The 42,024-nt window shown below is 62.5% G+C and carries 39 protein-coding genes; 14 read left to right on the top strand and 25 right to left on the bottom strand.

Features of this window, described 5'->3' with window-relative positions:
* Positions 1-38 precede the first annotated feature (38 nt).
* From OS914_RS16195 to OS914_RS16185, 3 genes are all read right to left on the bottom strand, one after another.
* Entirely contained in the window at positions 39-506 is a 468-nt protein-coding gene (locus tag OS914_RS16195; protein WP_267547092.1) for a hypothetical protein, read from the bottom strand.
* Positions 506-901, bottom strand: coding sequence for a hypothetical protein (locus OS914_RS16190; protein WP_267547091.1), 396 nt, complete (start codon positions 899-901; stop codon positions 506-508). Before OS914_RS16190 ends, OS914_RS16195 begins: the two co-directional genes overlap by 1 nt.
* Positions 902-1,261: 360 nt before the next feature.
* On the bottom strand, positions 1,262-1,786 hold the full coding sequence (locus OS914_RS16185; protein ID WP_267547090.1) for a DUF2127 domain-containing protein: 525 nt from the start codon (positions 1,784-1,786) through the stop codon (positions 1,262-1,264).
* 38 nt (positions 1,787-1,824) lie between these two features.
* Between OS914_RS16185 and OS914_RS16180 the strand changes: the two genes are divergently transcribed.
* The 3 genes from OS914_RS16180 to OS914_RS16170 all read left to right on the top strand — a co-directional run bounded on the left by OS914_RS16180 (position 1,825) and on the right by OS914_RS16170 (position 5,602).
* Complete coding sequence (locus OS914_RS16180; RefSeq protein WP_267547089.1) at positions 1,825-2,391, top strand: Chromate resistance protein ChrB; 567 nt, start codon at positions 1,825-1,827, stop codon at positions 2,389-2,391.
* A 2-nt stretch (positions 2,392-2,393) separates the two neighbouring features.
* Positions 2,394-3,605: an MFS transporter gene (locus OS914_RS16175; protein ID WP_267547088.1), complete on the top strand. Its 1,212-nt coding sequence runs from the start codon at positions 2,394-2,396 to the stop codon at positions 3,603-3,605.
* A 146-nt stretch (positions 3,606-3,751) separates the two neighbouring features.
* The gene (locus OS914_RS16170) at positions 3,752-5,602 is read left to right on the top strand and encodes an FUSC family protein (RefSeq protein WP_267547087.1); all 1,851 of its coding nucleotides are present in this window, start codon (positions 3,752-3,754) and stop codon (positions 5,600-5,602) included.
* Positions 5,603-5,807: 205 nt separating this feature from the next.
* On the opposite strand, the gene OS914_RS16165 is transcribed toward OS914_RS16170, so the two are convergent.
* The 8 genes from OS914_RS16165 to OS914_RS16130 all read right to left on the bottom strand — a co-directional run bounded on the left by OS914_RS16165 (position 5,808) and on the right by OS914_RS16130 (position 15,866).
* Positions 5,808-7,289 (bottom strand): NAD-dependent succinate-semialdehyde dehydrogenase, encoded by a 1,482-nt coding sequence (locus OS914_RS16165; RefSeq protein ID WP_267547086.1) that lies wholly within the window; start codon positions 7,287-7,289, stop codon positions 5,808-5,810.
* Between the two features lie 83 nt (positions 7,290-7,372).
* Positions 7,373-9,103 carry a thiamine pyrophosphate-dependent enzyme gene (locus OS914_RS16160; protein ID WP_267547085.1) on the bottom strand — a complete coding sequence of 577 codons (1,731 nt, stop codon included), beginning with the start codon at positions 9,101-9,103 and terminating at the stop codon, positions 7,373-7,375.
* A 51-nt stretch (positions 9,104-9,154) separates the two neighbouring features.
* Positions 9,155-10,522: an MFS transporter gene (locus OS914_RS16155; RefSeq protein WP_267547084.1), complete on the bottom strand. Its 1,368-nt coding sequence runs from the start codon at positions 10,520-10,522 to the stop codon at positions 9,155-9,157.
* Between the two features lie 66 nt (positions 10,523-10,588).
* Complete coding sequence (locus tag OS914_RS16150; protein ID WP_267547083.1) at positions 10,589-10,969, bottom strand: RidA family protein; 381 nt, start codon at positions 10,967-10,969, stop codon at positions 10,589-10,591.
* Entirely contained in the window at positions 10,966-11,703 is a 738-nt protein-coding gene (locus OS914_RS16145) for a hypothetical protein (protein ID WP_267547082.1), read from the bottom strand. The genes OS914_RS16150 and OS914_RS16145 overlap by 4 nt, the downstream gene beginning before the upstream one ends.
* Complete coding sequence (locus OS914_RS16140) at positions 11,696-12,688, bottom strand: dipeptidase (RefSeq protein WP_267547081.1); 993 nt, start codon at positions 12,686-12,688, stop codon at positions 11,696-11,698. Before OS914_RS16140 ends, OS914_RS16145 begins: the two co-directional genes overlap by 8 nt.
* A complete protein-coding gene (locus OS914_RS16135; RefSeq protein ID WP_267547080.1) occupies positions 12,688-14,403 on the bottom strand; it encodes a hypothetical protein in 1,716 nt (571 codons plus the stop codon). The genes OS914_RS16140 and OS914_RS16135 overlap by 1 nt, the downstream gene beginning before the upstream one ends.
* A gap of 2 nt (positions 14,404-14,405) precedes the next feature.
* Positions 14,406-15,866, bottom strand: a complete 1,461-nt coding sequence (locus OS914_RS16130) for an aldehyde dehydrogenase family protein (RefSeq protein WP_267547079.1) — start codon at positions 15,864-15,866, stop codon at positions 14,406-14,408.
* Between the two features lie 118 nt (positions 15,867-15,984).
* On the opposite strand from OS914_RS16130, the gene OS914_RS16125 reads away from it, so the two are divergent.
* Positions 15,985-16,953, top strand: coding sequence for a LysR family transcriptional regulator (locus OS914_RS16125; protein WP_267547078.1), 969 nt, complete (start codon positions 15,985-15,987; stop codon positions 16,951-16,953).
* Positions 16,954-17,024: 71 nt separating this feature from the next.
* On the opposite strand, the gene OS914_RS16120 is transcribed toward OS914_RS16125, so the two are convergent.
* Positions 17,025-17,924: a LysR family transcriptional regulator gene (locus OS914_RS16120; RefSeq protein ID WP_267547077.1), complete on the bottom strand. Its 900-nt coding sequence runs from the start codon at positions 17,922-17,924 to the stop codon at positions 17,025-17,027.
* Positions 17,925-18,060: 136 nt separating this feature from the next.
* Between OS914_RS16120 and OS914_RS16115 the strand changes: the two genes are divergently transcribed.
* On the top strand, positions 18,061-18,519 hold the full coding sequence (locus OS914_RS16115; RefSeq protein ID WP_267547076.1) for a VOC family protein: 459 nt from the start codon (positions 18,061-18,063) through the stop codon (positions 18,517-18,519).
* 40 nt (positions 18,520-18,559) lie between these two features.
* Complete coding sequence (locus OS914_RS16110) at positions 18,560-19,915, top strand: MFS transporter (RefSeq protein ID WP_267547075.1); 1,356 nt, start codon at positions 18,560-18,562, stop codon at positions 19,913-19,915.
* A 61-nt stretch (positions 19,916-19,976) separates the two neighbouring features.
* Here OS914_RS16110 and OS914_RS16105 read toward each other — a convergent pair whose 3' ends face one another.
* From OS914_RS16105 to hisD, 3 genes are read right to left on the bottom strand one after another with little or no spacing between them, the layout of a single operon-like run.
* On the bottom strand, positions 19,977-20,942 hold the full coding sequence (locus tag OS914_RS16105; protein ID WP_267547074.1) for a 3-hydroxyacyl-CoA dehydrogenase family protein: 966 nt from the start codon (positions 20,940-20,942) through the stop codon (positions 19,977-19,979).
* Positions 20,943-20,993: 51 nt separating this feature from the next.
* Positions 20,994-21,725, bottom strand: coding sequence for an SDR family NAD(P)-dependent oxidoreductase (locus tag OS914_RS16100; RefSeq protein ID WP_267547073.1), 732 nt, complete (start codon positions 21,723-21,725; stop codon positions 20,994-20,996).
* 24 nt (positions 21,726-21,749) lie between these two features.
* Positions 21,750-23,096: a histidinol dehydrogenase gene (hisD, locus tag OS914_RS16095; RefSeq protein WP_267547072.1), complete on the bottom strand. Its 1,347-nt coding sequence runs from the start codon at positions 23,094-23,096 to the stop codon at positions 21,750-21,752.
* 209 nt (positions 23,097-23,305) lie between these two features.
* Between hisD and OS914_RS16090 the strand changes: the two genes are divergently transcribed.
* Positions 23,306-24,295: a LacI family DNA-binding transcriptional regulator gene (locus OS914_RS16090; RefSeq protein ID WP_267547071.1), complete on the top strand. Its 990-nt coding sequence runs from the start codon at positions 23,306-23,308 to the stop codon at positions 24,293-24,295.
* A 79-nt stretch (positions 24,296-24,374) separates the two neighbouring features.
* Here the strand turns inward: OS914_RS16090 and OS914_RS16085 are convergent, their stop codons facing one another.
* Positions 24,375-25,286: a LysR family transcriptional regulator gene (locus OS914_RS16085; RefSeq protein WP_267547070.1), complete on the bottom strand. Its 912-nt coding sequence runs from the start codon at positions 25,284-25,286 to the stop codon at positions 24,375-24,377.
* A 135-nt stretch (positions 25,287-25,421) separates the two neighbouring features.
* On the opposite strand from OS914_RS16085, the gene OS914_RS16080 reads away from it, so the two are divergent.
* The 3 genes from OS914_RS16080 to OS914_RS16070 all read left to right on the top strand — a co-directional run bounded on the left by OS914_RS16080 (position 25,422) and on the right by OS914_RS16070 (position 29,422).
* Positions 25,422-26,582: an iron-containing alcohol dehydrogenase gene (locus OS914_RS16080; protein WP_267547069.1), complete on the top strand. Its 1,161-nt coding sequence runs from the start codon at positions 25,422-25,424 to the stop codon at positions 26,580-26,582.
* Positions 26,583-26,703: 121 nt separating this feature from the next.
* Positions 26,704-28,215, top strand: coding sequence for a CoA-acylating methylmalonate-semialdehyde dehydrogenase (locus tag OS914_RS16075; RefSeq protein ID WP_267547068.1), 1,512 nt, complete (start codon positions 26,704-26,706; stop codon positions 28,213-28,215).
* A 100-nt stretch (positions 28,216-28,315) separates the two neighbouring features.
* A complete protein-coding gene (locus OS914_RS16070) occupies positions 28,316-29,422 on the top strand; it encodes an alcohol dehydrogenase catalytic domain-containing protein (RefSeq protein WP_267547067.1) in 1,107 nt (368 codons plus the stop codon).
* Positions 29,423-29,599: 177 nt separating this feature from the next.
* Here OS914_RS16070 and rbsD read toward each other — a convergent pair whose 3' ends face one another.
* The 6 genes from rbsD to OS914_RS16040 are packed head-to-tail and all read right to left on the bottom strand — an operon-like array spanning position 29,600 to position 35,439.
* Entirely contained in the window at positions 29,600-29,983 is a 384-nt protein-coding gene (gene rbsD / locus OS914_RS16065) for a D-ribose pyranase (RefSeq protein ID WP_267547066.1), read from the bottom strand.
* Entirely contained in the window at positions 29,980-30,921 is a 942-nt protein-coding gene (locus OS914_RS16060) for a ribokinase (protein WP_267547065.1), read from the bottom strand. The genes rbsD and OS914_RS16060 overlap by 4 nt, the downstream gene beginning before the upstream one ends.
* A complete protein-coding gene (locus tag OS914_RS16055; protein WP_267547064.1) occupies positions 30,918-31,862 on the bottom strand; it encodes a substrate-binding domain-containing protein in 945 nt (314 codons plus the stop codon). Before OS914_RS16055 ends, OS914_RS16060 begins: the two co-directional genes overlap by 4 nt.
* Before the next feature lie 44 nt (positions 31,863-31,906).
* Positions 31,907-32,878 carry an ABC transporter permease gene (locus tag OS914_RS16050; RefSeq protein WP_267547063.1) on the bottom strand — a complete coding sequence of 324 codons (972 nt, stop codon included), beginning with the start codon at positions 32,876-32,878 and terminating at the stop codon, positions 31,907-31,909.
* A 19-nt stretch (positions 32,879-32,897) separates the two neighbouring features.
* Positions 32,898-34,403 carry a sugar ABC transporter ATP-binding protein gene (locus tag OS914_RS16045; protein WP_267547062.1) on the bottom strand — a complete coding sequence of 502 codons (1,506 nt, stop codon included), beginning with the start codon at positions 34,401-34,403 and terminating at the stop codon, positions 32,898-32,900.
* 1 nt (position 34,404) lies between these two features.
* A complete protein-coding gene (locus tag OS914_RS16040; RefSeq protein ID WP_267547061.1) occupies positions 34,405-35,439 on the bottom strand; it encodes a LacI family DNA-binding transcriptional regulator in 1,035 nt (344 codons plus the stop codon).
* A 187-nt stretch (positions 35,440-35,626) separates the two neighbouring features.
* On the opposite strand from OS914_RS16040, the gene OS914_RS16035 reads away from it, so the two are divergent.
* Both OS914_RS16035 and OS914_RS16030 read left to right on the top strand, forming a co-directional pair.
* Positions 35,627-36,172 carry a dihydrofolate reductase family protein gene (locus OS914_RS16035; RefSeq protein ID WP_267547060.1) on the top strand — a complete coding sequence of 182 codons (546 nt, stop codon included), beginning with the start codon at positions 35,627-35,629 and terminating at the stop codon, positions 36,170-36,172.
* 159 nt (positions 36,173-36,331) lie between these two features.
* Positions 36,332-36,979 carry a dihydrofolate reductase family protein gene (locus tag OS914_RS16030; RefSeq protein WP_267547059.1) on the top strand — a complete coding sequence of 216 codons (648 nt, stop codon included), beginning with the start codon at positions 36,332-36,334 and terminating at the stop codon, positions 36,977-36,979.
* A 431-nt stretch (positions 36,980-37,410) separates the two neighbouring features.
* Here the strand turns inward: OS914_RS16030 and OS914_RS16025 are convergent, their stop codons facing one another.
* Positions 37,411-37,986: a TetR/AcrR family transcriptional regulator gene (locus OS914_RS16025; RefSeq protein ID WP_267547058.1), complete on the bottom strand. Its 576-nt coding sequence runs from the start codon at positions 37,984-37,986 to the stop codon at positions 37,411-37,413.
* A 119-nt stretch (positions 37,987-38,105) separates the two neighbouring features.
* Here OS914_RS16025 and OS914_RS16020 point away from each other — a divergent pair, with 119 nt between their 5' ends.
* Together OS914_RS16020 and OS914_RS16015 are read left to right on the top strand one after the other, a co-directional pair.
* Positions 38,106-38,621 (top strand): cupin domain-containing protein, encoded by a 516-nt coding sequence (locus OS914_RS16020; protein WP_267547057.1) that lies wholly within the window; start codon positions 38,106-38,108, stop codon positions 38,619-38,621.
* The gene (locus tag OS914_RS16015; RefSeq protein ID WP_267547056.1) at positions 38,621-38,893 is read left to right on the top strand and encodes a hypothetical protein; all 273 of its coding nucleotides are present in this window, start codon (positions 38,621-38,623) and stop codon (positions 38,891-38,893) included. Before OS914_RS16020 ends, OS914_RS16015 begins: the two co-directional genes overlap by 1 nt.
* Positions 38,894-39,963: 1,070 nt before the next feature.
* Here OS914_RS16015 and OS914_RS16010 read toward each other — a convergent pair.
* Positions 39,964-40,755, bottom strand: coding sequence for an ATP-binding protein (locus tag OS914_RS16010; RefSeq protein WP_324290672.1), 792 nt, complete (start codon positions 40,753-40,755; stop codon positions 39,964-39,966).
* On the bottom strand, positions 40,752-41,645 hold the full coding sequence (locus tag OS914_RS16005) for a Mu transposase domain-containing protein (protein WP_267547055.1): 894 nt from the start codon (positions 41,643-41,645) through the stop codon (positions 40,752-40,754). Before OS914_RS16005 ends, OS914_RS16010 begins: the two co-directional genes overlap by 4 nt.
* Positions 41,646-42,024 lie beyond the last annotated feature (379 nt).

Raw genomic sequence — 42,024 nt, 5'->3', positions numbered from 1 at the left:
TCAATAGTTGAGAAGACAAGCCGATCACCACAGCGTGATTATGCCGACCTTTTTGTCCCTTCCACCACCTGGAACCAGGGATCGCAGACCAACATCGGCATAATCACAACGTCGGCATAACAGGTGTAAACCTGACCGGGCCTGGTCGCGGACAGTTCCGGGACCTTGCGGGGTGGGTGCCGTGCCTGCCGGCGGCGTTCCTTGACTTGGCTATTCTCCTCCAGTACCCGGTAGAACGTGGAGATCGAGCATAAATACTTTCCTTCGTCCAGGAGTTGAGCATAAATCTGGATCGGCGGCAGGTCCACGAAACGCGCCGAGTTCACGACCTCCAGGATATGGGCCCGTTCGTCGGGCCCGATCTTGTTTACCGGCACCGGCGCGGGGGCTGGAACGATGACCGGTGGGCAGGGTTTACGGGTTGCTGTGGCCCGGGATACCCCGGCGGTCAGGGCCGCTTCCCGTGTCGGGATGTCCGCCTGCGTGAGCGCGGTGTAGGCGTCCATCAGGGTTTCCTGTACCAGTGCTGTTGCTCCGCGCTTTCGGAGATGTCCTCCAAAAGCTGCCGTGCTTTTTCCATGATGGATAACGCTGCTTCGGTCCGTGTCAGCTTGCGTTCGCTCACCTCCAGCTGCCGACGTAGACGCCCGATTTCTGCTTGCTCGGGCGTGGGTTTACCGATTTTCTCGCCCGGCTTTTTACCCTCGAGCACGCCGGCGTCGCGGAGTTTGCGCCACTCGGTGATCTGCGAGGAGTACAAGCCCTCACGGCGGAGATAAGCGCCGCCGCCGGTGCCGTCGTCGCAGGCTCGTTGGTACGCCTCCAGATGGGCTAATTTTTGTCCCGGGGTGAACGACCTTCGAGGGGTCGGACCACCGGCACGGGGGCCTGAATTACTCATGGACCCATTCTCCCGCGGCAACGAAATTGTGGAGATAGACATTGATGATGTTCCTGGTTCTCGCCCTACGAATCAGACGGAGTTGCTATGAGCTGCTGGCCTTACCCAACGCTGACACGTAGGGACGGGCCGGAGGTTACCGCGGACATATTGATAAGCTGCGTTCCCCAGTTCGAGGCCGCCAGCTGACGCATGTGCAGGTCGCGATCGCGAACAACTTATGTCGCCGTGAACCCTTCACGATGTTGTGGAAGGGCGCCCGGGCGGTCAGTGATAAGGCTTCCGCTATTCCTCACCTCGTCACTCATCCCGTTGTCCAGTGATCCGCGTGCCTTTCAGTACTTCCCTCCGGGAGCACCGCTACCGGAGTTGGGCCTGCGCATGTCTGGCCTTGTGGGCGCGGTATTCGTGCATGGTGAGCCAGACTATAAAGATGTCGAATGCCGTCAGCAGCAGCATCCCGATCGTGAAGCCGACGACCAGCTGGTAGCCCTGGTAAGCGATGAAAACCAGCAGGAAGGCAACCATCCATGGGTAGGCCCAGAATTTGTCCCTGAGTACGGCCCAGACCAGCACCACTTTCACGAGCCCGTGGAGCAGCAGATACACTGCCCCAAAAAGCGATGCGGACGCGGTCAAGGTGCCCGAGTAGTGCACCAGCGCGTTGGCTATGAGGTCGTTGGGATCCTGGGAGAGCTCATGCTGGGTCAGGAATCGGGCCACGGCTCCAAGCTGGGCCGGGGAAACCAGCAACAGCAGGACACCACCGATCAGCTCAAGCACGCCGTCCAGGCCCTTCAGCGTAAGGCTGATCTTAAAGGTCCGGTCAAGCAGGGTCCGTTCCCCGGCTGCTCGGTCTACTTCACTGCTGGCTGGTTGCTTCATAACACTCCTACAAGGTAACGGCTGTTACAATCCTAATTGTGGCACATAATATTGCATGGGTCCTGATCATCGTCCAGATTCCGTCAGAGCCGTCGCGCCACCGGGTGGCCGTGTGGCGCCAGCTGCGCAAGGCCGGCGCCGTTCCTGTTTCCTCCGGTGTCTGGACGCTCCCGGCCGGCCCGGTCTTCCGAGCGGAGCTGGACCGTGCCGGGGAACTATGCCGCCAGGGTGGCGGTGTCTTTGCGGTCATGGACGCGGCCCCGCGTGATGCTGCCTCAATGGCCCTGCTTCGAGACACCTTCAAAGCCGCACGGGTTGATGAATGGGCCGAGTTCACGGCCGACTGCGGCAAGTTCGAGGACGAGATTGCCAGGGAGATCGCGAAGCAAAAGTTTACCTTTGCAGAACTGGAAGAAGAGGAACAAAGCATGGACCGGTTGCGGCGCTGGTTCCGGGACTTGAAGAAACGAGATGTCCTTGACCTTCCCGAGGCCCGGGACGCCGACCGGCACCTGCGCGTATGCGGCACAACCTTGGATGGCTACGCAGACCTGGTGTACCAAGCGGTCCACGGCCCATCGCCGGACGCGGAAGGGACCCTGTGACCATGACGAACCCGCCCGCAAGCTCGGCCGGGACCGCACCTTTTGAACTCCCCCGCAATCGGGTTCCGGGATTGGCCCCGTTGTTTGCGGCAGGGTTCACCACGGCCTTCGGCGCGCACAGCATCGCCGCCGGAATCGGCGCCGAGTCCAGAGATTTGGGAATCAACCTGCTTACCTTCGGGGTATTGCTGGCCGCCTACGACATCGCCGAGGTCATTCTCAAACCTGTTTTTGGCTCGCTTAGCGACCGGATCGGAGCCAAGCCGGTCATCATTGGCGGTCTGTTAGCCTTCGCGGCCGTCTCGCTGCTCGGGATCTGCGCCGCCACCCCGGCCATGCTGAGCCTGGTCCGTCTGGGCCAGGGCGCCGCGGCCTCCGCATTTTCGCCCGCAGCCTCCGCGGCCGTCGCCCGGCTCGCCGGACCCGCGGCGGCCGGCCGGCACTTTGGCAAATACGGGTCTTGGAAAGGGCTGGGCTATGTGCTGGGGCCCCTGCTCGGGGCTGGACTTATCACGGCAGGCGGGCTCCCCGCCCTCTTCATGGCATTGACCGCGATTTCGTGCATGGCGGCCCTGTGGACGTTCCTTTCCATGCCGGAGCTTCCAGTGCTGCCCCGAGCCCGGTACACCGTCATCGACCTCGCCCGGCAGACCGCTCAGCGCGGATTCCTCCTACCAACCATGGCCTTGGCCGGAGCCACCGGTGCCTTGGGAGTCGCCGTCGGCTTCCTGCCCCTGCTCGGAGCCTCCCTCCACCTGTCTTTGTTCGGCAGCATGGCCGTCGTAGCCCTTTTGGCACTGTCATCCACGATCATTCAGCCGTGGGTGGGCCGGCTCCGGGACGCCGGACATGTTTCTACCAGAACCGGCCTGGGCGTCGGCTTGGCCCTGATCGCAGTCGCCATAGGCGGCCTCGCCCTGGTCCCAATTACCGCCACCTTGTACCTATCCGCCGTCGTACTCGGCGCCGGCATTGGCATCACCACGCCGCTTGGCTTCGCCCACCTGGCCACCACGACACCGGCCGAACGGATGGGGCGGACCATGGGTGCTGCCGAGATGGGACGTGAGATCGGGGACGCCGGCGGCCCGCTCCTGGTGGGCGGGATTGCCGCGGCCGCCAGTCTGGCCGCGGGACTTGGCACCCTCGCCGTCGCCCTGGCCGGGATGGCCGTGCTGTGCGTCGCACTCCTGCGCCGACAGCCCCGCCCATGATCGGTGGGACTGGTGGCGGAGCCGTGCTGTCCGTCAGCGCAGCGCTTTGCTCTTCCGTCTCCTGCCCCCGGGCTGACGGACCGCTGCGGAGTTTCCAAGGACACCGAGCTCTCGTCCTGCATGATTGGCAGTGGTAGCCTAACCACATGCATGCGTCGGGAGCGGAAGCGGCAGGTGCAGAGTCGGCCAAACCCCGAAAGAAACTCGGACGGGACGTCTCGGCGAGCATCGGTCTCATCGCGGTGGTGGTCGTAGTGATGGGCGGAGCGATGCTCATCGCGGCGGCTCTCAACCTCGGCGCGAGCATCATTATTGCCGGTTTCACGGCCATCTTCTTCACCCTCGGCGTCGGCGGAGGCACGTTGCGGGCGGATCTGAGAAAAGTGGCCTGGTACGGACCGCTAACCGCCTTGTCCGCGTCGACGCCGCGTATTCTCGCTGAGTACAACCTAGGACTGGCGCTGGTCCTCGTCTGCGTGATCATCTTCGTGGCTGGTTTGCTGCCGGTCTTGGGCAAGAACTACGCGCAAGCCGGCCTGGGTCTGGGCATTGCCACGTTGCTTGCCTTCGCTCTCCAAACGAACACTGGGTCAGCGCTTCAGACCGTGGCGGCGGCCTTTGTCGGCGTCTGCTTCGTCGTTCTGCTGCGGATCCTGATGAAGATACGAGACCCCAGCGACGTCGCCCGTGCACTGGCGGCCGCGACGCTGACGGAGCCCGACCCCGGTTTCGAGCATGCCTACACAATGTGGCTAAGGGACCGGCCGGTGCAGTGGCTGCAGGAGTCTCTCCACGGGGCCGTCGAATACCGGACGATCCGGACCTTCCTGGACGGCAACGAGGCAGCGACAGCAGACCGGCGGGCCTCCGAGGTGTCGGAAGTGGTGGCGGCACAAAAGCCCGGCGATCCCAGTCCCCGGACACCCGACGTGGCTTCCCCAAACACGGTTGGGCTGGATGCGGCATTGCGAACCCTCGACCGTGTTGAGGAGGCGGCCCGCCTTAGAAACACCACGAAAGTCGCTGACGCGGCAGCAACGAGGCGCGCCTTTGACCGGGCCTCCGCCAAATCAGCATTCACGTGGCGTTCGCAGACCCTGAGACACGCGATACGGACGGCACTAGGCGTGTTGGTCACGTTCCTCGTGGCGTGGGCGACCGTGGGACCGCATGATTCGCTGGTCACCTCAATGGCCACGGCGTCCTTCGCGATCCTGCAGATCAGCTGGACCCAGTCCCTGTTCAAAGCCAAACAACGGGTGCTGGGAGTCGCCGGAGGCGCTGGCGTCATGGCCCTGGCCTTGTGGCTCCTGCCGCAGTCGTGGCTTCTGCCCTTCGCCCTCATCGCCGCCATTGCCGGCGTCTGGCTGATCGCCAGTAATCAGGTACTGTCGATCGGCAGCTTCGTCGTCGTCTCGGTCGGCATGAACGCCATCGGCAAGGGCCTTGACCCGACCCGCACACTCATCGAGTACATCCTGCTCTTGTTTTCCGGGGTCGCAATCGGGTTGCTGCTCGGATTCACGGTGGTGCCACAACTCAAGCCGGACCCAGTGGCGGTGCGGGTGCGCCGGACAAGAAGGGCGGGGAGCGAGCTACTTCGCTCGATCGCACAATGCGCCAATCCGGCGTCCGGGACACCGTGGCAACATGGCATGCCGCCCGAACTGATGCGCCCGCTCTACCGACAGCGCACGGAAGTGCTGAATCTTCGTTCGCCATTGGGCAGACAGGATGAGCGTGCCGGCGTGCCCGCCGACGACTGCAGTTCCCTGGCCACGCGATTCGAGACGCTCGCGATTGTGAGCGTCCTCGAGGCCGGGGAGGGCCGTTTGAGCACCCAGACGTTGAACGCCGCGGCAGACGCGCTGGACGGGATCATGGTCCAGGATAAGCAGCAGAATCCTGATGAGGCCGATTCCCCCGGCCTTGTGCAGGTCGCACAATGGGTCGGTTCCAGCAGCACTGAGTTCCTGAAGACCCACAACCGGGGCTGAAAAGCCCCACTTTTCGCCATCAAAGACGGTTCGGCTGGTCCGCTCGTTCGGCTGCTCGGGCTGGGCCAGTAGCTGCAAGGGCCTCACTACGTTTGTCGATGTCGTTGCGGATCAATCGGATCCTTACGGTCATAGTTCCCCAGTAACCTTTGGGACATCCGGTGATGCGCAGCCCCGGCAGCGCCATCTGCACCCCGCCGGTTAGTCAGCCGAGGTGAGGGTCGGGGATGCCGATGTATTGGGTGTAGAGGTATTCCTGGATTCCTTCCAGTCCGCCCTCGCGTCCCAGCCCGGATTGCTTGACCCCGCCGAAGGGCGCAGCGGCGTTGGAAATGGCACCGGTGTTCAGGCCCAGCATGCCGGTCTCCAGACGTTCGCCCATCCGCAGGCCCCGGTTGAAGTCAGCGGTGAAGACGTAGGCCGCCAGCCCGTATTCGGTGTTGTTGGCGAGCCGGACGGCCTCGTCCTCGGTGGCGAAGGTGATGATCGGGGCGACGGGGCCGAAGATTTCCTCGGACAGTATCCGGGCGCTTTCCGTGACGCCGGTGAGGATGGTGGGCTGGTAGAAGTAGCCGGGGCCCTCAACCACGGCGCCGCCGGTCACTGCGGCCGCACCGTCGGCGACCGCATCGGTGACGAGCTGGTGGATCTTTTCCCGGCTCTTGGCATCGATCAGTGGCCCCATCGTTGAGTGCTCGTCTGTGCCGCGTCCCGGGCTCAGCGCAAACATCTGAGCGGCGAATTTCTCGGTGAATTCGTTCGCGATGGTTTCGTGGACGATGAAACGGTTGGCTGCTGTGCAGGCCTCGCCCATGTTCCGCATCTTAGCGATCATGGCCCCCGCGACGGCAGCGTCGACGTCGGCGTCGTCGAAGACCACAAACGGGGCATTACCGCCCAGCTCCATGGAGGTGCGCAGCACCGTCTCGGAGGCATTAGCCAGCAACCTCCGCCCAACCTCCGTGGAGCCGGTGAAGGAAATCTTGCGCAGGCGGGGGTCCGTGACGAGCGGGCCCGTGGTGGCTCCTGCGGTGGAGGTAGGGACGACGTTCAGCACTCCGGCCGGCAGCCCGGCTTCCTGCATGAGCGCGGCGAACAGCTGGGACGTCAGCGGGGTCAGGTTCGCGGGCTTCAGGACCATGGTGCAGCCGGCGGCGACCGCCGGGGCAATCTTGCGGGTCGCCATGGCCAGTGGGAAATTCCAGGGCGTGATCAGCAGACACGGACCCACAGGCTTCTTCGTAACCAGCAGCCTGGACGTTCCTTCCGGGGCGACGGAATAACGCCCAAATGTCCTGACCGCTTCCTCGGAAAACCAGCGCAGGAACTCCGCCGCGTAGGCGACCTCGCTGTGGGCCTGCGCCAGCGGCTTGCCCATTTCCAGAGTCATGAGCAGCGCAAAGTCCGCGGCACGTTCGGTGACTAGCTCGAACGCCCGGCGCAGGATCTCCCCGCGCTCCCGCGGCGGCACGGCCGCCCAGGATCCCTGGGCGGCCACGGCCGCGTCCAGGGCCGCCAGGGCGTCCTCGGGACCGGCGTCGGCGACGGACATCAGCACCTCTCCCGTGGCCGGATCCTCCACGTCAAACGTTTTCCCGGTCACGGCCGGCCGCCACAGTCCATTTATCAGCAGGTCGGCCGGAACCGTGGACAACAGCCGGGTTTCATCTTCAGGGGAAACGGACATTCACTTCTTCCAATCATTGAGTACTAGAGTCCCGGACCGGGTGGTGCCGTGGCAGCAGGGGTGATAGCAGCCGGCGGCCTTGGTTAGTAGGCCTTCACGCGCTGTTCGACGACGAGGTGGATGAGGGCGAAGACCTGGTCCTCATCGATCGCCTTCAGCGCCGCGGCGAGGGCGCCGGGAATGTCCCGATCCAGCTCGACCCTGATACCGAAGCCGCCAAAGGCTTCGGCCATCAGGGCAAAGTCCGGGTTCTTCAGCTGGGTGCCGGAGATGCGGTGCGGGTAGTGCCGTTCCTGGTGGGTGCGGATGGTGCCGTATTCCTGGTTATCCATGACGATCACCAAAGGCGTGGCACCGTATTGGGCGGCGGTGGCCAGTTCTTGGCCGTTCATGAGGAATTCGCCATCTCCGGCAATGGTCACCACTCGCCGGCTCGGGTAGGCAAGGGAAGCGGCGACGGCGGAAGGCACGGAGTAGCCCATGGAACCGTTCCGGGCGCTGATCATGGAGGCGTAGCTCCGGGTGGGAAAGTAGCGGTGGGCCCAGTTAGTGTGTTCCCCGGCACCGAAGGTGACCATAGCGTCTGCGGGCAGCGTTGGCATCAGGTTCGCCATCAGGGTGTCCATCCGGGCAGCACCGGTTCCCGGTGCTGCGTCGGGAAGCGTGGCGAATTGTTCCTGTTGCGCCCGCATCCTTCCCGTCCAGGCCTTCCATTCGTCCTTCACTGGAAGCGCAATCCTGACCAAGTCCCGGACAAAAGCATCCGGTTTTGCCACGATCTGCCGCGACACTCCCCCGGAGCGTCCGCGCAGAGACGGATCCATGGTGACGATGAAATTCACCTCGTTCCAATCCTGACGATTAAGAAAGCCGTCGGTGATGACGTCGCCGGGCACGGTGCCGACAAAGACAAGGAGATCGGTTTCTTCCAGCAAGTCATGGGTCGGACGGGGCCGCCCGTAGCCGATCGGGCCCACATAGGAGGGGGAATCGAAGGGAACCGTACCTTCCGTGCGCCACTCAGCCGCGGCCGGAATGTGGTGGCACTCCAGCCACCGGGTCAACCGGTCCGCCCCTTCTTGGGTCCAGTCATTTCCCCCGGTCACAAACAGCGGTTTAGAAGAGGCTGCAAGTGCCTGGGCCAGCGCATCGGAGTCCTCCCCGGTCATGCCGCCTCCAGCGACGGGGATGGGCGGGTGCAGGGACGGGTTGATGTGTTCGCGGATGATGTCCTCGGGCAGGCCGACGACGACGGGTCCGGGCCGCCCGCTCAAGGCCGCAAACATGGCTTCGGCGACGATTTCCGAGGCGCGTTCGGCATGGTCGAGGACCATGACGCGCTTGGCCCCGGTGTCGAACCAGGCTTTGATGTCGAACTCCTGGAACGCCTCCCGGTCCCGGTGGTTAAAGGGAATCAGCCCGACGAAAAGGACCATGGGTGTTGAATCCTGCCAAGCGGTGTGCAGGCCCACGTGCGCGTTCGCCGCCCCGGGACCACGGGTCACCATCGCGATACCAGGAACCTGGTTCATCTTCCCATCCGCCTCGGCCATGTAACTGGCACCGCCTTCATGACGGCAGACAATCGTCTCAATCGGCGAGGCATGCAGACCATCCAGGACCTCGAGGTAGCTCTCCCCCGGGACCACGTGGACGCGTCGAACGCCGTGGGCCAGAAGCGAGTCGACGATGACGTGCCCTGCCGATAGCGCCGCGGGTGCCGGGACGTCAGTGGAAGATGTCCCGTAATCAGCACTGTTCTGCGTCTTCGCTTCTAGGCCAGTGGTGTGGTCGGCGACGTTCAGTAACGTCATGGTGTTTCCTTGTCTATGAATTGTCGGGTGTCGCGGTGCATTCCGGCATTCTCAGGCGTGGAGTGAGGCTGCGTCTTCGAGGTTTTTACCCTTGGTTTCCGGTGCCATGAAGTAACTGGCGCCGGCTCCTACCAGGGCAATTCCCGCGGCGATCCACATGGTGCCGGAGAGCCCCAAGTGGGTCAGTGACAAGGGTGTGGCGAAGGTCCCGATGGCGGCGCCGATGCGGCTGGTTCCGGTGCACAGGCCGACGGCGGTGGCCCGCACCTTGGTCGGGAAGAGCTCGTTTGGATAGATCCATTCCAGGATTGAGGGGCCGCCGTTGAAGATGGCGTAGAAGGCGAAGGCGAGGGCGATCAGGCCAAGCGGGGCGGCGGGGAAGAGTGCGAGGAACAGCAGGCCGACGCCGGAGAGGATGAAGCCCCAGATCAGGACGGGGCGGCGGCCGAGCTTGTCAACGACGAGCAGGGCGACAATGTTGCCTACGAGGAAGAACAGGTTGATCAGCCCGTAGCCGATGTTGGCTGCGTCGCCGGACTCGAGGTGGAACAGGGCCAGGATCTGGGGCCCAAAAGCGTAGATCGAGAACAGCGTCACGATGGTGCAGGTCCAGAAGATAGAGATGAAGATGACGCGGTTCAGGTAGCCGCCGGTCAGCACCATCTTGAACGCTTTGCCCGTGCTGAGCTTGACGGCGTTGGGGTCGTGGGCCGTGATCCCGTCCAGGGTTGCTTCTTCACCGATGGTTTTCTTCAAGATGGCCAGGGCTTCGTCGTGCCGGCCCTTACCGACCAGCCAGTGGGGGGATTCCGGGATCGTTGCCCGGGCAATGAGGATCAAGACTGCCGGTACCGCCGAGGACAGGAGCATCCACCGCCAGCCGTCTGGCAGCGACAGCAGCCAGTAGCCAACGAAGGCTGCCACGGTGGCCCCGACAAACCACATGGCGTTGAGGCCTCCCAGGAGCCGTGCCCGCCAATTTGATGGAACAAATTCGGCGACCAGCGCGGTGGCGATCGGATAGTCGGCCCCGACGGCAATGCCGATGAGCAGGCGCAGCGTGAACAGCTGCCAGGGCTCATTGACCCAGAACTGCGCAATCGAGAACACGATGATCGCGACAAGGTCGATTGTGTACATAAGCTTGCGGCCGATTTTATCCGTGATGTTACCGAATACCAGTCCGCCAATGAACACGCCGACCAGTGCGGAAGCGCCAATGAGCCCGTTCCACCACTCGTTCATCTGCCATTGAGGAATGATCTGGACCAGCGCGATGCCGATGATGGCCAGAATGTAACCGTCCAGGAACGGGCCGCCCGAGCTGAACAATGTCAGGCGCTTGTGGAACGAATTCAGCGGTGCTGAATCGATGGTTAGTTGCGAGGTAGGTGCTGGAACTGGTGCGTGGGAGAGCATGGTGGTTCCGATCTGGGCTTAGGGAAAGCGGCGGTGGTTACCCAACAGATCCGTGACCGGGGTGGGTCAGGCTGTTGTGGCTGCGACGGCATCGATTTCGATGCGTTTCTCGCCCCGGAAACGGGCAACCTGCACCGTGGTACGGGGAGGGAGAGGATGGCCGCTGAGCCGGGTAAGGTAGGCGGCGTTGTAGTCCTCGAACTCGTCCAGGTCCGCGAGGAAGACGGTGAGTTTGAGGAGGCTGGACAAGTCCGAACGTGCACCCAACAGGGCGTTTTCCAAGTTGTCGAACGCTTGAACCACTTGGCCGGCGATGTCGGCCGGGGTCGAACCGTCGGCACGGGTCGGAACCTGCCCGCAGAGAAAGACGATGCCGTTGACGGCGGCCGAGGCCGAGTATGGCCGGGGTTTGCCGTCGGAGAACTCGGTGCGCTCGATGCTGGTCACTGGTCCGCCATCAGGTAGTTCCGGGAGAGCTGATACATGCGGTGCCATTCTTGTTCACTTACTTTCAGGGGATTTTGACAAATGTTGGCGTCCTGGCGGTCCGGCGCGGTGGTGCCGGGAAGGACAATGACGGCGGTATTCTCCTCCTCTGACTGCGGCAGCAGCGATGCTGCCATGGCCGAGCTGGGCGGCTCACTTGCCGAGATGACGGAGTCATGGTGGACGGAGAGGTATTCCGTGCCGGCCTTGGTGGAGATGGCCACAACAATGCTGCGCTGCAGGTTGGCGCTGCGCCGCAGCAGCAGGTCATTCCACAGTGAGCGCGGGATCCCGGACACCGTGGTGCGGCTGACCCGGACTTCTTCGGCAGCGCCGCTGGCGGCAAGGTCGATCAGCTGCATCGCCGAACGCAACGCCGGTTGGTCAGGGCAGTCGAGTTCGTGGACGGTGACACCGGCCCAGGCAGTGGACCTGGTGGCGGCGGCCCGCACGGGCTGTGCCCAGTCAGCGGCAAGTAGTTGCTCCAGCAAAGCGAGCCCTTGCTTTGCGTCGACTTCGGCCCGCAGCACGGCCAGTCCGCCCTCCTGGGCCTCGGCTGGGTCCGCACCCGCGGCGCACAGGGCGCGGAAGGCCGATTCTACGATCTCGCGGGGCTGGACGGAACAGTCGGCGTTACCGTGGGCACTGTCTGTGCTGGCTGACACTGTGGCCTCAGATACTCTGGTCTCAGACATGGGCCTTCTCCTTGGTGTTGTCCATGACTTCGGCGAACAGGCGGCTGAAGTTGCCGCCCAGGACCGCGGCGATGGTGTCGTCGGTGAGTCCGGCGGCCATCAGTCCCTCGGTGAGCCGGGGGAAGTCTTCGGGTCCGGTAAACCAGTTGGGCCAGGCGGGCCACTGGGGTGAGTTTTCCGGTGCGGTCGGCTGCCAGCGGCCGTTGCGAAGCCAGCCGACAAATTCCTGGTCCCAGCCGCGGGTGCAGTCGCTGCCCAGACCTACATGGGAGGGCCCATACTCGTCCACCATGCGTGCGACCATGCCGGCGAAGCTCTCGATGGTGACGTGTTCGCCACCGCTGACTGTCGGGTAAAGGCAGCACCCGATGACTCCCCCGCGGTCCACGAGCGGTTGGATCACGTCGTGGGGCTTGTTGCGAGGTGTATTAAAGAACCACAAAGGGTTTGAATGGGTGATGGCGACGGGAACCGTGGAAGCTTCGATTGCGTCGCGGCTGGTGCGGTACCCGACATGGGACAGGTCGATCAGCATTCCTACCCGGTTCATCTCGGTCACCACCACACGTCCGTAGCGGGTGAGCCCGGAGTCCTCGGTCTCGAAGCAGCCGCCTCCGAGCAGGTTCTGGTTGTTGTACGTCAGCTGGGCTATGCGGACACCCAGACGGTGGAAGAGTTCCACGTAGCGGTAGTCGTCCTCGAAGGGGCTGCCGTTCTGGAAGCCCAGGAAGACGGCAATCTTGTTGTGCTCCTTTGCCGTTTGGATGTCAGCGCCGCTGCTGGCCAGGAAGACGAGGTCGTCGTTGCGGTTGGCCAGCTCCAGCCATTGGGCGATGGAGCGCATCGTTTCAGCCGCATTTTCCCAGACGGCGCAGGTGGCGTTGACTGCGCTGACGCCGCCGGTGCGCAATTCCTCCAGGACCGGCCGGCTCCAGTTACTGATCTGCAATCCGTCCACGACCGTCGCCTGCTGGTGAACGCTCATTATTTCGCTCCTTCAGGTGCCAGCGGAAATAGCCAGTCGTCGTCGTCGGTTCCGTTCATGACCTCCGCCACCCGCGGGGCGCCGCTGAACAAAGTGACCCGCACCCAGTCAGTGGACTGCGGGCTGAAGTTGTTCATGCCGTACGTCGCCAGCTGGAAGCGCTGGGTGCTCAGCGGCAGGAATTGTGCATCCACGAGGTTGTCCTGCAGATCCCCGTAGTGGTAATCCTTAGTTTGCTGGATCCGTTCGGCAGCAAAACGGTGGTCCGGATGGGCCAGCAGGAATTCGGCCACGCTGGTTCCAGCGGGGAAGCGTTCCAAATCGGCAGCCAGGGCGTTGATCCGGCGTGCCACGTCCGTACAGTGCTCCACTGTGCCGGGCGCCATCTGCGTTCGTTGCGCCCGCCTCGGTTCTTCGCTGTCCGCGGACGTGTACCAGTAGTAGGTAGAGCGCTCCGGGGCGGCAAAGTCGTAGGTGCGGGTCCAGCCATAGTTTTGATCCAGTAGTGCCCGCAATTCGCCCCCGGTCATGGCCGGGTCAAAGGGCGGCGGGGCGGCCACCGTGAGGAGGGCGTCAGCCTCCTGATCGAAATCGTTCCGGAGTTCAATGACGATGGAGGCGAAGAGTCCGCGGGCTTCCGGGCTAAGGCCACCGGCCAGTTCGTGCAGGCGTGCCAGCACGGGTGCGGCCTTCTCACCGGAAGCCATGAAGGCCTGCAGTTCGCGCAGCAGCTGGCAAAGTTGGGGCCTGATCGAATCAGTCGAAAGGAACGGCACCGTCTTCAACTCGGACTTTTCCGCCAGATGCCGGTCCGCCCTCTCAAGTAGTTCAGCAACCCGGCCCAGGTCAGGATCCTCCGGTGCGTAACTGGCGGCGAGTCCCGCTGCGAGGGGAAGCTCGCGGAGCTTGCACCAGGCGTCGAGGTAGCCGGGGTGGTTGACCAGGAAAGGCACCATCCCCAGGCCGGTGGCGTTGCCCAAGCCAAAGTACCTGCCCCAGTCCGCGTCCAGGGCAACAGCAGTGGTGCCGGCAGCCCGCGCCTTGGCCTTGGCGACGTGTTCCACCAGATCCATGCTGAGCTCGCGCAGCAGCCAGGCGGCGAGCATCTGCGAACGGTAGGGGACGGACAAGGGGTGGGCGGCGGGCAGGGTGGCCAGCTCCTTGAGGCCAAACTTGCCGTTGCCATAGAAAGCGGTACTGCGGATCAGGTAGGGGCTGGGACCGATCTTCGCCACGTCGGGCTGTGTCCCCGCCGCGAGGCAATCGCTCACATAGTCGAAGAAGCGCGCGCTGCGGTTGGCCCGGGTCATAATGATCGTTTCCGGGTCGGTGCGGCCTTGTTCCTGGACCGTGACATTGCGCCGCAGATCCGCTTCACGTTCCGGGCTCAGTTCGCCTTCGATGAGGGCGGCCGTGACGTCCCAGGCTTTCGCAATCACTCTGTCGGTGCGTTCGCTTTCTTCCAGGGCCTGGCAGAAAGCGATGAACTTCAGGCTGAAGCCCTCGGTGTCGATGGTGTAGACGGCTGTCCCCCGACCCAGCTCGTCCAGCTCCAGACGTGACTTGGTCACGCGCCATTGGTGGGAGGCCGCACGGCGGAGCATGGTGCGGGCAAAACTGTGGCGCGTGCCCCAGGCACCGTTCATATCGGAGCCGCAGAGCACAGCCCCTGGGGCGCGCAGCTCACACCTGGTTTTTTCTTCAGTGAGGTTCATGGTCATGCCTTCTTGGGTGCCAGTCGCAGGTAGGCGGTCTTTTCGTGGGTGAAGAATGTGGCGGCGGCGGTGCTGTTCTGCTCCCGCGGTCCGGCGAAGGTGGAATCCTTCATACCCCCGAATGGTGCGTGCAGTTCGGAGCCGGTGGTCGGGGCGTTGACCTTGACCAGGCCTGCCTGCAGCGCGGACACGCAGCGGCGGATGGCGCGCTCATCGCTGCTGAAGACTGCGGCGGTGAGGCCGAACGCCGTATTGTTGGCCAATTCGATGGCCTCCTCCAGGGTGTCTGCGTGCAGCACGGTAGTGACAGGGCCGAAGACTTCCTCCTGGCAGATGGTCATGGAGCGCGGTCCGGTCAGCACGGTCGGGGCGACGTAGCTGCCTTCTCCTTCCGGCAGGACCGCCTGCGCCAGGATTTCCCCGCCTTCCGCCAGCGCCTGCTCGATGGCTGCGTCGATTTCCTCACGGGCCGACGGCGAGACGACTGGGCCGATCTGGACGGAGGCATCCGTGCCCGGTCCCAAGACCAACTTCGACACCTTGTCCTTGACCCTTGCCAGGAAGTCCTCGTGCCCGCCGCCGACCAGGATCACGCGCCGCGTGGCGGTGCACTTCTGACCGGTGGAACCCATGGCGGCCGCGACAACGCTGGTGGCAGCCAGCTCAGCATCCGCATCCGGAAGCACCAGTGTGGCATTGTGGCCCCCAAGTTCAAGCTGCAGTTTCGCTCCCCGTCCGCAGACGATCCCGCGGATGTGGTGGCCGACCGGAACGGATCCGGTGAATGTCACCCCTCCCACCAAGGGATCGGATACTAGTTCGGAGCCGAGCTGGCCCGGGCCCAAAATCAGGTTGACAACGCCGGCGGGGATGCCGGCGGCGGCCAGCGCCTCCATCAGCAGAACGGAGACACCTGGCGTATTACTCGCCGACTTCCACACCACCGTGTTGCCGTGCAGAAGCGCCGGAGCGATCTTCCAGGCCGGAATCTGCAGGGGGAAGTTCCACGGGGTGATCACCCCGACCACGCCCAGCGGCCGCCGCACTGTCAGGATCCGCTCCTCCGGATGGCTGGAGGGGAATTCGGTACCCACGGGATTGCGGGCGGAGGCCGCATGGTAGTCAAAGGTATCCGCCGATGCGTCGACCTCCATCCGGGACTCCGCGATCGTCTTGCCGTGTTCGGCGGTCATGACGGCGGCGATTTCCTCGGCCCGGTCCCGGATGGCTGCCGCGGCGGCGGCCAAGACCCGGCCGCGGGCCAGTATGCCCAGCCCGTCCCAGGACGTGGATGCGGCCGCGGCGGCCTGGATCGCCTGCACCAGATCCGCGGAGCCGGCCTGATGGTAGCTGGTCACAACCTCCTCCGGCACTGCCGGGTTGTACCGGGACACGAAAGCACCGGATCCCTCAACCCAGGTACCGTTGATGAAGCTGCTGGCAGTCTTGGTCATTACGGGCATTGTCAATCCTTTGTTCCGTTCCAATCTGTGACTTCTCTCACGGACAACGCTAGACGCATCGCCGTGCTAAATGAAATATCTATTTGACGCGCTTCAATACCCGTCTAGTCTTGATTGCATGAACCTCAGACGCCTAGAACTCTTTGTTGCAGTCGCCGAAGAGCTCCATTTCAACCGGGCAGCCCAGCGCCTCCACATGGCACAGCCGCCGTTGAGCCAGCAGATCCGCAAGCTGGAGGAGGAATGCAAGGTGGCTTTGTTCGTGCGTAATTCGCGCAATGTGGAGCTGACCGCCGAGGGTGAGGTGCTTTTGGAACACGCACGCAAGGTTCTGGCTCAATACGCCGTTATGACGGCGGCGCTGACCCATGCCAGGGACGGCGAACTCGGCCGGCTGAGACTGGGGTTTGTTTCTTCGGCAGCCATCTATCTGGTGCCCGGACTGGTCCGGGACATGCGCGCCTGGTGGCCTGGAATTGATCTGCAGCTGCGCGAGGAGACCACGGATATGCAATTGGAGCTCATTGCCGCCGGCAGTCTTGACGCGGGCATTGCGCGGGAGATGAAGACGGTGGCTGGCATCAGTGCAACGGTCCTCATGCATGAACCCCTGGTGGTTGCCGTAGCCTCCGACCATCGCTTAGCCACCCGGTCATCTGTGGCCCTTAAGGATCTGAAAGGTGAGGCCTTCATCGCTTTCCCTCGAAGCCGCATTTCGTCGCTCTTTGACCACATTTCGGCTTTGCTTCATGCCGTAGGCGTGGACTTCGACATCGCCCAGGAAGCCGTCCAGTTTCCCACCATTCTGGGCCTGGTCTCCGCCCACTTGGGCATTGCGGTGGTGCCGGAGTCGATGCGTGCATTTGCCATCCCGGGCCTGGTCTATCTGGACATTGAGGACACCAACGCCACCTCGACGGTCAGCTTGATCTACTCGACAGAAGCCTCCAACCCCATGCTCGTGTCGAAAATCAGGTCAGCGGTCAGGGAATCCTCGTCGGTTAAGCACGCTCGCCACCACGGGACCATTGAGCCGACAAAGCGAGCCGCCGTGACCGATCCCGGCATTCGCCCTGGCGCGCCCTGATGAACTGCGGGTACAGGCCGTCATGAATTGCCGGGACGGTGTCCCCCAAGGCATGCGGCCGGGCACCGGTTTTAGCCCGCGAGGGCACGGCCCGCGATGGCACGGCCCGCGATGTTCAGGAAGTGCTGCGTCAACTGATCAGCTCCACCTTCCCGGAGGACTGCTGAAAATTGCGAGGTCGCGTTGTCCTCCGTCAGTTCCCGGTAGACAAGCCCCGGAAGTACGGTGGCCCGGACCGAGGCTGGAACAATAGCCACACCCATCCCGCTGGCAACCAGGCCCAAGGTCGTGGGGAAGGCCAGTACTTCCATAGCATCGCTGAGATCAATGCCCGCACGGTGGCAGAGCGCGGAAATTGTCCGCGACATAGCGGGCGCAACATTTTTTGGTAGGACGATAAACCGCTCGCTCTGCAGGGCACTGAGGCTGACCTTTTCGGACGCGGCCAACGGGTGACGGTCCGGACAGGCAAGGATTAATTTTTCCCGCACGAGCGGGATAAGTGAAGTTCCGCGCGCGTGCGAAACATCGCGGACCAACCCCAGATCCATTTGACCGTTGAGAACCAGTTCGATCTGCTGCTGCGACGGCATTTCCTGCAAACTGAGCCTGACGTCCGGATGTTCGCGGCTGAACGGGGCAACGATCCGGGGCAACAAGTCGTAAGCGGCCGAAGGAACAAAGCCGACGCGTAAGTACCCCTGTCGGCCGGAAACCAGGTCCGCAATCCTCTCTCTCACGTCCGTTTCGGAGGCGGCGAAGACCTTTGCCTGCTGCGCGACAGCAACCCCCAGACGCGTGAGCGAGACCTCCCGCGTGGTGCGATTCAGCAGACGCGCGCCCAGCTCCCGTTCCAAAATGTTGATCTGCTGACTCAATGCCGGTTGTGAGACGTGCAGGAACAATGCGGCGCGTCCGAAGTGAAGTTCTTCTGCCACCGCAAGGAAGTACTGTAAACGCCGGGTTTCCATACCCCAATTTATAAGGATGTCCTATAAATCTGCAAGTATTTCCACCTTCTGTTTCTTAGTGTCCGCGGTCACTATTAAGAGCGACCACGGTGGTCAACTGAACTCAATGGACCCTTCGACAAACGAGGAATCTTAGATGAACATCGCCCATGTTGGCTTCACGGTCTCAGACCTTGATGCGGCCATCGCCTTTTTTGAAAACCATTTTGGTTTCGTTCTGCACAGCCGCCAGCTTCAGGACAACCCCTACACCAGGGCCACCGTGGGGGTCCCCGATGCGGTCATTGACAACGCCATTCTCACCGCGGACGGTGCCGGCGGTTCAGAGCTTCAGCTCCTTGAGTACCGCTCCCCCAAAGATGCCGGCACTTTTGCACCCGTCCAGCAACCCGGAGCAACGCACCTTGCCCTGGCCGTCGAAGACATCCATCAGCTCTACCAAAGGACGGAAGCGGCCGGCCTCGTCTTTTCCTCACCCCCCAACCTGATCGATTCGGGTCGGAACGCAGGCGGCTACATCGCCTACGCCATCGGACCGGACGGGCTCCGCGTCGAACTATTCCAGCCGGCCCCCGTCCCCGTTCCGGCGCAGTAAAAACATCCCCTAGCAACAAACAAGGAAGTGGTAATCAATCATGGAAACTAGAGATGTTGAGCCAACAGGGGTGCACGGTGTCAACCGGTTGCGGGTAGTCGTGGCCTCCGCAGCCGGAAACTTTGCCGAATGGTTCGACTTCGGCCTGTACGGGGTTCTGGCCACCGTTTTGGCCAGCCACTTTTTCCCCAAAGGGGACCCGACAGTCGCACTCCTGAGCACCTACGCAATATTCGCTTTGACCTATTTGACACGTCCACTTGGCGGACTGATTGCCGGCTGGTTGGGCGACACCTTGGGCCGGCGCACCGCTCTTTTTGTCACTATCACCTTGATGTCCGTGGCGACAGGTGCAATAGGATTGCTGCCGACGTTCACCTCCATCGGCATCTTCGCTCCGGCCCTGCTTTTGCTGTGCCGGCTGGTCCAAGGGCTGGGGGCCGGCGGCGAATACGGTTCCGCCGTGACATTCCTGGCCGAGCACAGCTCGCCTAAGCAACGAGCGACCAATGTCGGCTATTTGGTGGCCAGTACGTTCCTGGGCGTTCTCGTGGCGGTGGGAGCGGCCAGTCTAGGTACCGCGTTGATGGGAGACGTTCTCTTCAATATTTGGGGCTGGCGAATCCTCTTTCTGCTGGCAGTCCCCCTCGGGCTGGCCGGCATCTACATTCGCAGTAAGGTAGCCGAAACCCCGGAATTCGTGGAAATGGCTAGCAGCAGAGCACAATCACACGAAGCGGCAACACCAATCAGAACGGCCTTACGAACCCAGTGGTCCACCATGTTGCTGTTCGTCCTGGTAGTTTCGGCCTACGCCCTGATCACGCCGACGCTATCCTCTTTCTTCATCACGTTTCTGAAGGGACCAGGTGGGCTCTCCGCCGGGGATGCCTACGGCATCACGTTGCTCGTCGATGTCCTGCTCATACTTGCCGCCTTGGCAGCAGGCCCGCTCATGAGCAGGTTCGGCATGTACCGACTACTGCTTGGTGGCTCCCTGTTTGTGGCAATAACGGCAGTTCCCGCCTTTGCCTTAGCCACCACCGGCTATTGGGGCGCCGTGCTGGGCGGTGCACTGCTGGCCGCGGGAAAAGGACTACTGGCTGTTCCGGTGGCACTGTCCATTTCACAAATGTTCCCGGCCCGGGTGCGCATCACGGCTGGATCACTCGCCTACAACATCTGCGTTGTGATCTTTGGAGCCACCGGACCACTTCTCGGAGTATGGCTTAGTGAGAGAGCTGGCACCGGCCTGGTTTTCAGCCTTTACCTCGCTGTGATTGCCGGCGTAGCCGCTATCGCCACCTTCGTAGGCCGAAACCGCATCAGGTTCCAGCACGATGACAGTGGTGTGAGAGTAGCTGAGGGCAGTGAGGTTGTTGCTGCGTTGAGCTAACGGATTTTATGGTGGCAGCCATGCTCTGCCACCACAATCGACGGACCGTCTATGGGTATCACTACAGCCCAGGTGCCTGACCAAGTTCCGTACGAAGTTGCGAAAGGCGGGCGTAGGCATTGTCCCGGTAGGCCAAAAGAGCTGCCTTGTCAGCAGCGCCGATGTCCAAGAAGCCGTGCCCGCTTTTAAGCCCAAGATTGCCGTTCTGCACCGTTGCGACGAGGGCTTGCGGTGCTGCGAACCGTGCACCATACGCCTTTTCCAGGGTGCGGTACGCAGACTCGTACACGTCCAGTCCGGCCATATCGCCGATGGCAAAAGGGCCAAAGAGTGCCAGCCGGAAGCCGAAGGTGTTGCCCACAACCGCGTCAATCTGTTCCGCTGTAGCGATGCCGTCTTCAACCATCTGAACTGCTTCTTTATAGAGCGCGAACTGGAGCCTGTTAGCAACGAATCCTGGCGTGTCCGACACCCTGACCGGTGTTTTGCCTAACCCGCCGATCAGTTCCTCCACCAGTCCTAGGACGGCAGTGTCGGTGTCCGGGCCCGATATCAGTTCCACCCCCGGGATGAACGGTGCGGGATTCATCCAGTGAACGCCCAGGAAGCGCTCCGGACCGGCCACAGATTGTGCCAGCTCTCCAATGGGGATTGCGGAGGTGTTTGTCCCGATGATGGCCCCGGCCGGTGCGGCGGCCGAGATCCGGCGAAGGGTGGCGGCCTTTATGCCGGGCTCTTCCGGGACAGCCTCGGCGATGTAATCTGCCAAGCCTACTGCTTCTTCGATGCTGCTGGCGGCGGCAAGATTTTTCCGGATCGTATCGGCGGCGCCTTCCGGAAGCAGCCCACCGGACTCAAATACGGTTGCCTGTTCCACTAACCGAGCGCGCGAGCGTTCTGCCGCCTCGCCGTCGACATCAGCCAGGGCAACTTTGTAGTCGTGTAAAGCCAAAACCTGGGCGATACCGCCGCCCATGTAGCCGGCACCCACAACGGCCGTGGTGGTGATGGTGCGGATAGGTGTCATGAATGTGCTCCTAAGGAAGGTGTCCGGGTAGAAACGAATGATCGCGCCGGTTCAGCGGATGGTGTAGCCGCCGTCGATGGTCAACGTATGTCCGGTGATCATCGACGCGGCATCGCTGAGGAGGAATGCAACCGCCCCCGCGATGTCCTCGGGTTCACCGAATCGCCCAATGGGGATGCGTGAGAGGAGATCGGCCGCCCAGTCCGGTCTGTTGAGGGTCGACGCCGTCAGTTCCGTCCGCACGAAGGTCGGCGCGACGGCGTTAACGCGGATTCCGGCCGAGGCCCATTCCAGGGCCAAAACCTTGGTGAGGTGGATGAGGCCGGCTTTACTGGTGCCGTAGGCTGCCCGCTCCTCGATTGCAACTATGCCCGCCTGCGAGGCTATGTTCACGATAGCTCCCGGCGTTCCTGCGCTTATCCAATGCCGCGCGACGGCGGTGCTCAGGAAAAAGGTCCCCCTGAGATTGGTGTCAAAGACGGTGTCCCAGTCGTCAGCAGTCAGGTCCAAGGCTGGTTTGGGCACGTTGACACCCGCATTGTTCACCAGGAGATCGATACCGCCACTGGTTTCGATAAGGGTCTCTGCGAATCGGCGCGTGTCCTTGGACTGGGTCACATCCAACAGAAGTGCCGGCGTCCCGTATCGCTCGCTGATTGCCTGGGCGGCTGCCGTGTCGCGGCTGGTTCCGTAAACGGTGGCACCGGAATCGGCAAGGCCATCTGCGATCGCCCTGCCGAGCCCGCGGGCCGCTCCGGTGACCAGTGCGTTCTTACCATCCAAGCGAAAATTCAGCACCTGTGATCCCTAGCTGTCGAAGGTGTGGTCCGACCAGGGCAGCGAATTACCACGATATTTCGCCGCCCTGACGTCTCCGGAGCGGGCGTGGCCCTCGAATCGTTCCACCCTGGCGGCCCGGCCGCAGAGCTCGCCGAAGAAGGCGCTGGATTCTGCGTTCGTCACCTCCTGATAGGTTACGGTGCGCAGATACTTACCGACCCATAGGCCGCCGGTGTAACGGGCGGCACCGCGGGTGGGCAGCACATGGTTGGTGCCGATGACCTTGTCACCGTAGGACACGCACGTTCCTTCGCCGAGGAACAACGCGCCATAGTTATGCATCTTCTGCAGCGCCTCCCGGGGGGAATCAGTGAGAATCTGCACATGCTCATAGGCATACTCGTCGGCCAGGACGTACGCGTCGTCGAGAGTTTCGACAACATGGACTGCGCCCCAGTCGCGCCACGCGGCTGCAGCGTAGTCGCGGGTGGGCATGTCCACGAGAATTGTATCGATGTGCTTGATGACTTCCCTGCCCAGCTCCTCGCTGGTTGTGATCAGGACGGCAGGCGAATCGGGCCCGTGCTCGGCCTGGGAGAGCAGGTCGACGGCGACGATGAAGGGGTCGGCGTGCTCGTCGGCCACGATCAGAACCTCCGTGGGGCCGGCAAAAAGGTCAATTCCGACCTCACCGAAGAGTTGGCGCTTGGCTTCTGCGACGAACGCGTTCCCGGGGCCGGCCAGCATATTGACCGGTTTGATGGTCTCCGTGCCGATTGCCAGGGCGGCTACCGCCTGGATTCCGCCCAAAAGGTAGATCTCGTCCGCCCCGGCCAGATACATCGCCGCGACCGTCGCATCCGGGACCTCGCCCTGGATCAGCGGAGTGCACGCTGCGACGCGCTCTACGCCGGCCACTTTAGCGGTGATGATCGTCATGTGGGCGCTCGCCAAGAGCGGGTACTTCCCGCCCGGGATGTAGGCTCCGGCGGCCTGGACAGGGACGCTCTTCTGCCCGAGGAACACACCGGGCAGGGTTTCGATTTCGAAGTCGGTCAACGACTCAAGCTGCTTCTGCGCCATAACCCGGACCTGTTCCTGGACGAACTTGATGTCCTCAATGGTCTGTTCGGGAACCCGGGACATGATCTCGTCCAGCTGCTCCTTGCTGAGCAGAAAAGACTCAGGCGCGTACTTATCGAACTTCTGCGAGTACTCGCGCACAGCAGCGTCGCCGCGTTCGCGGATATCTGCGATGACGCCCTCCACGGTCGCCCGGACCTCAGGGGTGCTCCCCCGGGCCAGGGTATTCTGCGCTGGCTCCTTCAATATCACGGAGTCGACGGCCGAGCCGATTGCTGTAGCAGCGCTCATGCGCAATACCTCTCCATCTTCTGATCGGGCTCTCGAAAGCCCCCCATCACGCCCTATGACCTGCAGTTCGCTCGAGTGTATACGTATACACTCGCTGGCTGCAAGACCCGCCTTCTACCGTGCATACGTATACAATTGTGCAGTTACATAGGTCCCTTTCTGTCTTTTCCTCGAAAGCAAGCTATTCGAACACCATGGAGGTTCCGGCAATGGTCACAAGCCGTGATGTGGCGGAACTGGCCGGGGTATCGCAGGCGACCGTCTCCCGAGTCCTGTCCTCCTCTTCGAAGCTGTCCGCAGCTACTAAAGCCCGCGTGCAGGTGGCCATGGAAACACTGGGCTACGTGCCACACGCCGGGGCGCAAGCCATGAAAACGAGACGGACTAACACCATCGGCGTGGTGGTAGCGGACCTCACGAATCCTTTTTACTCCGAGGTTCTCGACGAACTCACTCGCGAACTCGACGCAGCTGGCATCCGCGTCGTCATCTGGAACGCCGGCGGCGGCAGCCACCTTGACGCGCTCAAGGCCATCAGTGAACGCGCTGTCGACGGCGTCATTTTCACCACCGCTACGGCGGAATCGCTGGAGTTGAAGGCGGCCGTCGAAAAACACAGTCCCCTCGTCCTGATAAACCGTGCCGTCGAGAGCCTCGACTGTGACCAAGTGACAAGCACGAATATAGAAGGCGGTGCCGCCGTCGCCAACTACCTGCTAGACCATGGGAAGACCCGGGCGGCGTTCATCGGGGGCGCCGAAAACGCCAGCACCTCCCGGGACCGGGGGCGCGGATTTCTGCAAACTATGGGCGAGCGGGGTCACCCCGTACCAGAGCACTTCCGCTTCATCGGCGGCTTTTCCCATGACACGACCGCCGGGGTCATGAACCGGTTACTCTCCGGCGGCGATCTTCCGCAAGCCGTTTTCTGCGCCAATGATCACATGGCCTTCGGCGCTCTGGACGCCTTGCGTGCCAACCGTATCCCGGCCCGGGATTGCTGGGTTATCGGTTATGACGACGTCGAAATGGCCGCTTGGGACTCCTTCAGCCTGACCACTGTCCGACAGCCGAGCCGCGAAATGGCACGCAGCGGGGCGGGGCTATTACTTGAGCGGATCCACACACCCGGGCTCGCGCCCCGGCGGGTAGATTTTCCCTGCGATCTTATCGTCCGCGGCAGTACCGAGCACGCTTAGTTTGAGCACGATATGCTGCTGCAGTCCGCCGCGGAGAGGTTATCGGCCGGACCCGGCGTCGGGCCCGTCATCGTATTGGTCACCCTAGGGGCCCCGCGGGAGGAACGAGCTCAAGATAGGGGTGAGAGCGGACCAACTCCTCGAGTTCCTGCCGGGCAGCGAGAATCCTGGCCAGACCTTGAAGCTCACGGGGAACAGCGAGCCAGTACTTTCGGCGGATGGCGACCGATTTTTCAAGAATATGGACCAGCCGACGATCAGATTCAGCGATGAAGGAGGGAAGGACCGCAACACCCAGCCCTGCCACTGTAGCCATCCATTGTCCGGTGATGTTGTTCGTTTGGATGGCGGGGCGGACGCCCGGTACTAAGGCATCCAGGAATCGCAAAGCCGGAATATCCAGAAGCGAGTCCACGTATCCAATCACCGGGTGCTCAAGAAGCTCGCCCACGTGACGGACGGGCCCGCGGCGCCGCAGATAATCTGCGCTGGCATACAGGCCCAGCGGATAGTCTGCCAGCTCGAAAGACTCCACTCCACGGATGGTCGGCCGTGCCAGTGAAATACCGACATCAAATTCCTTGGACGCCAGCAGGTTGAGGCGGGTTGCCGTGACTATCTCCACTTTCAGATCAGGATGCCGTGCGCGCAGATTTCCCAGGCCGGGGCTGAGTACGAAGGCCCCGAACCCATCGGGGGTGGCAATGCGCAACGTGCCGGCCAACCGGCCGGCCGGAGAACCGAGTTCCTCTGATGCCGAAAGGATGGAGGATTCCACCGCCTCAGCGTGAACGGCAAGGCGTTCACCGGCCTCGGTAGGCCTCCACCCGCCCGGGGTGCGTACGAACAACCTGGCACCGCTGGCCTTTTCCAGCTGCGTAATGCGGCGGCCCACGGTCGTATGATCCACCCCGAGCCCACGCGCTGCTGACACCAAGGTCCCCGTACGGCACACCTCTAAAAAGTAACGCAGGTCATCGGCTGAGATCATTCCTCGAGTTTACCGTGCAAATATGCACTGCCAAGCGGATTTTTGGGCATTGTATGGGCATCCATCTCATGACATGCTAAAAGGACTACGAATCCCGGCTGCTCCTGATGGAGCACCGTCAAGCAAAGGTGTTCTATGGTTGCCAGCATTGCACTCCCCCGTCTCATGCGAGTGGGTGGCGGAGCTATTGAAGACACAGGGGCCTTGATCGTCGAACTCGGAGGACGCCGCCCACTCATCGTCACCGACGCCTATATGGTCGCTTCCGGCGTCGTCGACAGGCTGTCGTCGTCTTTGCAGAAGTCCGGGCTGCAGGTCGCCATATTCTCAGGAACGGTTCCGGACCCCACCACGGATTCGCTCGGTAACGGTCTGAGCGCAGTAAAAGAACATGGGGCCGACATCATCATCGGTCTCGGTGGCGGCAGCTCCATGGACACTGCAAAAGCCCTCGGCATCCTGAGCCTGCAAGGCGGCGCGATGCGGGATTACAAGGCACCCCGGAACAATACTGGCCCAGCGCTTCCCGTTGTTGCTATTCCCACTACAGCAGGAAGCGGCTCCGAGGCCACACAGTTCACAATCATCAGCGACTCCGAGAGCAACGAAAAAATGCTCTCGTCCGGCGTGGCATTTTTGCCCGCTGCCGCTGTGATCGACTACACGCTCACCCTGTCCATGCCGCCGCGGTTGACCGCCGATACGGGCATCGATGCATTGACCCACGCCATTGAAGCCTTTGTGAGCAAGAAGGCCAATCCGTTCTCCGACGGATTCGCCCTCGCTGCCATCAGGGCCATCGGCATGAACTTAAGAAACGTCTACGAGGACGGGTCAAACCCAGCGGCCAGAGAGGCAATGATGCTGGCTGCTACACAGGCAGGTATCGCCTTCTCCAACTCGAGCGTCGCTTTAGTGCATGGTATGAGCAGGCCCATCGGGGCCCACTTCCATGTGGCACACGGTCTGGCGAACGCCATGCTTTTTCCGGCCGTCACAGCGTTTTCCGTAGCGGCCGCGGAGCCCCGATATGCCGAATGTGCGCGTGCCCTGGGTGTGGCGTCAGCGGCCGCACCCGACAGGGAAGCTTCGGCAGCGCTGGTGGCCGAACTGCGCGCGATCAATGCCGACCTTCATGTTCCCACGCCAGAGGCATTCGGCATCGAACGGCAGGTATGGGAAGCCAAGCTCCCGCTCATGGCCGAACAGGCTCTGGCTTCCGGTTCCCCGGCGAACAATCCCGTGGTTCCGGACGCGCGCCAGATCCAGGAGATTTATGCCGGGATCTATGCCTAGCCCGTGTCCGCACTTCCGCTCTCCAGTCCGCAGTGCGGACAGAACCTACACCCATCACACGTCAGAAATTGCATGTGTGGCGCTCGCACGTCCGATGCTCTAGCCAGGAAGACCTAAACCTATGAACACGACAACTCTCACCACCACGATCAACCACTTCATCAATGGGGCCGAAACTCCGGGAGAAGGCACCCGTAGTCAGCCCGTCTACAACCCTGCCACCGGCGCCGTCTCCGCAGAGCTGCGGTTGGCCAACCGGGCGGACCTTGACACCACCGTCGCCGCCGCCCGCGCTGCCGCCGATTCCTGGGGCGACATGTCCCTTGCCAAGCGCACCACCATCTTGTTCAAATTCCGCGAACTGGTAGCAGCCCACGTGGATGACCTTGCCGAACTGATCACCGCCGAACACGGCAAGGTGCTCTCCGACGCAAAGGGCGAGATCGGCCGGGGTCTGGAAGTCATCGAGTTCGCCTGCGGCATCCCTACCCTACTCAAGGGCGACTATTCGGACCAGGCCTCCACCGGCATCGACGTCTTCTCCTTCCGCCAGCCCCTCGGCGTCGTCGCGGGCATCACCCCGTTTAACTTCCCGGTTATGGTCCCCTTGTGGATGGCACCGATGGCCATCGCCGCCGGCAATGCATTCATTCTCAAGCCCTCCGAACGCGACCCGTCCGCCTCGGTGCTGCTGGCCAAACTCTGGAAGCAGGCCGGCCTGCCCGACGGCGTCTTCCAAGTCCTGCACGGAGACAAGGAAACCGTGGACGGTCTCCTCACCCACCCTGATGTGGACGGCATCTCCTTCGTGGGGTCCACCCCGATCGCGAAATACGTCCATGAGACCGCCACGGCCCACGGCAAGCGCGTCCAGGCCCTGGGCGGGGCGAAGAACCATGCCCTCATCATGCCCGACGCCGACCTCGACAACGCGGCCGACCATCTGGCCGCCGCGGCCTTCGGCTCCGCCGGCGAGCGCTGCATGGCCATCTCCGTGGCAGTTGCCGTCGGCGAAGCCGCCGATTCCCTGGTTGAGAAGGTCGAGGAACGCGCCCTCGCCATCACGGTCAACAACGGCACAATGCCCGACGCCGATATGGGCCCGGTCATTACGCCTGCCTCCAAGGAACGCATCGTTAAAATCGTTACCGACGCCGAAACCGCCGGCGCCGTCATGGTGGTAGATGGCCGCGACCTCGTGGTTCCCGGCCACGAGGAAGGATTCTGGGTCGGCCCTACCGTCCTTGACCATGTGAAGACCGAGATGACGGCTTACACCGAGGAAATCTTCGGACCGGTGCTGGTGGTGGTCCGCGTGGACGACCTCGACGCTGGTATCGATCTGATCAACGCCAACCCTTATGGCAACGGCACTGCCATTTTCACATCCTCGGGCGCCAACGCCCGGAAGTTCCAGCGCTCGGTCTCTGTGGGCATGATCGGTATTAACGTGCCGCTGCCCGTCCCCGTGGCCTACCACTCCTTCGGTGGGTGGAAAGCCTCGCTGTTCGGCGATAAGCACATCTACGGGCCCGAAGGCGTCTCCTTCTACACCCGTGGCAAGGTTGTCACCTCCCGCTGGCCCGAACCCACCCACGCCTCGGGAGCCTCCTTCGATTTCCCCTCCAACTAGCTGCCGTGGCGCAGGGCAGCTAGCGCGCTTCGGGGCGCCAGCGAGCTTCGGCGCCTGCGCCCTCCGGCCCTGATTTGTCCCCTTTGAAAGAAGCGAATACGTGAAGATCACCGGTGCTGTATTGGATACGATCGGCAAGTCCCGCCCCTATGCGCAATCACGGCCGATCACCATCTCGGAAATGGACTTGGGCCAGCCCGGCCCGACAGAAATTCTCGTCCAGATTGAAGCGGCCGGCGTCTGCCATTCCGACTTGAGCGTGGTTGACGGCAACCGGGTGCGACCGGTTCCCATGCTTCTGGGCCACGAAGCTGCAGGCCGCGTGGTTGAAATCGGCACCGACGTCGTCGGGCTGGTTCCCGGCCAACGCGTGGTTATGTCCTTTCTTCCGCGGTGTGAAAAGTGTCCGAACTGCGCGGAGGAAGGGCGCCTGCCCTGCACAGCGGGGTCAAAAAGCAACGCGGCTGGAACCCTGCTTCACGGTTCCATGCGCCTGTCCAGAAACAGCAAACCGATTTATCACCATCTTGGTGTATCCGGCTTTGCCAGCTATGCCGTAGTCGACAGCGCATCGGCGGTCCCTGTGGGGGATGATATACCGCCGGATATCGCCGCCGTTCTGGGTTGCGCCGTTCTGACCGGCGGTGGCGCAGTGCTGAACGCTGCCCGTCCAAAAGTGGAAGACAGCATCATGATTGTCGGCCTTGGCGGGGTGGGAATGGCCGCACTTATCACTGCGGTCTCGCAGAATATCTCCACCATCATTGCGGTCGACACGATGGAAGAAAAACGCGATCAGGCGCTGCGCCTGGGCGCCCACGAGGCCTACAGCCCCCAGTCCCTCCTCGACAAGGGAATCAAGGCCAAGTACGTCATCGAATGTGCGGGCAACGCCAGGGCATTCGAAACCGCGTTCCTGGCAACCGAGGTAGGCGGGACGACCATCACTGCGGGCCTGCCGGCACCCGATGCCATGGCTGCGATTTCCCCGATGACCGTCACGGCAGAAGCGCGGACAATTGTTGGCAGCTACCTCGGTTCGGCAGTTCCTTCGCGCGATATCCCCAAATATGCCCAACTCTGGCGAGACGGTAAGCTCCCCGTGGAAGAGCTGATCACCAGTCGCATCCAGCTAGCTGACATCAATCACGCCATGGACCAATTGGCCGACGGAAAAGCCGTCCGCCAAGTCATCATGTTCACCTAAGCCGGGACGCTTTTGCCGGGCACGAGGATGGACGCGCCTCGGGCACCGCTGCGGAGCGAATGCCGAGAACTCGTATGGCGTCACGGCCCGGAAACTCAAAAACCGCGAACGCTTGTGATCGGCCCGAGGGCAGGCAGCGGGTGGGCCGCCCTAAGCCGATCGAACCCGGAGTAGATGCTAGAACGGCACGCCGCAATACAGCGCCGCATTGGCGTAGGCCGTAGCTTCGCCCGTGCGGATGAACAGCTTCGCCGACGCGCTGAGCTCCTTCAGTGTGGCGTGGCTGATGTAGCTCACCTGGTCGAAGCGGCAGGTCAACCACCCTTGCGCGATGGTGGATTCCACTTCCTGGGCGGCCACACAGCGTTCCACAACAATTTCGGCCAGCAGCGCATCCAGCACCTGCTCCAATCTTGGAATCCCGTGTACCAGGGCCAGATCCACCACGGTCACACCGGCTGGGGCAGGCAGGCCGCAGTCTGCCACCATGATCAGATCAGTGTGTCCGAGCTTGCTGATCGCAAAATTGAGATCTGCGTTGAGAATTCCGTCTTTCTTCACCCCGATACCTCCGGAAGCTCGTCATTCAGCGTGGGGTAGGACGGTTGGGTTCCCTCGCTTTGGACTGCAAAAGCACCCACCCGGACGGCCAGCCGTACGGCCTCCGGTAGTGTGGCGCCGGCGGCGAGACGCCCGCTCAGCGCTCCAACAAAGGCATCTCCGGCACCGGAGGTATCCACCGCTGACACGGCGGGCGCCGGCACTTCCTCGGTGCCGCCGTCGTCCGCGCAGATGGCACCGAGTGCTCCACGGGTGAGGACCACGGAGGGGATGCCGCATTCACGCAGCCCCGACACCAGTGCGATATCAGCGCTCGGGGGCTCTACTCCGGGCCGCAGGGCGGAAAGCACCAGTGCCGCCTCGTGCTCGTTGACCACCAGCGGATCCGCACGCAGGATCACCGACGGGTCCAGTTCGATCACCGGTGCCAGGTTCAGCACCACGCGGCCGGCGGCAAGCTGCGCCGCGGCGGTGATGCCGGCGGCAGGGATCTCTCCCTGCAGCACCAGCACCGCCGCCGCGGCAATGACATCTGCGGAGCGGCCGACCGCCGCGGCGTCTACCGAGGCATTGGCACCGGGCACCACCACAATGGTGTTCTCACCGTCGTCGGCCACGGTGATCAGTGCCAGGCCGGTGGGGCCGGGCACCTGCTGGACCGCGGAGAGGTCCACTCCGGCACCCGCCAGCAGGGCCGTCGCATCGCCGGCCAGGCCGTCACTTCCCACGGCACCCACAAGGGCGACCGCAGCGCCCAGCCGGGCAGCGGCCACCGCCTGGTTGGCGCCTTTGCCACCGGGCAGCAGCACCAGCGACCGCCCGATGAGGGTCTCACCCGGGCGAGGATGCCTGTTCACCCGGATCACTTGATCAACGTTGATCGATCCCACCACGACCACCTGGCCTGGGACCGGAGAAACTACGGCCGGGATGCTCACTTGGCGTAGTCGCCCACATTCGTTTCGGTAACGGAAACAACCTGCACCGGCACCGTCTTTTCGACCTTTTCGCCCTTAATGGCCTTCGCGGCCAATTCAACGGCGAGCTGGCCCAGCTTGGCCGGTTGCTGCGCGATGGTGGCTACCAGTGTGCCCTTCTTGATAGCGGCCAGTCCGTCGGCCGTGCCGTCAAAACCGACAACCTTGACGTCCTTGCCCGCTTTGGCTCCCAGAGCCTGGATCGCGCCGAGGGCCATTTCGTCGTTTTCGGCAAACACCCCGGTGACCCCGGGCTGGGCCTGCAGCAGGTTAGTGGTGACGTCCAGCGCCGTGGCGCGGTCAAAGTTTGCGGTCTGCTTGGCCACCACCTTAATGTTCGGGTAAGCCTTCAGACCGTCGGTGAAGCCCTGCCCGCGGTCCCTGCTGGCGGATGTGCCGGCCACTCCCTGCAGAACCAGAATGCTCCCTTTTTCGCCCATCGACTTGGCCAGCTCATCGGCGGCCTGCTTGCCGCCGGCGACGTTATCACTGGCCACCAGCGAGGTCAGGTCGGCACCATTGACGGTCCGGTCCACCCCAATGACCGGCAGGTTGGCTTTGAGCAAGGTGTTCACCGGGGACGCTGCGGCATCTGAATCCACCGGGTTCACAATGACGGCCTTGGTGCTGCCGGTAGCGGCGGTGGCCAGCTGGTTCGCCTGTGTCGCAGAGTCATTTTGCGCGTCGACGATCTCCAACTGCACGCCGGCATCCTTCGCCGCGGCCTGGGCGCCATCGCGAACCTCAACGAAGAACGGATTATTCAGGGTGGACAGGGCCATCACTACCTTGGGGGTCGCGGCGCCGGCCTCTCCACCGCCCCGGTTGCAGGCGGTCGTGCCGGTGAGAATTACTGTTGCGGTCGCCGCGACCGCCGCGAGCTGACGGATTGAGATCTTCATTGTTCTGTCCTTCTGTAGGGAATGGTTTACGTAATAAGTGAAGTTCAGCTGCTGCGGGTTTTGCGCCGGAGCACGTCAATGCCCACCGCCAAGGCAATCACGACGCCGATGACGACCTGCTGCCAGAACGACGTGACGTTGAGCAGATTCAAGCCATTGCGGATCACCACCAGCACCAGGGCGCCGACAAAGGTGCCCGAGATCCGGCCAAGTCCGCCGGCAAGCGATGCCCCGCCAATTACGACGGCGGCAATCGCGTCCAGTTCATAGCCCGTGGCCGCCTGTGGCTGGGCTGAGTCAAGGCGCCCGGCGAGCAGCAAACCGGCGAGAGCCGCGAAAAGGCCTGCGAGGCCGAAGACGATGACTATGATCCGCTTCACCGGCAGACCGGACAGCCGGGCCGCCTCCGCGTTGCCGCCCACGGCATACATGGAACGCCCGACGACGGTCCGGTTCAGCAGGAACGACGCCACTAGGGCGGCAATCAGCAAAATCACGATGGGCATCGGAACGGGCCCGAGGTTCCCACCCAAGAAGGACACCTCCGGGGACGTCTTGATGGGCCGACCGTCGGAAATCACCAGAGTCAGCCCCCGGGCGATGCTGAGCATGGCCAATGTCGCGATAAAGGAGGGAAGCTTGCCATAGGCGCTGGCCAGGCCGTTGATCACGCCCGCAAGTAGCCCGGCAGCAAGTCCCCCGAGCAGGGCAAGCCAGCCGGGCAGGCCGGCACTGACGAAGAACCAGCCGGAAACCATGGCAGAGAGCGCCGCGACCGATCCAACGGACAAGTCGATGCCGCCAGCGACAATGACAAAAGTCATTCCGAACGCCAGCACCGCCACGGTAGATACCTGGATCCCTATATTGAGCAGGTTCCGGCCGGTAAGGAAATCCGGTGTCGCAATGAACAAGGCAATGCAGAGCACCACCAGACCCACCAGGGCACCGTTGTTGGCAAGGAATTTCTTGACGTCAAAACTGCGTCGTTTTGCCTGCAGGGTTGCAGCGGACATGAGGAAAGTTCCTTCTCTCTCAGTGCTCTTCATTGACATCGCGTGCGGCGAGCGTCATGACTTTGTCTTGGGTGGCGTCAGCGGAGCTGAATTCTCCGGCCAGCCGACCGTCCCGCAGAACCAGAATCCGGTCGCTCATGCCCAAAACCTCCGGCAGTTCGCTGGAGACCATCACTATTGCTCCGCCTGCTTCGGTGATCGCATTCATCAGCTCGTAGATTTCCACTTTGGCTCCGACATCAACGCCGCGGGTCGGCTCATCCAGCAACAGCACTGTGGACGCGGCGATGATCCAGCGACCAAAAACGGCCTTCTGCTGGTTCCCGCCGGAGAGGGACCCGACAGGTTGGTCGATGCTGTGCATCCGGATCCGCAAGGTGTTGGCCACAGCCTCCGCCCGGCTGCGCTGTCCGGAAAAGTCCGCCAGGCCCAGTCGTGCGCTGGAGGCCAGCGTGGCATACCCGAGGTTCTCGTTGACCGATGCGTCCAGCACCAGACCCTGGCCCTTACGGTCCTCCGGGACGTGGCCAAGACCGGCCCGGATGGCGGCCTGCACGCTGCCCTTGGGCAGGGCTTTTCCGCGGACCTTCACGGACCCGGAGTCATACCTGTCGGCCCCGGCAATGGCACGGATCAGCTCGGTGCGGCCGGCGCCAACCAGTCCGGAGATTCCCAGGACTTCCCCGGCCCGAAGCGTGAAACTGATGTCCTCGAACTTGCCCTTCGAAGTCAGGTGCTCAACGGCCAGGATCTCGGCGGGGCCCTCGGATTCTGCTGACCGGCGAGGAAATTGGTCATCGATGCTGCGGCCCACCATCAGCCGGACCAACTCGTCCTCGCTGGTGGAGGCTGGAACCTCAGCAACAAATTCGCCGTCGCGCAGCACCGTGACGCTGTCGCCAATCTCCGCAATTTCATCCAGATGGTGGCTGATGAACAGCATTCCCACACCCTTGCGGCGCAGGTCCGCCACCACCTTGAACAGGCTTTCCGTCTCGTGCCGGGTCAGCGCCGCGGTGGGCTCATCCAGGATGAGGATACGGGCATTGATGCTCAACGCTTTTGCAATTTCCACCAACTGCTGACGGGCAATGCCGAGCTCCCCCACCGGGGTTTCGACGTCCACGTCGAGCCCGATCAGGTCCAGCGCCGCGCGGGCCTGCCGGCGCAAGGCCTTTCGGTCCACCATGCCGAACTTTTTCGGCGTCCTGCCCAACATGACGTTTTCCGCAACGCTCATGGAGTTCACCAGATTCAGTTCCTGGTGAATGGTGGCGATGCCGTGCTCTTCAGCGGCCCGGGTGTTGGGCAGACTCACCGCCTTGCCGTCGATGAGGATCTCCCCGCCGTCCGGCTGGTAAACGCCGGCCATCATCTTGATCAGCGTCGACTTTCCGGCACCGTTTTCGCCCAGCAGCACCTGGACCGCACCGGCGTGGACGTTGACACTTACCTTCCTGATCACGTTCACCGGACCAAAGGATTTGCTCACCTGGTTGAGTGTGAGAAGGGGATGGTCACTCATGTCAGTTCTTCCTTAGGCTGGAAACAGATCCCGGGCGGTGGGGTGTGCTCGAGGAGGCGCGGACAATAAGTTCGCTGGGCAGCACAATCGATTCCGGCGCGCCGCCGTCGATCACCTGCAGCAACAGATCCACAGCTTCCCGTCCCATCTTTTCCACACTGTGCGAAATGACGCTCAGCGCCGGTTGCAGCAAGGCAAACCATTCGATGTCATCGAAGGCCACCAGTGCCATATCCGTCCCGATCCGGACCCCCAACCGATGCAGCATGGCCACCGCCCCCGTTGCCATGGGACTGTCCGCAGCCAGGATCGCCGTCGGCGGCTGCTCCAGATTCAACAGTGCATGCACACCAGACGAACCACTCGCTGCCTGGAAATCGCCGAAGTACACCAGCGCGGGATCCCGCGAAAGCCCATTGGCCTCGATGGCCCGGGTATAGGCGTTAAACCGCTCGCGTCCGGTCGAAATGGCCTGCGGGCCCGCAATATAGCCGATCCGGGTGTGGCCTTGGTCCGCGAGGTGTTCGACAGCCTGCCGGATCCCGTGCCCACTATCCGTGGTGACGCTGGGAAGATCAATGCCATCCACCGTCCGGTCCACGAACACGGTAGGGATCCCCCGCCTCAGCAGCGAACGAATGACACCACTGCCGTCTCCCTGGGGGGCGACGATGATGCCATCCACGCGCTGGGAAATCAGCGTATCGAGATACCTGTCCTGCTGATCCTCACGCTCATTCGCATTTCCGAGCAGGATGACGTAACCGTGCGCCAGGGCAGCCTGCTCCACGGCATGGGCGAGGTCCGCGAAGAATTGGTTCCGGACGTCGGAAACCAACAGTCCGATCGTGCGGGTGCGAGTGGAGCGCAACGAGCGCGCCTGAGCGTTGGGGTGGAAGTCCAGCCGCGCGACAGCGGCAGCGACGCGTTCACGCGATGCAGCTGAGGTGGCGGGGTTCCCGGAAAGGACCCGGGATGCAGTGCCGACAGAGACACCGGCGGCAGCCGCAACGTCCCTGATGGTTACTGTAGTCATCCTCGCCACTCCCTCGTGCTCATCCATGGAATCGGTTCCATGGAATCGGTTCCACCCTATGAGGAGGCGTCTGGAAAAGTCAAGAGGCCTGCGGAACGCCACTTCTTCCGGCCGGCACCTGCAACGGCACGTGACTCACTCAACGCCATTTCGCGCGGCACCTTACCCCGATCGGTACCGTTGCCTAATGAGGCTCCTTAGGTACTCCATCAACATCACCCTCGACGGCTGCGTCGATCATCGACAGATGCCCGCAGATCAGGAGGGGCACCGGTATTGGGCCGACAACCTCGCACGGGCCGACGCCCTACTCTTTGGCCGGGTGACCTACCAGATGATGGAGGACGCGTGGCGGCCACCTGCATCGGATGCGATGCCCGACTGGACGCAGCCTTTCGCGCGCACGATCGACGCCGCGACGAAGTACGTCGTATCGGGCACCTTAGACAAAGTCGATTGGAACGCAGAGCTCCTGCTTGGAGATCTCGGAAAGAGTGTGCGACAGCTCAAGGAAGCCCAGGGGAAGGGATTGCTCGTGTGCGGCGTAACACTCCCCACGGCATTGGCGGATCTAGGATTGATCGACGAGTACGAATTCATGGTGCAGCCGAGGGTGGCCGGTCACGGCCCCACCCTGTTCGCAGGATTAGCCAATCCACTCGATCTGACGTTCGTGAGCCGTGAGGAGTTCAGCTCGGGGGCTGTGGCGATGCGGTACAAACGGAAAGGCTAGTGCGGCCCCCGGTCCCCGCGCTGAAGCTATGGTCGCCGAGAGCGTGGAGGGTGCGTTGATCGCGCAGCCAGAGCTCGATCCCATCGCATCCACTCCTTGACTGAGCCTTCCCCTCAACTACAGTGAGTGCATATTGCAATCACTGTAGAAGGAGACACCATGAGCGTCCGCGCCGACCTGAACATCTCCCTCGACGGGTACGCCACCACTACCGATCAAACCCCCGAGCATCCTTTCGGCCATGATTGGGGTCGGCTCGTCGGCGCCTACGCTGGGACCCGCACGTTCCGCGAGCGAGTGCTTCACGATAAGACCGGCGCGGGCACAACCGGCGTCGACGACCGTTACGCAAAAGGCTACTTCGCCGACGTCGGCGCCGAGATCATGGGCGCCGGGATGTTTGGACTCCACAACTTCCCAGACGACCCCAACTGGCGCGGCTGGTGGGGAGACGAGCCGCCCTTCCGGGCGCCCGTCTTCGTACTCACGCACTCAGAGCGACCACCAATCGAGATGGCAGGGGGCACCACGTTCGAGTTCCTCGCCGCAGCACCTGTCGACGCACTCGCACGGGCACGGGATGCAGCTGGCGGCAAGGACGTGCGGATCGGCGGTGGCGCAACGGTAGTTCGCGACTTCCTCAAAGCCGGACTTATCGACCAACTCCACGTCGCAATCACCCCAATCCTGCTGGGCCGGGGCATCCGACTCTGGGACGACCTCCGGGAACTCGAGTCCGATTACGCCGTCAGTTCAGAGGTCGCGGAGAGCGGCATCATCCATGTCACTTTCCGAAGCAAATCATGAACCTAGGACCTAGTCAGCGGTCTGCCTGATATCCCTAGGGCTAGGTGACAAACGCGGGGACAGCAGCCCTGTTTCCTTCTTTCTCAGTCACGTCAGAATATTGAATGTTTTCGGTGCGCATGCCTACCAGACCTGTATTGGGGATTTTGCCCTGACCGGCAGGAACGGTGATCGCAGTAACAACCAGAGCTGATGAACATTAGATCCGGCACGCCCGGTTGGGGCGGTCTCAGAAGAAGGAAAAAATCGTAGGATAAGGCAGCGCGGTGCCTAGTAGCCACTCGGATGCAGCTTGTCGATGGAATCTAGTCAAAGGTCATCCGATTGGGGAACCCTCACGGGGACAAGGATCAGTTCGATGCGCTGAACTCGGGGTGACCTCAGGTGCGCTGACCTTAGGGAACTGAATTTCATGCGTGGACAGCGAAGGGCTACGCCTGGCCCTTGCCAGCCGTCGTTGCTGCCAGTGCTGTCATGGTCTGGACGGCGTCCCGATTGGATAGCCCATTGTCGTGGCAGAGGGACCGCCACGTCCAGAACGAAACAGCGTGGCCGACGACGGCGCGCAGCAGGCCACTCCTGCCCGGCGCCGAAAACGGGTCCAGCAGTGCTTCGCGGAAATACGTGTTGCGGTCTTGGAGCTCTTTGCGGTGTCTGTCCGGCAGCACATCCCAGTCTGCATAGATGCGCGTGAGCATCGACTCGCCGCCGCGATAAAACCGGTAGAGATCCGTCAGGCCTACGTGCAGGCGTTCCAGGGGATCCGGGAGCTCGAACCAGGAAACTGGATCCGGTAGTTGCTGTTGTGAGAGCCAGTGCGAGGAGCAAGCAGAGAACAGGGCCTCGTCGTCTGCGAAATGCCGGTAGACCGTCATGCGCGTCACCCCAGCGTGCTCGGCGACGCCGGCAATCGTCGTACGGGCTGGGCCCACGGAACCATGCAGGGCCACGGCCGCGTCGACGATGCGCCGACGCGTGGTGTCCACCTGCGCGGTGCGATTGATCATCTGATATCGGCGTGATTTGGCTGAACGGACCTGTTCACTCAAAGTATTGACACCGATTCCTTTGCGGTTGGATAATTCGCTATACACCATTGTATAGCGAATTAGGAAGGGGGCCTGTCATGGGCGCTAAGGAGGCTCCACGGCTCACCGTCGTGCAGCCAGGGGAAGGACGACAGGGCAGCCTCGGAAGTATCGGGGTTGTCTTCAAACTGTTCGGCGAACACACCAACGAGCAGATCTCGATCGTGGAGCACCCGTTTCCGGTCGGGGCCTTGGTTCCACCGCACACGCATACCCGTGAGGACGAGTATTCGATCGTCCTAGAAGGCGAGATCGGATTCCGATCCGGCGAGCGCGAGGCGGTGCTGGGAGCCGGGGGCTACATCACGAAGCCGCGCGGCGAGCTGCACACAATGTGGAACGCGGGCAAAGTTCCGGCGAGGATGATCGAAGTGATCAGCCCCGCCGGGTTCGAGCATTTCTTCTGGGGCTTGGCCGATCAGCTCGAAGCAGAGGGACCACCCGATCCGGAGGCGATCGACAAACTGGCAGCCGAATACGGCCTTCAGTTTGGCGAGGCGCCGTGGCTGCCGGACATCATCGCCAGGTACGGCCTGACTCCTCCAATGGGCTGATGGGACAGGCCATGGGCATCCGGACTTCCCTTGAGTGGACCTGGCTGCGGGGTGCGGCGGCCGGTTACTACGGCCGCAACTTCAACCACCCGCACCTGCGTGGAGGAACAAACCGGGATTGGCCGCTGAACGCCTTCACCCCAGCATATGCCGAGCAGGAGCTCCCAACGCTTCGGGCCATCGCCTCAGCCGAAATCCATAACCTGGTGTTCATAGCCGACTATATGATCGTGCCTACCTCCAAACCGGGAACCCGGACGTCCACCCGATGAAGCTTTCCGTTCTGGACCAGTCCACGATTACCAGTGGTGGCACCCGCGCCGAGGCGCTAAGGGAGACGGTCGCCGTTGCCGGGCCGCCGCGGCGGCGGGCTGCTGCCGCTTCTGGCTTGCAGAGCACCACAAGTCCAATGGTTTCGCCGGGACCAGCCCGGAGATCATGGCCTTGGCTTTTGGACGCCACCGATAACATCCGCTTCGGATCCGGCCGGGGTCCTGCTGGCCCGGCACGAGCCCGGCCAGCTCGCCGAAGCTAATAGCCGGTGTGTCGCGACCGCGAGACGTGTCGTTTGTGTCTATTTCCCCATCGGCACTCTTCGGGAGGCGAAAGAGTGCCGATGGAATATCTGACACTCAGGCACCATCACTACAGAAATGCATTACATTGCCAAGGCTGCGGAAACTGCTGACCTCACCAAAGTCGTGGAATAATTCAGTGGCCCAGCTCCCGTTGATGGGCCCACCATGTAGACAACCGTCCCTTGCATCTGGATGAACGTCCGGGCCCGCTGAAAAATCTTGGTAAGTGGCTCCCCACGCGCTTCTGCAGCCAACGCCCACACCAAAATTCATCAAGGATGGGAACATCTTCCAGCGCCTTCTAAATGAAAAGAGGGGGTAAAAAGGGGGGGCGACCCATTTCACCCAAACAAAAAGCCCTCCAACTCAGCGTTTCCGCTGGTCAGAGAGCTTTCGTGGTGGAGCTAAGGAGATTCGAACTCCTGACCTCTTCTCAGAGGACGGCTCATACCATTGGTTGTCCTTTGTTCCCATTCCCTTGATTTTCCGGAGATTTTTGGCCATATCCACAACGCCATAGGTTGGCCACATGGCATCACTTTTCATCGTTTCCGTGGGGTAAACGTGGGGCTTCCGATCCTTCCGAGCGATCCAGCATCGTGTTTTGCTTGGCAAATTGTCAACTGCAAGTTAGAACTGACCGTTGGTTGCAGTTTGTTTTGACCGGCGGTGGCAGTGGGTTGACCGTTGGCGGCAAGTATTTTTGACCACTGTTCAGGCGTCTGGGGCGTGCTGGGGGTGGGGCCGGTGACGGTGGTGCGGGTTTAGGTCATGGGGTGGGTTCCTTTCCCTGTTTGGGCTTGCATGAGGCGGACGGATTCGCCGCTGGTTTGGCAGAGGTGCGCGTGGTGCATGAGCCGGTCCACGGTGGCGGTGGCAATGGTTTTGGGCATGAGCTCGTCGAAGCCGGAGGGGTGGATGTTGGAGCTGATGGCTAGGGAGCGTTTCTCGTAGGAGGCTTCCACGACTCGGTAGAATCCCTCGGCGGCGTCGCCGGAGACCGGTAAAAGACCGATATCGTCAATACAGATTAAATCCACGCTGGTGACGCGGGTGATGGCTTTGTTGACGCTGTCATCGATGCGGTGCCGGCGCACGAGAGCGCCGAGATCCTCCAGGCTCAGCCAGGACACGGACATGCCTTCATCGATGGCCTGCTGGCCCAGGGATTCAAGCAGCAAAGTCTTGCCCGTCCCGGAGGGCCCGCATGCGATCAGGTTCTCTCGCCGGCGCACCCATTCCAGGGTTCGCAGGAACGAGGTCGTCGCCGCCGGCAGGGTCGAGAGGGTCTCGTCCCAGACATCGAAGGTTTTCCCGGTGGGGAACCCTGCGCGTTTGCGCCGGGTGGCCCGCATAGACCGGTTCCGCCCGGTCGCCTCGGCCTCGAGCAGCACGCGAATGACTTCGGTGGGGTCCCAGCGTTGGGCTTTTGCGGTGGCCAAGACATCGGCGACCACGGCGCGGGCGTGCGGCATCCGGGTGGTGCGCATCAACGCAATCACCTGTTCCACGGCCGCATCCGTCAGCGGTGCCGGGGCAAGGGTTGTGGTGCTCATTCGGTGGCTCCTTCAAGATCCGCAGCGTCGCTGCCATCAGCGGTGTTGGTGGTGCCGAAGTTGGCCCAGCCGCCGGTGCCCTGGGATAGCCATTGGCCTTGGTCGGTGACCGTATGCCGGGTCGTGTCGATGGTGCTGGGCGGTTCGCCGGTGGCGGTGTTGGTGATGATGGAGACCAGATCCTCATGGGTAAAGCGGTGGTGCACGGCGGCGGCCCCAAGGCCTTGGTCGACGATATCGTTGCCCATGACCTTAGCCAGGGTCGCTGCGCGTTCCATTTTGTGGCGGATCTTGTTTGTCCCGGCCGCGGCGGCTTCCTTGAGCCAGAGCGCGGCCCCGGCCCCGAGGGCCAGGAACTCCTCTTCGGCTTTGTTCGTGGGGCGGATGATCCGTTCCAGGGCACCGGCGGAGGCCGGCGGGAAGTGAGCGTCAATAATGGCCGGCACGCCGGGACGGGTGAGGGGATGGCGTGCGACTTCCACCGGCCCGGTATCGCCAACATGGACGATGATGACCTCGGTATCGGTGCCGCGCACCCAGACCCTTTGCCCCATCAGGGTATGTGGGACGGAGTAGCGGGAGTGCTCGTAGGTGACCATGGGCGTGTTCGGCGGAACCTGGCGGACTTGACCGAAACTCGCCGTTACCGGCACCGCCGGGACCGGGTGCAGCCTGGGCTGTTCAATCAGTCGGAACATGTCTTTGGGGATCTCCAACGTGGCCCGGTGTACCGAGGAATTCACTTCCTCCATGAACGACTCACACGCCTCCTCCAACTCGGCGAAGGAGGCGTATTCACCGCGCAGGTTCGTCTCTTTGGGGACGAGGTCGGCCTTGGCGATCTTCACCGCGTTCTCCACCCCGCCCTTGGAGGCAGGGTCTGCCGGCATGCAGGTGTGGACGGCGGTGGAGTAATGCCGAGCGAACGCGACGATCTGCCGGTTACGGACCGGTACCCCGGCGACGTGCTCGATCGTGACGGTTTTCTCATTGTCGGTCTTCTGTGCCCTGCCTGATTATGTGGCCGCGGCTGCCGTGCGGTGGGCATCGGCGGCTGTTCTTAGTCTGAACCGGTGTTCCATGGCACATAACGGTTGGCTGGGTAGATGGTGGTTACTTCATTTTCTTTGAGGAGAAAGGAAGTTGCCATGTTGGAGGATTATTTCGCCAAGCCGTCCACTGTCGATCGGCTCCGGGGCTCATGGATGGGCGTGGAGATCGAGACGTACGTTGATTGGCTGGCTGCTCATCAGTATAAGGACCGGTATA

The sequence above is a fragment of the Arthrobacter endolithicus genome (assembly GCF_026627425.1).
Lineage (GTDB): Bacteria > Actinomycetota > Actinomycetes > Actinomycetales > Micrococcaceae > Arthrobacter_M.
This window is presented reverse-complemented; position numbering and strand designations above follow the sequence as displayed.

Bases quoted from the DNA above. Each gene is read 5' to 3' on its own strand.
- OS914_RS16195 (WP_267547092.1), bottom strand. From the start codon at position 506: ATGGACGCCTACACCGCGCTCACGCAGGCGGACATCCCGACACGGGAA.
- OS914_RS16190 (WP_267547091.1), bottom strand. From the start codon at position 901: ATGAGTAATTCAGGCCCCCGTGCCGGTGGTCCGACCCCTCGAAGGTCG.
- OS914_RS16185 (WP_267547090.1), bottom strand. From the start codon at position 1,786: ATGAAGCAACCAGCCAGCAGTGAAGTAGACCGAGCAGCCGGGGAACGG.
- OS914_RS16175 (WP_267547088.1), top strand. From the start codon at position 2,394: ATGACGAACCCGCCCGCAAGCTCGGCCGGGACCGCACCTTTTGAACTC.
- OS914_RS16170 (WP_267547087.1), top strand. From the start codon at position 3,752: ATGCATGCGTCGGGAGCGGAAGCGGCAGGTGCAGAGTCGGCCAAACCC.
- OS914_RS16165 (WP_267547086.1), bottom strand. From the start codon at position 7,289: ATGTCCGTTTCCCCTGAAGATGAAACCCGGCTGTTGTCCACGGTTCCG.
- OS914_RS16160 (WP_267547085.1), bottom strand. From the start codon at position 9,103: ATGACGTTACTGAACGTCGCCGACCACACCACTGGCCTAGAAGCGAAG.
- OS914_RS16155 (WP_267547084.1), bottom strand. From the start codon at position 10,522: ATGCTCTCCCACGCACCAGTTCCAGCACCTACCTCGCAACTAACCATC.
- OS914_RS16145 (WP_267547082.1), bottom strand. From the start codon at position 11,703: ATGTCTGAGACCAGAGTATCTGAGGCCACAGTGTCAGCCAGCACAGAC.
- OS914_RS16140 (WP_267547081.1), bottom strand. From the start codon at position 12,688: ATGAGCGTTCACCAGCAGGCGACGGTCGTGGACGGATTGCAGATCAGT.
- OS914_RS16135 (WP_267547080.1), bottom strand. From the start codon at position 14,403: ATGAACCTCACTGAAGAAAAAACCAGGTGTGAGCTGCGCGCCCCAGGG.
- OS914_RS16130 (WP_267547079.1), bottom strand. From the start codon at position 15,866: ATGCCCGTAATGACCAAGACTGCCAGCAGCTTCATCAACGGTACCTGG.
- OS914_RS16125 (WP_267547078.1), top strand. From the start codon at position 15,985: ATGAACCTCAGACGCCTAGAACTCTTTGTTGCAGTCGCCGAAGAGCTC.
- OS914_RS16120 (WP_267547077.1), bottom strand. From the start codon at position 17,924: ATGGAAACCCGGCGTTTACAGTACTTCCTTGCGGTGGCAGAAGAACTT.
- OS914_RS16115 (WP_267547076.1), top strand. From the start codon at position 18,061: ATGAACATCGCCCATGTTGGCTTCACGGTCTCAGACCTTGATGCGGCC.
- OS914_RS16110 (WP_267547075.1), top strand. From the start codon at position 18,560: ATGGAAACTAGAGATGTTGAGCCAACAGGGGTGCACGGTGTCAACCGG.
- OS914_RS16105 (WP_267547074.1), bottom strand. From the start codon at position 20,942: ATGACACCTATCCGCACCATCACCACCACGGCCGTTGTGGGTGCCGGC.
- hisD (WP_267547072.1), bottom strand. From the start codon at position 23,096: ATGAGCGCTGCTACAGCAATCGGCTCGGCCGTCGACTCCGTGATATTG.
- OS914_RS16090 (WP_267547071.1), top strand. From the start codon at position 23,306: ATGGTCACAAGCCGTGATGTGGCGGAACTGGCCGGGGTATCGCAGGCG.
- OS914_RS16085 (WP_267547070.1), bottom strand. From the start codon at position 25,286: ATGATCTCAGCCGATGACCTGCGTTACTTTTTAGAGGTGTGCCGTACG.
- OS914_RS16080 (WP_267547069.1), top strand. From the start codon at position 25,422: ATGGTTGCCAGCATTGCACTCCCCCGTCTCATGCGAGTGGGTGGCGGA.
- OS914_RS16075 (WP_267547068.1), top strand. From the start codon at position 26,704: ATGAACACGACAACTCTCACCACCACGATCAACCACTTCATCAATGGG.
- OS914_RS16055 (WP_267547064.1), bottom strand. From the start codon at position 31,862: ATGAAGATCTCAATCCGTCAGCTCGCGGCGGTCGCGGCGACCGCAACA.
- OS914_RS16050 (WP_267547063.1), bottom strand. From the start codon at position 32,878: ATGTCCGCTGCAACCCTGCAGGCAAAACGACGCAGTTTTGACGTCAAG.
- OS914_RS16045 (WP_267547062.1), bottom strand. From the start codon at position 34,403: ATGAGTGACCATCCCCTTCTCACACTCAACCAGGTGAGCAAATCCTTT.
- OS914_RS16040 (WP_267547061.1), bottom strand. From the start codon at position 35,439: ATGACTACAGTAACCATCAGGGACGTTGCGGCTGCCGCCGGTGTCTCT.
- OS914_RS16035 (WP_267547060.1), top strand. From the start codon at position 35,627: ATGAGGCTCCTTAGGTACTCCATCAACATCACCCTCGACGGCTGCGTC.
- OS914_RS16030 (WP_267547059.1), top strand. From the start codon at position 36,332: ATGAGCGTCCGCGCCGACCTGAACATCTCCCTCGACGGGTACGCCACC.
- OS914_RS16025 (WP_267547058.1), bottom strand. From the start codon at position 37,986: ATGATCAATCGCACCGCGCAGGTGGACACCACGCGTCGGCGCATCGTC.
- OS914_RS16020 (WP_267547057.1), top strand. From the start codon at position 38,106: ATGGGCGCTAAGGAGGCTCCACGGCTCACCGTCGTGCAGCCAGGGGAA.
- OS914_RS16015 (WP_267547056.1), top strand. From the start codon at position 38,621: ATGGGACAGGCCATGGGCATCCGGACTTCCCTTGAGTGGACCTGGCTG.
- OS914_RS16010 (WP_324290672.1), bottom strand. From the start codon at position 40,755: ATGAGCACCACAACCCTTGCCCCGGCACCGCTGACGGATGCGGCCGTG.
- OS914_RS16005 (WP_267547055.1), bottom strand. From the start codon at position 41,645: ATGCCGGCAGACCCTGCCTCCAAGGGCGGGGTGGAGAACGCGGTGAAG.